52 protein-coding genes, 6 tRNA genes and 1 pseudogene (1 of these 59 only partly in view) are annotated in these 56,738 nt (G+C 61.1%); 23 read left to right on the top strand and 36 right to left on the bottom strand.

The features are described 5' to 3' along the window. Positions 1-26: 26 nt before the first annotated feature. From NN484_RS22020 to NN484_RS22035, 4 genes are all read right to left on the bottom strand, one after another. Positions 27-806, bottom strand: coding sequence for an ABC transporter permease (locus tag NN484_RS22020; RefSeq protein WP_007908200.1), 780 nt, complete (start codon positions 804-806; stop codon positions 27-29). Beyond that, positions 803-1,735 (bottom strand): ABC transporter ATP-binding protein, encoded by a 933-nt coding sequence (locus NN484_RS22025; protein ID WP_274657893.1) that lies wholly within the window; start codon positions 1,733-1,735, stop codon positions 803-805. Before NN484_RS22025 ends, NN484_RS22020 begins: the two co-directional genes overlap by 4 nt. Positions 1,736-1,868: 133 nt before the next feature. Next, positions 1,869-2,492, bottom strand: coding sequence for a glutathione S-transferase family protein (locus tag NN484_RS22030; RefSeq protein ID WP_215502071.1), 624 nt, complete (start codon positions 2,490-2,492; stop codon positions 1,869-1,871). A gap of 43 nt (positions 2,493-2,535) precedes the next feature. Next, positions 2,536-3,195 carry a transglutaminase-like domain-containing protein gene (locus NN484_RS22035; RefSeq protein WP_274657894.1) on the bottom strand — a complete coding sequence of 220 codons (660 nt, stop codon included), beginning with the start codon at positions 3,193-3,195 and terminating at the stop codon, positions 2,536-2,538. A gap of 248 nt (positions 3,196-3,443) precedes the next feature. On the opposite strand from NN484_RS22035, the gene NN484_RS22040 reads away from it, so the two are divergent. Further along, positions 3,444-5,891 carry an acyl-CoA dehydrogenase gene (locus NN484_RS22040; RefSeq protein WP_274657895.1) on the top strand — a complete coding sequence of 816 codons (2,448 nt, stop codon included), beginning with the start codon at positions 3,444-3,446 and terminating at the stop codon, positions 5,889-5,891. An 89-nt stretch (positions 5,892-5,980) separates the two neighbouring features. Next, on the top strand, positions 5,981-6,388 hold the full coding sequence (locus NN484_RS22045) for a PA2817 family protein (RefSeq protein ID WP_127648956.1): 408 nt from the start codon (positions 5,981-5,983) through the stop codon (positions 6,386-6,388). 117 nt (positions 6,389-6,505) lie between these two features. On the opposite strand, the gene NN484_RS22050 is transcribed toward NN484_RS22045, so the two are convergent. Further along, entirely contained in the window at positions 6,506-7,504 is a 999-nt protein-coding gene (locus NN484_RS22050) for a LysR family transcriptional regulator (protein ID WP_274657896.1), read from the bottom strand. Between the two features lie 90 nt (positions 7,505-7,594). Here NN484_RS22050 and NN484_RS22055 point away from each other — a divergent pair, with 90 nt between their 5' ends. The 4 genes from NN484_RS22055 to NN484_RS22070 all read left to right on the top strand — a co-directional run bounded on the left by NN484_RS22055 (position 7,595) and on the right by NN484_RS22070 (position 11,662). Beyond that, positions 7,595-8,221: an alanyl-tRNA editing protein gene (locus NN484_RS22055; RefSeq protein WP_215502075.1), complete on the top strand. Its 627-nt coding sequence runs from the start codon at positions 7,595-7,597 to the stop codon at positions 8,219-8,221. 90 nt (positions 8,222-8,311) lie between these two features. Beyond that, entirely contained in the window at positions 8,312-9,082 is a 771-nt protein-coding gene (locus NN484_RS22060) for a 2OG-Fe(II) oxygenase (protein ID WP_274657897.1), read from the top strand. A gap of 1 nt (position 9,083) precedes the next feature. Next, on the top strand, positions 9,084-9,722 hold the full coding sequence (locus NN484_RS22065) for a LysE family translocator (RefSeq protein WP_127648959.1): 639 nt from the start codon (positions 9,084-9,086) through the stop codon (positions 9,720-9,722). A 200-nt stretch (positions 9,723-9,922) separates the two neighbouring features. After that, the gene (locus NN484_RS22070; protein WP_274657898.1) at positions 9,923-11,662 is read left to right on the top strand and encodes a dipeptidase; all 1,740 of its coding nucleotides are present in this window, start codon (positions 9,923-9,925) and stop codon (positions 11,660-11,662) included. A 131-nt stretch (positions 11,663-11,793) separates the two neighbouring features. On the opposite strand, the gene NN484_RS22075 is transcribed toward NN484_RS22070, so the two are convergent. The 6 genes from NN484_RS22075 to NN484_RS22100 form a co-directional block, all read right to left on the bottom strand. Next, positions 11,794-11,869: transfer RNA gene (locus NN484_RS22075), tRNA-Gly, on the bottom strand. 2 nt (positions 11,870-11,871) lie between these two features. After that, positions 11,872-11,947: transfer RNA gene (locus NN484_RS22080), tRNA-Glu, on the bottom strand. Between the two features lie 156 nt (positions 11,948-12,103). Continuing rightward, a tRNA-Gly gene (locus NN484_RS22085) sits at positions 12,104-12,179 on the bottom strand. A 3-nt stretch (positions 12,180-12,182) separates the two neighbouring features. Beyond that, positions 12,183-12,258: transfer RNA gene (locus NN484_RS22090), tRNA-Glu, on the bottom strand. 104 nt (positions 12,259-12,362) lie between these two features. Next, positions 12,363-12,438 (bottom strand) — tRNA-Gly (locus NN484_RS22095). A gap of 2 nt (positions 12,439-12,440) precedes the next feature. Next, a tRNA-Glu gene (locus NN484_RS22100) sits at positions 12,441-12,516 on the bottom strand. A 384-nt stretch (positions 12,517-12,900) separates the two neighbouring features. Here NN484_RS22100 and NN484_RS22105 point away from each other — a divergent pair. Next, a complete protein-coding gene (locus NN484_RS22105; RefSeq protein WP_274657899.1) occupies positions 12,901-13,659 on the top strand; it encodes a hypothetical protein in 759 nt (252 codons plus the stop codon). Positions 13,660-14,313: 654 nt separating this feature from the next. Here NN484_RS22105 and NN484_RS27400 read toward each other — a convergent pair. The 4 genes and pseudogenes from NN484_RS27400 to NN484_RS22120 form a co-directional block, all read right to left on the bottom strand. Beyond that, positions 14,314-15,195: a methyl-accepting chemotaxis protein gene (locus NN484_RS27400; RefSeq protein ID WP_425518816.1), complete on the bottom strand. Its 882-nt coding sequence runs from the start codon at positions 15,193-15,195 to the stop codon at positions 14,314-14,316. Beyond that, positions 15,175-16,281, bottom strand: a pseudogene (locus NN484_RS27405) (HAMP domain-containing protein); the annotation flags it as partial. The pseudogene NN484_RS27405 and the gene NN484_RS27400, both read right to left, overlap by 21 nt. 108 nt (positions 16,282-16,389) lie before the next feature. Then, entirely contained in the window at positions 16,390-17,760 is a 1,371-nt protein-coding gene (locus NN484_RS22115; protein WP_274657901.1) for an aminotransferase-like domain-containing protein, read from the bottom strand. Between the two features lie 192 nt (positions 17,761-17,952). Next, a complete protein-coding gene (locus NN484_RS22120) occupies positions 17,953-18,714 on the bottom strand; it encodes an SDR family oxidoreductase (RefSeq protein WP_274657902.1) in 762 nt (253 codons plus the stop codon). 238 nt (positions 18,715-18,952) lie between these two features. Between NN484_RS22120 and NN484_RS22125 the strand changes: the two genes are divergently transcribed. Next, the gene (locus tag NN484_RS22125) at positions 18,953-19,957 is read left to right on the top strand and encodes an NADP-dependent oxidoreductase (RefSeq protein ID WP_274657903.1); all 1,005 of its coding nucleotides are present in this window, start codon (positions 18,953-18,955) and stop codon (positions 19,955-19,957) included. A gap of 114 nt (positions 19,958-20,071) precedes the next feature. On the opposite strand, the gene pyrF is transcribed toward NN484_RS22125, so the two are convergent. After that, the gene (gene pyrF, locus NN484_RS22130) at positions 20,072-20,770 is read right to left on the bottom strand and encodes an orotidine-5'-phosphate decarboxylase (RefSeq protein ID WP_164747918.1); all 699 of its coding nucleotides are present in this window, start codon (positions 20,768-20,770) and stop codon (positions 20,072-20,074) included. Between the two features lie 296 nt (positions 20,771-21,066). Here pyrF and NN484_RS22135 point away from each other — a divergent pair, with 296 nt between their 5' ends. Then, complete coding sequence (locus NN484_RS22135; protein WP_047600365.1) at positions 21,067-21,816, top strand: response regulator; 750 nt, start codon at positions 21,067-21,069, stop codon at positions 21,814-21,816. Next, on the top strand, positions 21,816-22,865 hold the full coding sequence (locus tag NN484_RS22140; RefSeq protein WP_215502081.1) for a sensor histidine kinase: 1,050 nt from the start codon (positions 21,816-21,818) through the stop codon (positions 22,863-22,865). Before NN484_RS22135 ends, NN484_RS22140 begins: the two co-directional genes overlap by 1 nt. A gap of 582 nt (positions 22,866-23,447) precedes the next feature. On the opposite strand, the gene NN484_RS22145 is transcribed toward NN484_RS22140, so the two are convergent. The 9 genes from NN484_RS22145 to NN484_RS22185 form a co-directional block, all read right to left on the bottom strand. Further along, positions 23,448-24,488 carry an AI-2E family transporter gene (locus NN484_RS22145; protein WP_274657904.1) on the bottom strand — a complete coding sequence of 347 codons (1,041 nt, stop codon included), beginning with the start codon at positions 24,486-24,488 and terminating at the stop codon, positions 23,448-23,450. A gap of 69 nt (positions 24,489-24,557) precedes the next feature. Next, a complete protein-coding gene (locus NN484_RS22150; RefSeq protein ID WP_127652294.1) occupies positions 24,558-25,364 on the bottom strand; it encodes a DUF4892 domain-containing protein in 807 nt (268 codons plus the stop codon). Positions 25,365-25,479: 115 nt separating this feature from the next. Continuing rightward, positions 25,480-26,334, bottom strand: coding sequence for an alpha/beta hydrolase (locus NN484_RS22155; RefSeq protein ID WP_274657905.1), 855 nt, complete (start codon positions 26,332-26,334; stop codon positions 25,480-25,482). Next, entirely contained in the window at positions 26,331-27,137 is an 807-nt protein-coding gene (locus NN484_RS22160; RefSeq protein ID WP_274657906.1) for an alpha/beta fold hydrolase, read from the bottom strand. Before NN484_RS22160 ends, NN484_RS22155 begins: the two co-directional genes overlap by 4 nt. A 197-nt stretch (positions 27,138-27,334) precedes the next feature. After that, on the bottom strand, positions 27,335-27,778 hold the full coding sequence (locus tag NN484_RS22165) for a hotdog fold thioesterase (RefSeq protein WP_085610695.1): 444 nt from the start codon (positions 27,776-27,778) through the stop codon (positions 27,335-27,337). 31 nt (positions 27,779-27,809) lie between these two features. Beyond that, positions 27,810-29,465, bottom strand: coding sequence for an AMP-binding protein (locus tag NN484_RS22170; protein ID WP_274657907.1), 1,656 nt, complete (start codon positions 29,463-29,465; stop codon positions 27,810-27,812). Positions 29,466-29,634: 169 nt separating this feature from the next. Beyond that, a complete protein-coding gene (gene sixA, locus NN484_RS22175) occupies positions 29,635-30,087 on the bottom strand; it encodes a phosphohistidine phosphatase SixA (protein WP_215502087.1) in 453 nt (150 codons plus the stop codon). Continuing rightward, positions 30,084-30,431: a DUF4389 domain-containing protein gene (locus NN484_RS22180; protein ID WP_007968953.1), complete on the bottom strand. Its 348-nt coding sequence runs from the start codon at positions 30,429-30,431 to the stop codon at positions 30,084-30,086. The genes sixA and NN484_RS22180 overlap by 4 nt, the downstream gene beginning before the upstream one ends. A gap of 18 nt (positions 30,432-30,449) precedes the next feature. Further along, positions 30,450-31,475 (bottom strand): NAD(P)H-dependent glycerol-3-phosphate dehydrogenase, encoded by a 1,026-nt coding sequence (locus NN484_RS22185; RefSeq protein ID WP_215502088.1) that lies wholly within the window; start codon positions 31,473-31,475, stop codon positions 30,450-30,452. Between the two features lie 196 nt (positions 31,476-31,671). On the opposite strand from NN484_RS22185, the gene NN484_RS22190 reads away from it, so the two are divergent. The 6 genes from NN484_RS22190 to NN484_RS22215 all read left to right on the top strand — a co-directional run bounded on the left by NN484_RS22190 (position 31,672) and on the right by NN484_RS22215 (position 39,183). Then, the gene (locus NN484_RS22190) at positions 31,672-33,795 is read left to right on the top strand and encodes a TonB-dependent receptor plug domain-containing protein (protein WP_274657908.1); all 2,124 of its coding nucleotides are present in this window, start codon (positions 31,672-31,674) and stop codon (positions 33,793-33,795) included. Position 33,796: 1 nt separating this feature from the next. Then, positions 33,797-34,729 (top strand): ABC transporter substrate-binding protein, encoded by a 933-nt coding sequence (locus NN484_RS22195; RefSeq protein ID WP_127652300.1) that lies wholly within the window; start codon positions 33,797-33,799, stop codon positions 34,727-34,729. Continuing rightward, positions 34,726-36,630, top strand: coding sequence for a response regulator (locus NN484_RS22200; protein ID WP_215502090.1), 1,905 nt, complete (start codon positions 34,726-34,728; stop codon positions 36,628-36,630). The genes NN484_RS22195 and NN484_RS22200 overlap by 4 nt, the downstream gene beginning before the upstream one ends. 247 nt (positions 36,631-36,877) lie before the next feature. Continuing rightward, complete coding sequence (gene fabA, locus NN484_RS22205; protein ID WP_003227150.1) at positions 36,878-37,393, top strand: 3-hydroxyacyl-[acyl-carrier-protein] dehydratase FabA; 516 nt, start codon at positions 36,878-36,880, stop codon at positions 37,391-37,393. 11 nt (positions 37,394-37,404) lie between these two features. After that, on the top strand, positions 37,405-38,625 hold the full coding sequence (gene fabB / locus NN484_RS22210; protein ID WP_003227152.1) for a beta-ketoacyl-ACP synthase I: 1,221 nt from the start codon (positions 37,405-37,407) through the stop codon (positions 38,623-38,625). A 369-nt stretch (positions 38,626-38,994) separates the two neighbouring features. Continuing rightward, positions 38,995-39,183, top strand: a complete 189-nt coding sequence (locus tag NN484_RS22215; protein WP_007957795.1) for a hypothetical protein — start codon at positions 38,995-38,997, stop codon at positions 39,181-39,183. A 154-nt stretch (positions 39,184-39,337) separates the two neighbouring features. Here NN484_RS22215 and NN484_RS22220 read toward each other — a convergent pair whose 3' ends face one another. The 8 genes from NN484_RS22220 to NN484_RS22255 form a co-directional block, all read right to left on the bottom strand. After that, entirely contained in the window at positions 39,338-39,880 is a 543-nt protein-coding gene (locus tag NN484_RS22220; protein WP_007968960.1) for a DUF2058 domain-containing protein, read from the bottom strand. A 26-nt stretch (positions 39,881-39,906) separates the two neighbouring features. Beyond that, positions 39,907-40,740 carry a nucleoside triphosphate pyrophosphohydrolase gene (mazG, locus tag NN484_RS22225; RefSeq protein ID WP_274657909.1) on the bottom strand — a complete coding sequence of 278 codons (834 nt, stop codon included), beginning with the start codon at positions 40,738-40,740 and terminating at the stop codon, positions 39,907-39,909. Between the two features lie 108 nt (positions 40,741-40,848). After that, the gene (gene relA, locus NN484_RS22230; RefSeq protein WP_127652303.1) at positions 40,849-43,092 is read right to left on the bottom strand and encodes a GTP diphosphokinase; all 2,244 of its coding nucleotides are present in this window, start codon (positions 43,090-43,092) and stop codon (positions 40,849-40,851) included. An 88-nt stretch (positions 43,093-43,180) separates the two neighbouring features. After that, a complete protein-coding gene (rlmD, locus tag NN484_RS22235; protein WP_274657910.1) occupies positions 43,181-44,569 on the bottom strand; it encodes a 23S rRNA (uracil(1939)-C(5))-methyltransferase RlmD in 1,389 nt (462 codons plus the stop codon). Next, positions 44,569-45,471, bottom strand: coding sequence for a cysteine synthase CysM (gene cysM, locus NN484_RS22240; RefSeq protein WP_026000780.1), 903 nt, complete (start codon positions 45,469-45,471; stop codon positions 44,569-44,571). Before cysM ends, rlmD begins: the two co-directional genes overlap by 1 nt. 107 nt (positions 45,472-45,578) lie before the next feature. After that, positions 45,579-46,604 carry a PDDEXK nuclease domain-containing protein gene (locus NN484_RS22245; protein ID WP_274657911.1) on the bottom strand — a complete coding sequence of 342 codons (1,026 nt, stop codon included), beginning with the start codon at positions 46,602-46,604 and terminating at the stop codon, positions 45,579-45,581. Positions 46,605-46,789: 185 nt separating this feature from the next. After that, complete coding sequence (locus NN484_RS22250) at positions 46,790-48,214, bottom strand: sensor histidine kinase (protein WP_215502092.1); 1,425 nt, start codon at positions 48,212-48,214, stop codon at positions 46,790-46,792. Next, on the bottom strand, positions 48,201-48,923 hold the full coding sequence (locus NN484_RS22255) for a response regulator transcription factor (RefSeq protein WP_215502093.1): 723 nt from the start codon (positions 48,921-48,923) through the stop codon (positions 48,201-48,203). Before NN484_RS22255 ends, NN484_RS22250 begins: the two co-directional genes overlap by 14 nt. Before the next feature lie 217 nt (positions 48,924-49,140). On the opposite strand from NN484_RS22255, the gene NN484_RS22260 reads away from it, so the two are divergent. Together NN484_RS22260 and NN484_RS22265 are read left to right on the top strand one after the other, a co-directional pair. Next, complete coding sequence (locus tag NN484_RS22260; RefSeq protein WP_127652308.1) at positions 49,141-51,894, top strand: response regulator; 2,754 nt, start codon at positions 49,141-49,143, stop codon at positions 51,892-51,894. Between the two features lie 85 nt (positions 51,895-51,979). Then, positions 51,980-52,969, top strand: a complete 990-nt coding sequence (locus NN484_RS22265; RefSeq protein ID WP_274657912.1) for a 2-hydroxyacid dehydrogenase — start codon at positions 51,980-51,982, stop codon at positions 52,967-52,969. A gap of 12 nt (positions 52,970-52,981) precedes the next feature. Here the strand turns inward: NN484_RS22265 and NN484_RS22270 are convergent, their stop codons facing one another. Then, positions 52,982-53,419: a hypothetical protein gene (locus NN484_RS22270; RefSeq protein ID WP_274657913.1), complete on the bottom strand. Its 438-nt coding sequence runs from the start codon at positions 53,417-53,419 to the stop codon at positions 52,982-52,984. Positions 53,420-53,552: 133 nt separating this feature from the next. On the opposite strand from NN484_RS22270, the gene NN484_RS22275 reads away from it, so the two are divergent. Next, positions 53,553-53,987, top strand: coding sequence for a hypothetical protein (locus NN484_RS22275; protein WP_025112952.1), 435 nt, complete (start codon positions 53,553-53,555; stop codon positions 53,985-53,987). Continuing rightward, on the top strand, positions 53,987-54,391 hold the full coding sequence (locus NN484_RS22280) for an META domain-containing protein (protein WP_098965082.1): 405 nt from the start codon (positions 53,987-53,989) through the stop codon (positions 54,389-54,391). The genes NN484_RS22275 and NN484_RS22280 overlap by 1 nt, the downstream gene beginning before the upstream one ends. A 102-nt stretch (positions 54,392-54,493) precedes the next feature. On the opposite strand, the gene NN484_RS22285 is transcribed toward NN484_RS22280, so the two are convergent. Next, complete coding sequence (locus NN484_RS22285; RefSeq protein ID WP_007968708.1) at positions 54,494-54,961, bottom strand: TlpA disulfide reductase family protein; 468 nt, start codon at positions 54,959-54,961, stop codon at positions 54,494-54,496. Between the two features lie 114 nt (positions 54,962-55,075). Between NN484_RS22285 and arsC the strand changes: the two genes are divergently transcribed. From arsC to NN484_RS22300, 3 genes are read left to right on the top strand one after another with little or no spacing between them, the layout of a single operon-like run. Further along, entirely contained in the window at positions 55,076-55,429 is a 354-nt protein-coding gene (gene arsC / locus NN484_RS22290) for an arsenate reductase (glutaredoxin) (RefSeq protein ID WP_215502095.1), read from the top strand. After that, positions 55,426-56,022 (top strand): NAD(P)H:quinone oxidoreductase, encoded by a 597-nt coding sequence (gene wrbA / locus NN484_RS22295; RefSeq protein ID WP_127652312.1) that lies wholly within the window; start codon positions 55,426-55,428, stop codon positions 56,020-56,022. Before arsC ends, wrbA begins: the two co-directional genes overlap by 4 nt. A 2-nt stretch (positions 56,023-56,024) precedes the next feature. After that, the gene (locus NN484_RS22300; RefSeq protein WP_123466921.1) at positions 56,025-56,450 is read left to right on the top strand and encodes a DUF2069 domain-containing protein; all 426 of its coding nucleotides are present in this window, start codon (positions 56,025-56,027) and stop codon (positions 56,448-56,450) included. A gap of 87 nt (positions 56,451-56,537) precedes the next feature. Here NN484_RS22300 and NN484_RS22305 read toward each other — a convergent pair whose 3' ends face one another. Next, a protein-coding gene (locus tag NN484_RS22305) for a DNA-3-methyladenine glycosylase I (RefSeq protein WP_102354186.1) crosses the window boundary here: on the bottom strand, positions 56,538-56,738 show its final stretch. 474 nt of this gene lie beyond the right edge of the window; only the last 201 of its 675 coding nucleotides appear in the window; its start codon lies off the right edge, out of view; the stop codon is at positions 56,538-56,540.

Here is a 56,738-nt window from a genome sequence, read left to right on the forward strand (position 1 = left end):
AGCTCCTACAGGGATATTGCGGTCGATCAGGTCCGCATCCCGCGCCCACTCACCAGCAACCGCGCACAACCGAGATACAACACCACGGTCGCCACCAGCATGAAGGTGATCGCAATGCCGATGCGGATATCCGACACCCCGAGAATGCCGTAGCGAAAGGCGTTGACCATGTGCAGTACCGGGTTGGCCAGCGACACGGTCTGCCAGAACGGCGGCAGCAAGGTGATCGAGTAGAACACCCCGCCCAGGTAGGTCAGCGGCGTCAGCACAAACGTCGGGATGATCGAGATGTCATCGAAGTTGCGCGCAAACACGGCGTTGATAAAGCCCAGCAGCGAGAAGATCGTCGCCGTCAGCACCACCACGAGGATGGTCACGCCGAGGTGATGCACCTGCAGATGCGTGAAGAACAGCGACAGAATCGTCACGATCACGCCAACCATCAGACCACGCAACACACCGCCGATGGTGAAGCCGATCAGAATCGTGTGCGGCGACACGGGCGACACCATCAGCTCTTCGATGGAGCGCTGGAACTTGCTGCCGAAGAAACTCGAGACCACGTTACCGTAGGAGTTGGTGATCACCGACATCATGATCAGCCCCGGCACGATGTACTCCATGTAAGTGAAGCCACCCATGTCGCCGATCTGCCGACCGATCAGGTTACCGAAGATCACAAAGTACAGAACCATGGTGATCGCCGGCGGCAGCAGCGTCTGCGGCCAGATCCGCGTGAAGCGTTTGACCTCGCGGTAAACGATGGTCTGCAGGGCGACGAGGTTGGGACGGAATTCGGAACTCATACCGCCACCTTCGACAGATTTTTCTCCACCAGGGACACGAACAGCTCCTCGAGGCGATTGGTTTTGTTACGCAGGCTCAGCACTTCGATGTTCTGCTGCGCTAACTGAGTGAACAGCGCGGTGATGCCCATGGATTTGTCGACCTGGACTTCCAGGGTATGGCTGTCGATCAACCGGGCGGGATAGCCGATCAGTTGCGGCGCGGCGCTCAAGTCGTTTTTCAGATCCAGCAGGAAGGTCTCGACGTGCAACTGGCCCAGCAACTGTTTCATGCTGGTGTTCTCGACGATGGTGCCGTGGTCGATGATGGCGATGTTGCGGCACAGTTGTTCAGCCTCTTCCAGATAATGCGTGGTGAGGATGATGGTGATGCCTTTCTGGTTCAGCTCGGTGAGGAACGTCCACATCGAGCGGCGCAGTTCGATGTCGACCCCGGCGGTCGGTTCATCGAGGATCAACAGGCGTGGCTCATGCACCAACGCACGGGCAATCATCAGGCGCCGCTTCATGCCGCCGGACAGCGAACGCGACGGTACATCGCGTTTGTCCCACAGCCCGAGCTGGGTCAGGTACTGCTCGGCGCGTTCCTTGGCGACCTTCGCCGGAATGCCGTAGTAACCGGCCTGGGTCACGACGATGTCGAAGGTCTTTTCGAACTGGTTGAAGTTGAATTCCTGAGGCACCACGCCGATCGAGCGCTTGAGCGCGGCGGGGTTCTTGTCCAGGTCATGGCCGAAAATATTCACCGTGCCGCTGGTCTTGTTCACCAGGGTCGAGAGAATACCGATGGTCGTGGATTTGCCGGCACCGTTAGGGCCGAGCAAGGCGAAAAAATCACCTTCGGCAACGTCCAGATCGATACCACTCAAGGCCTGGAACCCGTTGCCGTAGGTTTTGGTTAGCTGCCGGATGGACAGAGCGGAACTCATATCTGATTTACGCACCAAGAAGGGAAGAAAAGGAAAGGTTAGGCCGGGCGGCGAACAAAACAACCACGGCACGTGAGCGCAATGGTGCTTGCCGCCGCCACACAAGTACAGTCAAGTGTGTTGATAGTTATTATCAAGTCAACGCGGTCATAACCGCTTTCTGATAGGCCGGACGCTGTTTCAATCGTGCGTACCAGGCCTCCAGGTGCGGCTGCGAGGTGCGCTCGATAGGCATTTCGAACCAGGCATAAATGAAACTGCCGAGGGGAATATCGCCCATGCCGATTTCGTTTCCGGACAAATACGGCTGGCTGGCGAGCGCCTGATCGGCCATGGCCAGCAGCGCCGTGCACTCCTTGATCGCGGCGTTGATCGCAGGCCAGTCCTGCTTGTCCGCCGGCGTGCGCAGAACCCCCCAGAACACAGTGCGGAACGGCCCGGCAAAACTCGAGGTAGTCCAGTCCATCCATTTGTCGGCGATGGCTCGGCTCTGCGGGTCCGCCGAGTACCACGCACTGTTCGGCGCATGCTTGGCCAGCAGGTAACGCACGATGGCGTTGGATTCCCACAGCACAAAGCCGTCATCCTCGATCACCGGTACCCGGCCGTTCGGATTCATCGCCCGATACTCAGGCGTATCGACCACACCGAAGGCACCCCCGGCGTCAATCGCCTCGTAGGCCAGACCAAGCTCCTCGGCGGCCCACAGTGGCTTCCTGACATTCGATGAATTTTTCCGTCCCCAGATCTTCAGCATGACCGCCTCTTTTCAAATGAGTGGGCGAGCAGCATACGCCGGATCAGACACGGCTCAAATCCGTCTGCATATCACCCAGGGTCTTCGCTTGTTGTCCGCCGAACAGATGCGGGTAGCACTTTTCCAGGTGTTCGAAGAAGAACTGCTCCGGCACATCGCTGAACTGGCCGTGATCGACCAGGTACTCCATCAAATGCGCGCCGTCGCGGTTGTACGGGTGGAACACGCTGTCGTTGATCCCGTCGAACTCCAGCGGCGCGACGTTGAACAACTCGCAGAGTTGCTGGTTGAAGGCCGGCGTGGCTTTGACCCAGCGATCGTTGAGGAACAGCTCGGTGTAGCCGTGCATGGCGAACACGTCACTGCGCAGCAGCTCCAGCAGACGCGGAGTCGACAGGTGGTTCCTGACGTCAGCCAGACCGATGCGCGCGGGAATGCCGCAATGCCGCGCACACCCGGCGAGCAACGTGGCTTTGGGCACGCAATAGCTTTCCCCGGTCGCCAAGGCATGGCTGCCACACAGGGTTTGCGGGTCGAGGCTGAACGTATACGGGTTGTAGCGCACCGCTTCGCGCACGGCGTAATAGAGACTGATCGCCTGCGCGAGCGGGTCGCCACTGGCACCCCGATGTCGTTCGGCGAACTCCACCACCGCCGGGTGGTCACTATCGATGAAGCGGCCGGGGTTCAGATACTCGCGCATGACGTTTTTCTCCTGGGTGAGTCCCGAGTCTAGCGACAGCTCAAGCACAGAGATAACGACGTTTCGGCCAAACATGCACGCAAAGGCGCGGGATTAGCGAACGAATTCCTACAGGTGTTGCCCACCGAACCTACGAAAACCATCCGGGGTTTCCCACGATTTCAATCACCTTGCTCTGACCACCCGGTTTTACAGATGCCGTCTAAGCTCTGGAGGGTCGATTTGCCTTGGTTCACGGAGGACTGAATATGCTGTTGTTGTGGATACTGGTTTTGATCGTTGGCGTGGCGTATCTCGCCCACCGGCGCATCGCCCCGCTGCCCGCGTTGGGCATCGTTGCCGTCTACCTGCTGGCGATGGGTATTTTCAGTCATGCACCGGGCTGGTTGTTGCTGGTGTTCTGGGTCCTGCTGGCGGTGGTCGCCGCGCCGTTGCTGCTGCCTGACCTGCGCCGCAAGCACTTCACCGCGCCGCTGTTCAACTGGTTCCAGAAGACCCTGCCGCCGATGTCGCAGACCGAACGCGACGCGATCGATGCCGGCACCGTGTGGTGGGACGGTGAACTGTTCAGCGGTCGTCCGAACTGGGACAAACTGCTGTCGTATCCCAAGGTCCAGTTGACCGAGGAAGAACAGGCCTTCATCGACGGCCCGACCGAAGAACTCTGCGCAATGGTCACTGACTGGCAGATCGGCCAGTCGATGGACCTGCCGCCCGAAGCCTGGAGCCACATCAAGGAACACGGTTTCTTCGCCCTGATCATTCCCAAGGAATTCGGCGGCAAGGGCTTTTCCGCCTATGCCCACTCGCAAGTGGCGATGAAGCTCGCGACCCGCAGCGGCGACCTCGCCTCCACCGTGATGGTGCCCAACTCCCTCGGCCCGGCCGAACTGCTGCTGCATTACGGCACCGATGAACAACGCAATCACTACCTGCCACGGCTGGCCCGTGGCGACGACATTCCGTGCTTCGCCCTCACTGGTCCGCTGGCAGGCTCCGATGCAGGTGCCATGCCGGACACCGGGATCATCTGCAAGGGCCAGTGGGAGGGCCAGGAAGTCATCGGCCTGCGCCTGAACTGGGAAAAACGCTACATCACCCTCGGCCCGGTAGCGACCCTGCTCGGCCTGGCCTTCAAGGCTTATGACCCGGACCATCTGCTGGGCGACAAGAGCGATCTGGGAATCAGCCTGGCGCTGATTCCCACCGACACACCGGGCGTGGAAATCGGCCGTCGCCACCTGCCACTGGGTGCCGCGTTCATGAACGGCCCGAACTCGGGTAAAGACGTGTTCATCCCGCTGGACTACCTCATCGGCGGCCAGGAAATGCTCGGCAAGGGCTGGATGATGCTGATGAACTGCCTGTCGGTCGGGCGTTCGATTTCACTGCCGGCAGTGGGCACAGGTGCGGCCAAGTTCACCAGTCTGGTGACCGGTCAATACGCGCAGATTCGTGAGCAGTTCAACGTACCGCTGTCGGCCTTCGAAGGCATTCAGGAAGCCATGGCTCGCATCGGCGGCAATGCCTGGATGATGGACGCAGCGCGCATGCTCACCGCCAACGCGGTGGATCTGGGCGAGAAACCGTCGGTGCTGTCGGCGATCCTCAAGTATCACCTGACCGAACGCGGCCGCGAGTGCATCAGCCACGCCATGGACGTGCACGGCGGCAAGGCCATCATCATGGGCCCGAACAACTACCTCGGACGCAGCTGGAATGGCGCACCGATCTTCATCACCGTGGAAGGCGCGAACATCCTCTCGCGCAACCTGATGATCTTCGGTCAGGGCGCCATTCGCTGCCATCCGTTCGTCCTCAAGGAAATGGCCCTCGCCGGACGCGAGGACAAGGAACAGGCACTGAAAGAATTCGACGGCCTGCTGCTCAAGCACATCGGTTTCGCGGTGAGCAACGCGGCCAGCACGCTGGTGCTGAACCTGGGCTTCGGCCACTTCGAGCCTGCGCCCGGGGACAAGATCAGTCAGGGCTACTTCCGCGCACTCAACCGTCAGGCCGCAGCCTTCGCAATGCTGGCCGACTTCAGCATGATGCTGCTGGGCGGCGAACTGAAACGCCGCGAACGCCTGTCGGCGCGTCTCGGCGATGTATTGAGCAACCTGTACCTGGCCTCCGCCGCGCTCAAGCGTTATCACGATCTGGATTCGCCGGCGCATATGGAACCGCTGTTCCGCTGGGCCATGGAAGAAAGCCTCGGCCAGTCGGAGCGCGCGCTGGATGAGTTGCTGAGCAACTTCCCTAACAAGCTGTTCGGCTGCCTGTTGCGAGTGATCGTGTTCCCGTTCGGCCGTCGCCACAAAGGGCCGTCGGACAAGCTCGGCGCCGAAGTGGCCGCCGTGATCGGCCGCGCCAAAGGCGATCCGACCCTCGAAGAACTGCTCGCCGGCTGCTATCGCCCGCAGTCCGCTGACGACGCCGTCGGTGCCCTGCAACATGCCAGCGATCTGCTGAGCGCGGTACAGCCGCTGCACAAGAAACTGCACACTTCGCTCAAGAGCGGTCAGGTCAAACCGCTGGCGGGTGAGCACGCTATCGATGCGGCGCTGGAGGCCGGGGTGTTGCAACCGCAGGAAGCACAGAGCCTGCGCGATGCCGAAGCGGCACGGCGCAAGGTGATCGACGTCGATGATTTCGACAAGGAAGAGCTGAAACAGGCAGAGGGCAAAGTCCGCTGATCCTGACAACCGTGTAGCTGTTTATTTGTGAAAAACGGGCGCGAGGGCTTTATACTCCCGCGCCCGTTTTGCTCTTGAGGACTTATCTCGTGTCCAACGTCGTCGCCGATCATCTTGTTTTGCTCGACCACCTGCGCAGTATCCTGGTCGCCGTAGGTGAGGCCGAACAGGTTCCCGAAGAAAGCCATGCCTTGTTCCTGGAGCGCTTCGACGAACTGCTGAAGTCACTGCCGATCGATCCGATCGAAAGCCAGTATCTGGGCCAGGACATCCTGACCCAAGTGATTACCCGTTACCCGCAAATTGCCCACCTGATCCCGCGGGATCTGCTGTGGTTCTTCGCTGGCGACTGCCTGCACTACCTGTCCGATGAAGAAATCGACCTGTACCAGGCGCTGGAAGAACGTCGCTACGAAGCCGAACAGAACGACGAACCGTTCGACTGGAATCAGGAAAAACAGCTGCTGGCGATGTCTGCACAAGACAGCAAGCACTAAGCTTCCAAAGATCAAAAGATCGCAGCCTGCGGCAGCTCCTACAGGGGATTGTGTGCATCCGTTTCCACGGTCGTACACAGTCAATGCAGGAGCTGCCGCAGGCTGCGATCTTTTGCTTTAAAGAAGCCCTTCACTCTCCGGCAGCTCATACGCCATCGCCAGATTGTTCGACGCGCCCGCCTTGCCTGGCTTGCTCAATGTCGGCTCCTTCTCCAGACACTCCACCAGATAATCGATGAACACCCGCAGCTTCGGCGGCAGATAGCGCGTCGGCGAATGCAGTAACCACAGGCCGCCGTGGTAAGACGCCAGGAATGTCCACTCCGGTAACACCTGCACAATCAACTTCTGCTCCAGCGCATAACGCGCGGTGAAATACGGCAGGCTGCCGATACCGATGTGCTGCAACACGGCCCCCAGGCGCACGCCGGTATGGTTGGCGGCATAGCGGCCACGCACGCCGACCGTCACCGCCTTGCTGCCCTTCTTGAATTTCCAGCGTGCATCGCTCGGGGTTTCGCCCAGATAGATGCAGCTGTGATTGAGCAGGTCATGCGGGTGCGTCGGGGTGCCGTGTTCGGCGAGGTATTGCGGGGTGGCGCAGAGCAAATGGTCGATAGTCAGCAACTGACGCCCGACCAGACCTGCCGGCGGACGATCAGTAATACGAATCGCCAGATCGACATGATCGTCGATCAGATCAACCTGGCGGTCCTCCAAGAGCAACTCGACATCGACCTTGGGATAACGCCGCAGAAACTCGGGCATGTGCGGATGAATCACGAAGCGCCCGACCGCTTTCGGCACGCTGACGCGCACCAGCCCTTCCGCCTCATGGGTGAACTGGCCACTGATCTCCATCACCGACTTGGCGGCGCTGACCATCTCCTGACAACGCTTGAACACTTCTTCGCCACCGTCACTCAAGCGCAGTTTGCGTGTGGTGCGCTGCAGCAAACGCGTGGCCAAGGCTTTTTCCAGGCGGGAAATGCTGCGACTGATCGCCGACGGCGACGACCCCAGTTGGCGGGCCGCCTCGGAGAAACTGCCGGTCTCCACGACCTTGACGAAGATCGCCATTTCACCGAGCAGTGGCAGCGGAAGATTGATGCTCACAGCGCACAAGTCCTTTGATGTTTGAACGGATTATCACGTTATTGCACGATTCATATAATAAAAATAGAAACTTTAATAAGGGCATGGAATATGACGCTTCGCCTCTTTTTCCATAGTGATGACCTCAAGGCTAATGTGGAAGTCCTCGACTGCACGCCCCACGAGAACGAATTTGCCGTGGTGCTGCGCGCCACGCTGTTTCATCCGCAGGGTGGTGGTCAGCCTTGCGACACCGGCATGATCGGCGAAAGCCAGGTGCTGCGCGTGGTCCAGGAACCGGACCGGATCGTGCATTACGTCGACCGCCCGGTGCCCCCCGGGATGACCTGCATCCACGTTGATGAGCAACGTCGCCGCTATAACACGCGCATGCATTCGGCCGGGCACCTGATCGGGCACTTCGTGCAGGCCATGGGCTGGACGCCGATCAAGGCGCACCACTGGCCAGACGAAGGCCGGGTACAGTTCAAACCGGGTGATACGGCACAAGAAGTCGACGCGCCAACCGTTCAATACGGTATCAATCAGTGGATTGAACACGATTTGCCACGCCTGACCTCGCTGCGTGAAGGCGCGCGGGAAATCGGCTTTGGCGAACTGCCAGCCTATGGCTGCGGCGGTACCCATGTACGTAGCCTGAAGGATTTGGGCACAGTCACGATCGCCTCCCTTTCGCAGAAGAAAGGCACGTTATCCGTCCACTACAGCGTGGATTAAGCATTTCGGGCGCTGCCCCGTGCAGCGTTCGACGCCGGGGGAACCGCACTCGCAGGTTCCGTTGACTATCGATAGATGGACCTAAAAACAATGATGCTAGACGTCGAGCGTCTCGATGAGACGTGCATAAAAAAACTGGCCAACGAAGAAGTCCTCGCCATTCGCGTCAAAGGCTTTTTGCCCGAGCCGCTGGCGATCCAGATTGGCGACAAGATTCTTGCTCCGGGCTTCGAGGGCTACATCAACGCGCCGAGCATCGGCCGGATCGGCATGGCGTTTTACGAGGCGGAAAACCAGCCGTTGCTGATCGAGGACTACTTCGAACGCGCCACCAGCAACATCGCCGAACTGCGCGAGCGTTGTGCGCCCTACTCCTCACCAGTCGATACCCTGCGCTGCATGCTCGATGAGTCATGGCCGGCCGGTGCGCACCTGGAAAACCTCTACGGCCGCAAGATGTATGTCGGCCTGTCGCGGGTGGTCAAACCCGGCGTGTGCTTCCTCGCCCATCACGACATTTTCGCCAAGGACGCGCCGGACAGCTTTCAGGCCCGCAGCCTGGAGGCGCAGTTCGCCTGCAACGTGTACCTGAACATGCCGACCGAGGGCGGTGCGTTGCAGATGTGGGACGACGACATCACCCCGGATCAGTTCGACGAGATGCGCGGCGACAGCTACGGCATCGACCCGGCGCTACTCGGCCCGCCATCCCTTGAGGTGCGGCCGGAGCCGGGCGATTTCATCATGTTCAATTCGCGCTGCATGCACTCGGTCACCCCGGGTGTGGCGGATCCGCGGCTGAGCCTTTCCTTCTTTGTCGGCTATCGCGGCAATGCTTCACCCCTGACCTTCTGGAGCTGAGATGCTATCGAACTACCTGGGCGAGTTTCTGGCACTGGCCACCATCCACTTTCTGGCCGTGGTTGCTCCCGGCCCGGACTTCGCCGTGACCATCCGCCAGAGCGTGCGCTTCGGCCGGCTGGTGGGCATTTGTACGGCACTGGGCATCGGCGCAGGCATTTCCGTGCACGTTCTTTACACCTTGCTCGGCGTTGGTGCTCTCATGCACACCACCCCGTGGTTGCTGACGGTAGCCAAGGTCGTCGGCGGCGCCTACATCTTTTACCTCGGCATTTGCCTGATTCGCAGCAAGCCGAAAACCACACTCGAGGGCGAAAAGAACACGGAGGAACCGCTGGTCGAGCAGTCGCTGTTCAAGGCGTTCAGCACCGGTTTTCTGACCAATGCCACGAACCCCAAGGCCACGCTGTTTTTCCTGGCGATCTTCACCACGATCATCAGCGCCAGCACGCCGCTTGAAATCCAGGCGCTGTATGGGGTGTGGATGTGTTTCGTCAACGCGCTGTGGTTCGTGATCGTCGCGCTGTTCTTTTCCAGCAGCCGGGTGCGCAACCTGTTCATGCGCATGGGCCATTGGTTCGAACGCAGCATGGGCGTGATCCTGATTCTGTTCGCCGGCAGGCTGGTGCTGTCGATGTAAATGCTGCGCTCAAACAAAAGGCCCGATCAGTTGAACACCGGTCGGGCCTTTTTCGTTTGTGCGCCGCTTTTGCATTTCTGTGCGACGGATCCCACTTCCGGGACTCCCCTTCAACACCTTGGCGGTGTTAGTTTGGAAAAGATTTGTTTCAACTTTCAAACACTTCCCACTCAACTGCCTGCAAAGGAATGCCCACTGCAATGAATTTTTCTCTCAAGCGCCTCGCCGCTACCAGCCTGATCCTGGCCAGCTTTTCTGCGTTCACCTTGCCTGCGCAGGCCAACATCACCTCGCAACAGAGCGCAGCCATTCTCAAGAGTTTCGATGAGGCGAGCGTCACCGACTTCCGCCAGTTTCTGGGTGCTGTAGGCAAGAGCGATCTGGGTAAAACCGACAACCTCGGCCCGGCGATCAATGCCTTTCTCGACAACAAGACCCCGACCGCCGAACAACAGAACGAGATCTACCGCCTGTTGGGCATTTACACCCGTGTGAAGTACGGCAAGGTCGCCCTCGAAACCCTGCGCGAACTGGTGGAAATTCCGACCTACCGCAAAGAAGGCGTGGCCCAGCACGACAATCCCGAGTTCATCAAGATCGCCGAAAAGATCAAGACTCTGGCCGAATCGTTCAACCTCAAATTCCGCAACGTCGACAACCGCGTCTATGAAATCACCCTCGACGGCAGTGGCGACGAAGTCGTGGGCATTCACGCGCATGCCGACGTGGTGCCGGTCACCCCGGAAAACTGGGTACTGAAAGACGGCACCAAACTCGACCCGTTCAAGGTGACGCTGATCGGCGATCGCATGTACGGCCGTGGCACCGAAGACGACAAGAACGGCATCGTCGTCGCGCTGTATGCGATGAAGGTGATCAAGGAAGAAAAGCTGCCACTGGCGCGCAATTTCAAACTGCTGGTGGACACCACCGAAGAAACCACCGGTGACGCGATCCCGTACTACTTCGAACACAACCCGACGCCGAACTACAACATGGCGCTGGACGGCGGCTACCCGGTGGTCATTGCCGAGAAAGGCTACGGCACGATCATGGCGAAATTCGCCAAACGCAAAGCCGAGGGCAAAGGGGCGGAAATCACCTCGATGACCGGCGGCATGGCGGCAAACCAGATTCCTTCGGCTTCAGTCGTCACCCTGGTTACCGACAAGCCTGCCGAGCTGGCGACCCGTCTGCAAAAGGCTGGCAATGAATACGTCAAACAGCAGGGTGGCGACTTCCAGGTGACGGCCAAAGTGGATGGCAAGCATGTCAAACTGACGGTGACCGGCGTTTCCGCGCACTCTTCCGAACCCGAGTCCGGCGTCAACCCGGTCGCGCGGATGCTGAGTTTCATTAACGGCCTGGACGGCAAGATCGCCCTCAAACACAACCAGTTTACCGACGCTGCCCGTTACGCCGCCGATAACTGGGGCCTGGATTACCTGGGCAATAAACTCGGGGTCGGCTTCTCCGATGCGTTCATGGGCCCGCTGACCACGTCCCTGACCTATGTGGGCGAAGATGACCAAGCGTTCAAACTGGCCGTCAACCTGCGGGTGCCGAAGGGCAAGTCGCCAGACGTCCTGAAAAAGCAAATCTCCGACAAACTGAGCGCCTGGAGCAGCAAGAACCACGTTGCGGTGACTTTCGATTATTCGATCGCCGAACCGATGTACCGCAACCCGGAAGGCGAATGGGTGAAAGCGCTGCTGGCGGTGGCCAGTGAAAACCTGGGCATGAAGCACGAGTTCGGTACTTCGGCCGGTGCGACATCGGTACATGAACTGCCGAATGGCGTGCAATTCGGCCTCGCCCGACCTGAAGTCAAATACACCGGTCACACCGACGGTGAGTTCAAGACGGTTGACCAGTTCCTGCTGGACCTGCAGATCGTCACCGAAATGATGGGGCGTGTCGGCCAACTGCCGAAGCTCTGATGAGCGCGGGCTCGCTGATACAGCGGGCCTGACGCGAAAACAAAAAAGGACCCGAAGGTCCTTTTTTGTTGCGCGACAAATGCTGCACAAACAAAAACGCCGATCATCACTGATCGGCGTTTTTGTGAAATTGGAGCGGGAAACGAGACTCGAACTCGCGACCCCGACCTTGGCAAGGTCGTGCTCTACCAACTGAGCTATTCCCGCAATGGCGTCCCCTAGGGGACTCGAACCCCTGTTACCGCCGTGAAAGGGCGGTGTCCTAGGCCACTAGACGAAGGGGACACGCTACCCGGAACACATGGTGTGTGTTTCGGTGCCCAGCGCCCTGTCCGAAGACCGGGTTCTGGTTTCACTCAGCCCCGCCCGAAAGCAGCGCTGTTTAAAACTGAATCTGGAAACAAAACGCCGCTCATCACTGAGCGGCGTTTTGTTTGAATTTGGAGCGGGAAACGAGACTCGAACTCGCGACCCCGACCTTGGCAAGGTCGTGCTCTACCAACTGAGCTATTCCCGCAAATGGCGTCCCCTAGGGGACTCGAACCCCTGTTACCGCCGTGAAAGGGCGGTGTCCTAGGCCACTAGACGAAGGGGACACGCTACCCGGAACACATGGTGTGTGTTTCGGTGCCCAGATCCATGCCCGAAGACTTGGCTCTGGTTTCACTCAGCACCGCCCGAAAGCAGTACTGTTTAAAATTGGAGCGGGAAACGAGACTCGAACTCGCGACCCCGACCTTGGCAAGGTCGTGCTCTACCAACTGAGCTATTCCCGCATTGGCGTCCCCTAGGGGACTCGAACCCCTGTTACCGCCGTGAAAGGGCGGTGTCCTAGGCCACTAGACGAAGGGGACACGCTACAACATTCACTCCCTGCCGCGTTTCGCTGTGTGCTTTACGCTGCAAGTGGCGCGCATTCTATGGATGGATTGAGGGGTCGTCAACCCCCAGATATAAATTTATTTAAATCAATGACTTCGACCTGCTTTCAGGCCCCACACAGGCTTTTCCGTCGCCTGAGGTTTGACGCCTATATTCCGCCACTCGCCAAGACGCTATAGTCCGCAACACAGTGATGGCAATCTGCACCCCAAGCGCCAGCATTCATATAAGCAGCGCCCGGCCGATATAGATTGCATCTGCCGAACCAACTCGTCGAGTGGCGCTAGGCGCAAAAATGCCAAGCCACTACACTCGCATGCGAACCCTATAAAGAGGTCTTACCGGTGACACCACTCATGATCACCCTGCTAGTCATAGCCGGGATCGCAATTCTGATCGCCATTGGCTACATGAACCATGTGGTGGAAAACAACAAACTGGAGAAGGCCCGCACCAAAATCGAACTCAACGACCGCCTGCGCCGCTGCGGCGAACTGACCGAAACCTTCCCCGGCCAGTTCATGACCCCGGCGCTCAAGCTGCTGCTGACACGCCTGGAACTGAACGTGTGCCAGCGCCTGCTGAACCTGGAAAAAACCAGCGCCACCACCAAGGCACGCATCACCGAACTGAGCGCACTGGTAGCCCAGGGCGAATCGATCCCGGTCAACAACCCACCGGCACCGATCCTGACCGAAGTCAAAGCCAAGGACGTACGCTTCCTGCTCGAAGCCCTGCACGGCCAGATCACCCGCGCCGCCCATGACGGCTTCCTGGCACCGAACGAAGCCAAACACTGGATCAAGGAAGTCCGGCATATTCTGGTATTGCTGCACATCGAATTCTTCAACAACCTCGGCCAACAATCCCTGCAACAAAACCAACCCGGCCAGGCCCGCCTCGCCTTCGAACGCGGCGTGCAATACCTGCGCAAACAGCAGGACCCGCAGATGTACTCGGAACAACTGCAATACCTGGAAAAACTCCTGGCCCGCGCCAACGCCCAGGTCATGGACAAGATTGCCCCGGTCGAAGGCGAAGTGAACCAATTGACCGAAGGCCTCAAAGAAGTCGAAGCCGATGCGGACTGGAAAAAGAAAGTGATCTACGACTGATGGTCAAAAGTTAAAGAGAAGCCACCGAGAGGTGGCTTTTTTGTTGGTGGCTGGCTGGCGTCCAGTGAGTACACTCAATTAGATATTGGTCGGCTGTCAGGCAGCCTTCGCGAGCAAGCTCGCTCCCACAATTGGATTGGGTGCGGTCAGTCAGAGATTGGTCGGCTGTCAGGCCGCCATCGCGAGCAGGCTCGCTCCTACAATTGGATCGGGTGCGGTCAGTTAGAGATTGGTCGGCTGTCAGACCGCCTTCGCGAGCAGGCTCGCTCCTACAGTGACCGCGTACCCCCAAATAGGCCGAGTGTCAGCTCGCCTCGCTTTTGATCTGCAGGCCCCGTCGGCAGGCTGAGTGGAGGGATTCATCCGGGGATGGGAGCGCAGCGACCGTTCGACGAAGTCGAACACATCGAGAGGAGGTGCAGCGAAGCAAACCGTAGGCGATACCCCCGGATGGATCCCGGAGCGAAGGGACCCGAGCCACGGCGAGGGCCGAACGTTGGGGCAAGCCTTTTGGGTTATTTTTTCGCTGGGCCGGCATTCCGGCGTCTGGAAAAAGTGACTCGCCGTAAGGGCGAAACCGCCAGCCGCCACACCCAAAGAAACGGTTATTCACACAACCCAACCAAGAACATGGTCGGCCCAAAGGCCGCCAAGTCAAAGCCGAAAATGCCCAACCATCCCCTTCAGCTCACTCCCCAACCGCGCAAGCTCAATACTCGAAGTAGCATTCCCGCGCATCGCAATCGAAGACTGATCCGCACTCGCACGAATACTCGTCACACTGCGATTAATCTCCTCAGCCACCGAACTCTGCTCCTCGGCCGCCGCCGCAATCTGCTGATTCATCTGCTGAATCAACGACACCGCCGCCGCAATACTCCCCAACGCACTCTCCGTCTGCAGCGCATCACTGACGGCAAGCTTCACCAATTCACCGCTGCTCTGAATCTGCTGCACCGACGAATGCGCCGCCGAGCGCAACGCACTGACCAGCCGCTCGATCTCCTCGGTCGATTGCTGGGTACGCCGAGCCAACGCGCGAACCTCATCGGCCACCACCGCAAAACCCCTGCCCTGCTCCCCGGCCCGCGCCGCCTCGATCGCCGCATTGAGCGCCAGCAGATTGGTCTGCTCGGCCACGCTTTTGATCACATCGAGCACCGTGCCGATATTCTGGATTTGTGCACTGAGGCTTTCGATGCTCGAACTGGCCGACGTCGCTGAATCCGCCAGTTGCTCGATCCGCGCCATGCTCTGGCGCACCACCTGCTGCCCGCTCTCGACCTTGTCATCCGCCGTTTGCGCAGCCAGCGCGGCTTCTTCGGCGTTACGCGCCACGTCATGCACGGTGGCGGTCATCTGGTTCATGGCCGTGGCCACCTGTTCGGTTTCTTCCTTCTGGCTGCTGACTTCCAGATTGGTCTGCTCGGTCACCGCCGACAGCGATTGTGCAGAACTGGCCAACTGCTCGATACCCGCCTGCAAGCCGCTGACGATCGTGCTCAGCCCGGTACCCATCTGCTGCATCGCCAGCATCAGTTGGCCGATTTCGTCGCGGCGAGTCACCTCGACCCGCGCACTCAAATCCCCGGCGGCAATCTGCTGCGCGACCCGCATCACACTGCGCAACGGCGCGACGATCAACCGGGTAATGACCCACGCGGCAATCAGCCCGACCAGCAACGCCAGCGCTGAAGAACCAATGATCAACACCGAGTTCTTATTCAGTTCCGCCTGCATCGCACCGTCCTCGGCGACATACGCCTGATCGACGCGCTCCATGACCTGCGCCGCACGCTGGTGCAATTGTTCGTAGACGGTTTTTTCCTGGGCCAGCAGGCCGGTGTATTCGGCCAACTTGTCGTTGAAACCGGTGATATGCCCGGACACTTCATTGAGCACTGTCAGGTAGCCCTCATCCTTGACCGTGGTCTTCAACTGCTCAGCCTGAGCCTGGGCCTGAGCGGCCTGCTCGATGTTGCCCTTGCCGGCACTGTCGGCATCGCCCTTGCGGCTCTGGTCGAGACGAATCCGCGCTTCGTTCATCGCTTGCAGCATCAGCTGCGACACCTGGCTGACCTGACTGGCCTGTTCGATGAACTGCGCGCCGTCCTTGCCTTCGGTGTCCTTCAAGGTATACGCGCCATCATCGGCCAACCCGGCTTGCAGCACGTCCAGGTTGTTGGCCACGCTGGACACCGACCAACTGGCCATTTCCAGCGCCAGATCCTTGGCCTGAGTCAACGAAACGAACTCGTCGAACGCCTTGCGATAGGCGCCCAATGACTGCTCGACATCGCTCATCACCGCCACGTTCGCTGGCGACTGCGCCTTGAGTTGCCCGGCCTGGGCCAGCAAACCGTCCACGCCCTCACGCAAGGCATCGACGGTTTTCGGGTTGCTGTGCAGCGCATAATCCTGTTCCAGAAGCCGCACCTTGAGCAACGCGCTGTTGAGCGCCGACATCTGTTTCAGCCCGTCGAAACGCTGACTGATGGCCTGCAGGGACCAGACACCGATGGCGGCGACCAGCGCGGTCAACAGCAGCACCAGTACAAACCCGATACCCAGTTTTTTCGCCATACCGAGGTTGGCAAAACGTCCTTGCACGGCCGAAATCATTGCGCGTAGTCCCCTGCCAAAGTCTGTTGACGAAGATTCGCAACGGCCATGGAGCAGCACAAGTCTCTGGCGTCGGAATAATGGCAAAAAGCTACGCCCGCGTCGTTTTCAGAACGTTTGAGGTCGATTAGCGCGGGTACTGCGAAAAAACTGCCGGGCCCGCAGATCACAAGCATAGGCCACATTGATCCGTTGCCACTCGTCGGCTTCACCATTCGGGCTGAAAGCCCCCGGGGCACAAAGGCGCACGCCACTGCTCTGGGCCTGACGGTGCAATCGGGCCGGATCGCTCAGCAGTGAACGGGCCCAGATGAACAGTCCGCCACAGGGTTTGCCGAACACTTCCCAGTCGGCATCTTCCAGCGCCTGCAGCGCGGCTGCCCGATCGGTATTCAGGCGCTGACGCTGGCGCTGGACCATTTTGCGATACGCGCCACTCGCCAGAAGGCTGGCCAGCACCGCCTCATTGAAACCCGACACGCCCATGCTGCTGATCATCTTGACCCGGGCCAGACGCGCAATCAGCGGCTGCTCGGCGCAGATGAAACCGACGCGCAACGAACTGCTCAGCGTCTTGGAAAAACTGCCGACGTAGATCACCCGTTCATCAAGTGCCGCCAAACGAATACCGTTGCCATTGTGCAGGTCGGCGTAGACATCGTCTTCGATCAACTGCACTGCGTGAGCGTTGCACAACTGCAGGATCTGTTGCGCCACACCCGGAGCCAGACAGGAGCCGGTGGGATTGTGATGATGACTGTTGATGAACATCGCGACCGGCCGAAACTGCTGCAACAGCGCCTCCAGCGCCTGCGGATCCGGGCCGCTCGGTGTGCGGCGCACCTCCAGCAGCTGCACGCCGTGCAGGCGCAACAATTCGAACAGCGGCGCGTAGCCCGGATTTTCAACCACCACGCAGTCGCCTGCCTTGAGCAGGGTGCGCACCAACAGATCCAGCGCGTGGCTGGCACCGGCGGTGGTCAACACCTGCTCATCACGGGCCTGGATATCGATCAGCCTGAGGCGTTTGACAATCTGCTCGCGCAACGCCGGCAGCCCCAGCGGGCTGCTGTAATTGAACAGACTCGCCATGTCGGTACGGGCGACCTGCCGGATCGCGTAGCTCAGGTCATCGGACTCACGCCAGCTTTGCGGCAAGCCCCCCTCGCCGAGTTGCAGCCCGCCCTCTGCCAGCCCGCCGTCGATTGCCGCCAATCCCCTGCAGCACCCGGTGTCTGGCCGCGCCGCAGCCACCATGAAACCCGAACCCTGACGCGCGGACAGAAGCCCCTGGGCTACAAGCCGCTCACAGGCCTCGACCACACACGACTGACTGAGCAGATTGGAGCGCGCAATTTGCCTGACGGAGGGCAGCCGCGTGCTCGGCGCCACGCCACTTCGCAAGATCCAGTCGGTCATTCCATCAACAATCTGCTGTACGACCGGCACCATTGCCTGTCGGTCAATTCTCAATTCCATGAGCACGCAAACTCCTGTCCGTTTTGCTGGCGGCAGTAAATCACAGCCACGCCGTACAGGCTGTGCGACAACGCCGTCAAAAGCGACCGTTCTAACCCTTTGATACACATTGTTTAACGGATTCACGGAACTGACGGCCCGCCATCAAAAAACCCGCACGAAGGCGGGTTTCTCAGGTCGTCCAGTACAGCTTCAGAAAGCGGTGACGCCGCCATCCACGGCCAGGGAATGACCGGTGGTAAACGCCGCGCCATCACTGCACAGATAGAGCACGGCGCTGGCAATTTCCTCGACCTTGCCGATACGCCCGACCGGGTGCATCGCGTTGGCGAATTCGCCTTTTTTCGGATCGGCCTCGTAGGCGCGGCGGAACATGTCGGTGTCGATCACTGCCGGGCACACGGCGTTGACGCGGATTTTCTTCTTCGCATATTCAATCGCCGCCGATTTGGTCAGGCCGATCACCGCGTGCTTGGACGCCGCATAAATGCTCATCTTCGGTGCCGCCCCAAGCCCCGCCACCGAGGCGGTGTTGACGATCGCCCCGCCGCCCTGAGCCAGCAGCAATGGCAATTGGTACTTCATGCACAGCCAGACGCCTTTGACGTTGACGCCCATGATCGCGTCGAACTCATCCATCGAGCCGTCGGCCAACTTGCCTTGCTCGATTTCGATCCCGGCATTGTTGAAGGCGTAGTCGAGACGACCGTAGGTATTGATCACATCGTCCATCAGATTTTTCACTTCGCTTTCAACGGTAACGTTGCAGCGCACGAAGGTCGCTTCGCCACCGGCGGTACGAATCAGCGCCACCGTGCCCTCGCCCCCCGCCGCGTCCAGATCGGCCACCACCACTTTCAGGCCTTCGGCGGCGAACGCCTGGGCGGTCGCCCGGCCAATGCCGTTGGCCGCACCCGTGACTACGGCAACCTGACCGGAAAACGTCATGCTCATTGTTATGTCCTCGAAGGAGAGATGCAGGAGGGTTTTGCAGATTCGCAGCATAGCCACCGGCGCCCGCGCCGCGTCAGCACTATCAGAAGGCTGTTTATGGCTTCATCCGTGGCAGTGATAAAACCCGGCGGGGGACTATCACTGCACTGGATCATTACGCATTCGCCGCATCAGCCAACCTTGCAGCATTGGCCTGGAGGGTCTATCAACAAGGCTTCATTCAGTTCGAGTGCCTGCCATGACCTCCCAGACCAATCGCCAGTTCCTGCTCGCCAAACGCCCGGTGGGCGCCGCCACCCGTGAGACCTTCACTTACCAGGAAGTACCGGTCGGCGAACCTGCGACGGGACAGATCCTGGTCAAGAACGAATACCTGTCCCTCGACCCGGCCATGCGCGGCTGGATGAACGAGGGCAAGTCCTACATCCCGCCGGTCGAAATCGGTGAAGTCATGCGCGCCTTGGGCGTCGGCAAAGTCATCGCCTCAAACCATCCGGGCTTTGCTGTCGGCGACTACGTCAACGGTGCGCTGGGTGTGCAGGATTATTTCCTCGGTGAGCCCAGAGGTTTCTACAAGGTCGATCCGAAACTGGCGCCGCTGCCGGTGTATCTGTCCGCGCTGGGCATGACCGGCATGACCGCCTACTTTGCGCTGCTCGATGTGGGCGCACCAAAAGCCGGCGATACCGTGGTTCTTTCAGGTGCTGCCGGTGCGGTGGGCAGCATTGCCGGGCAGATCGCGAAAATCAAAGGTTGCCGGGTTGTCGGCATCGCCGGCGGTGCCGACAAATGCAAATACCTGATCGATGAACTGGGCTTCGACGGCGCCATCGACTACAAGCACGAAGACGTGCTGACCGGGCTCAAGCGCGAATGCCCGAAAGGGGTCGACGTGTACTTCGATAACGTGGGCGGCGAGATCCTCGACGCGGTGCTCAGCCGCCTGGCGCCGAAAGCCCGGGTGGTGATCTGCGGCGCCATCAGCCAGTACAACAACAAGGAAGCAGTCAAAGGCCCGGCCAACTACCTGTCACTGCTGGTCAACCGTGCGCGCATGGAAGGTTTTGTAGTGATGGACTACGCCGCCCAGTACGCCAGTGCCGCTCAGGAAATGGCAGGCTGGATGGCCAAGGGGCAGCTCAAGAGCAAGGAAGACATCGTCGAAGGTCTGCAGACCTTTCCGGAGACGCTGATGAAATTGTTCAGCGGGGAGAACTTCGGCAAGTTGGTGCTGAAAGTTTAGTTTCACCACAAACCAATTGTAGGAGTGAGCCTGCTCGCGATAGCGGTGTATCAGTCACAGTAAATGTCACTGATACACCGCGATCGCGAGCAGGCTCACTCCTACAGGGGTTACTTAGGCGATTTCGGCCACGACCGACGCCAGCGCCTTGGCCGGGTCCGCCGCCTGGCTGATCGGACGGCCGATCACCAGGTAATCGGAACCGGCATCCAGCGCCTGACGCGGGGTCAGGATACGACGCTGATCGTCCTGCGCACTGCCCGCCGGACGAATCCCCGGGGTCACCAGTTGCAGCGACGGATGCGCCGACTTCAGTGCGGTGGCTTCCAGTGCCGAGCACACCAGACCGTCCATCCCGGCCTTCTCGGCCAGCGCGGCCAGCCGCAGCACCTGCTCCTGCGGCTCGATGTCCAGACCGATACCGGCCAGATCCTCGCGCTCCATGCTGGTCAGCACGGTCACACCGATCAGCAACGGCTGCGGACCGCTGCGCTTGGAAAGCTCTTCACGGCAGGCCGCCATCATGCGCAGGCCACCGGAGCAATGCACGTTGACCATCCATACACCCATCTCGGCAGCGGCTTTCACGGCCATCGCGGTGGTGTTGGGAATGTCATGGAATTTCAGGTCGAGGAACACCTCGAAGCCTTTGTCACGCAGGGTGCCGACGATTTCCGAGGCGCAACTGGTGAACAGCTCCTTGCCCACTTTGACCCGGCACAGTTTCGGGTCCAACTGGTCGGCCAGCTTCAGTGCGGCGTCACGGGTGGGGAAATCCAGGGCGACGATGATAGGAGTCTGGCAGGCGGACATGGATAGGCTCTCAGGCAAGTCGAAATCGGCGCGCATTGTAGCGGAAGCGGCGGCGGCGCGGCACCCGATGATCGGTAAAATCGTCGCCACAACCGTGATCATCATAGCGCTCGCAGCTATTGTGTCGAACCCGATACACAACCGACACGCCGCCAACAAGCGCCCACGCTAGCCTCGCCAGCCGCAACACGTCCTTACATCAGCACTTCCCGCCTCACGGCGAGACGCCTATGCTGAAACCACCACCTCGCAGCCCATCTTTGTGGTTGGCGGCCTACTGGCAGATGAACAGCCCCATGCACAACACCCAAACGACCGTGACTGATGAGCATAAAGACGACAAGCGCTGGAGCATCCGCGCGCTGATCGTCGACGATGACGTGCCGATCCGCGAGCTGATGATCGACTACCTGGCCCGCTTCAACATCCACGCCAGCGGCGTCACCGACGGGGCGGCCATGCGTCAGGCGATGCAGGCCGAGCATTTCGACGTGGTGGTCCTCGACCTGATGCTGCCCGGCGAAGACGGCCTGTCGCTGTGCCGCTGGCTGCGCGCCGAATCGGACATCCCGATCCTCATGCTCACCGCCCGCTGTGAACCCACCGACCGCATCATCGGCCTGGAACTGGGCGCCGACGACTACATGGCCAAACCGTTCGAGCCGCGAGAACTGGTGGCGCGGATCCAGACCATTCTGCGGCGGGTGCGCGATGACCGTACCGAGCAACGCGCCAATATTCGCTTCGACAATTGGCGCCTGAACAGCGTCCTGCGCCAACTGATCGCCGACGATGGCCTCGTGGTGCCGTTGTCCAATGCCGAATTCCGCCTGCTCTGGGTCTTCATCGAACGCCCGCGCCGGGTCCTCAGCCGCGAACAACTGCTGGACGCCGCCCGCGGCCGTTCGATCGAAGCCTTCGACCGCAGCATCGACCTGCTGGTGTCGCGTCTGCGGCAAAAACTCGGCGACGACCCGAAAGCCCCGCAATTGATCAAAACCGTGCGCGGCGAAGGTTACCTGTTCGACGCGCGAGACATCGGCTGATGCGAGTGCGCTTCGACACGCTGTTCGGCCGCCTGTTTGGCATGCTGTTCGTGGCGATCGTCCTGGCGCACTTGCTGGCCTTTGCCTGGTTCCACCATTACGGCCCGCCTCCGCCGCCACCCCCGCCAGAATTTGCCGAGGGCGTCGACGGCCAACGGCCACCGCCGGACCCACGTTTCGCCCACCGCCCGCCACGCCCGTGGTTCGGCGGGCCGCTGGTGCCGCTGACCTTCCAGTTCATCTCGCTGATGATCGCCGCCTGGTACGGCGCCAAACTGCTCAGTCGGCCGATCCAGCGCCTGAGCGACGCCGCCGAACGCCTGAGCGAAAACCTCGACAGCCCACCGCTGGACGAATCCGGCCCGCGTGAGGCGCGGCAAGCGGCATACACCTTCAACCTGATGCAACAACGCATTCGCGAACAGGTGCAGCAACGGGCACGCATGCTCGGCGCCGTCTCCCACGACCTGCGCACCCCGCTGTCGCGGCTGAAACTGCGGCTGGAAAAGATCGACGACGACAAACTGCAAGGCCAGATGCGCCAAGACCTGAACGACATGATCAGCATGCTCGACGCCACCCTCACCTACCTGCACGAACAGCGCACCAGCGAAGCCCTGCAGTTGATGGACGTGCAGGCGCTGGTCGAATCGCTGTGCGAAAACGCCCAGGACCAAGGCGCAGACGTGCAGGTCAGCGGCCATTGTGCACCGCTGCAGGTGCAACCGATGGCGCTGCGTTCCTGCATCAACAACCTCATGGACAACGCCCTGCGCTATGCCGGGCAGGCGCGCATCGAACTGCAGGATCAACGCGAGCAACTGCTGATCCGCGTGATCGACCACGGCCCCGGCATTGCCGAAGACAAACGCGAGGCGGTGTTCGAACCGTTCTATCGCCTGGAAGGCTCACGCAACCGCAACTCCGGCGGCGTCGGCCTGGGCATGACCATTGCCCGCGAAGCCGCTCAGCGACTGGGCGGCCAATTGAACCTGGACGAAACACCCGGCGGCGGCCTGACCGCAATCATCCGCCTGCCCCGCACCTGAGAACATACAACTCCCTTTGGGAGCGGGCTTGCTCCCACAGTTGGATTGGGTATTTTCAACTGGAGATTGGTCGGCTGTCAGGCCGCCTTCGCGAGCAGGCTCGCTCCTACAGTTTGATTTGTGTGTAACCGGTTAGAGGTTGGTCGGCTGTCAGGCCGCCATCGCGAGCAGGCTCGCTCCTACAGTGACCGCGTACCCCCAAATAGGCCGAGTGTCAGCTCGCCTCGCTTTTGATCTGCAGGCCCCGTCGGCAGGCTGAGTGGAGGGATTCATCCGGGGGTGGGAGCGCCGCGACCGTTCGACGAAGTCGAACACATCGAGAGGAGGTGCAGCGAAGCAAACCGTAGGCGATGCCCCCGGATGGATCCCGGAGCGAAGGAACCCGAGCCACGGCGAGGGCCGAACGTTGGGGCAAGCCTTTTGGGTTATTTTTTCGCTGGGCCGGCATTCCGGCGTCTGGAAAAAGTGACTCGCCGTAAGGGCGAAACCGCCAGCCGCAACACCCGAAGCAACGGATATTCACCCCAACCCCAAGAACATGGTCGGCCCAAAGGCCGCCAAGTCAAAGCATCCCCGCCCAACCTAAACCCGAGCCTGACTCTTGCTCCAATCCGTCAACAAACTATAAGCCACCGCCAACAGCGTAGGCCCAATAAACAACCCGATAAACCCAAACGCAATCAACCCGCCAAACACCCCAAGCAACACAATCACCAACGGCAGATTCCCGCCCCGGCTGATCAGATAAGGCTTCAACACGTTATCCACGCCACTGATGATGAACGTCCCCCAGATCCCGAGAAACACCGCCATCCCATACTCACCCTTCCACGCCAGCCAGGCCGTGGCCGGAATCCACACCAACGGTGGCCCCATCGGAATCAGGCTCAACAGGAAGGTCACGATCCCCAGCACCAAAGCCCCCGGCACCCCGGCAATCAAAAACCCGATCAACGCCAGAATCGCCTGCGCCGCTGCGGTCCCGATCACCCCGTTGACCACCCGCTGCACGGTGCCGGCCACCAGCTCGATGTAATACCCGGCACGCTCGCCGATCAGCCGCTGCAGCAGACCGTGCACGAACGCCGCCAGGCGCGGCCCGTCGCGATAGAAAAAGAACACGAAGACAATGCTCAGGGTCAGCTCGAGAATGCCGCCGCCGATCTGCGCACTGCGCGCCAGCAACCAGTTCCCGACCTGCCCCAGATACGGCTTGATCGACACCATCAGCGCCGCGCCCTGCTGATCGATGCTGTTCCAGATGCCGACCAGCCGCTCACCCACCAACGGCACGCTGCCGAGCCAGACCGGCGCTTCCGGCAGACCGTCGACCTGCACATCCTTGATGAACGCCGTGGCATCGCGCACATGATCGGCCAGGTTGAACCCCAACCACACCAGCGGTGCCGCCACCAGCAACATCCAGCCCAGGGTCAAAATGCCTGCGGCCAGTGATTCGCGCCCATTGAGCCAACGGGTCAGCAGACGCATCAGCGGCCAGCTGGCAAACGCCAGCACCGCGCCCCAGAACAGCGCCGACCAGAACGGCGCCATCACCCACAGGCTGGCACCAAACAGCACCAGCAGGAGGATTTGCACCAACAGCCGATCGTTATTGAGCATGTAAGGTCTCGAAAAAGTCAGTCCGTCAAAGAGTAGGCGAACGCGCCACGCGTGCTCGCCCGATACAGCTTATCGCAACAGATCGATGCGCAGGCCCGCGCTGTCGGCACTCCCCGCCTCCATCCGCGCCGCACGCACGCCTTGCCCGATCAGTGCCTGGCGCCAGGCCTCAGCCTTCGGCCCGGAAATCGTCACCCGCAAGGTGGTATCGAGGTTCAAGCCACGGGAAATCAACCGCAGCCAGGTGTCATCCGGGTCGCCATTCAGTTTCGGCAGGTTCAGCTCGCCAGTGCTCTTGAGCTGACGCAACAGCGTGGCCGAGGTCGGCAGCAGCTCACCCAGTGGCGCGGTCGCCTCGAACTGCTCGACATGCAGATAGGCTTTGCGATTGCCTCGGGTGATGCTGTAGAGCGCCACCAGGGTGTTGTCCTTGGGGGCGGCCAGGCGCAACAGCAGATAGGCCTGTTGCTCGTCGGCACCGTACAGCTTGGAATTGCCGAACACCTCGTTGGCCCACAGGCTGCTTTCGCCGCAGTCGCGAGCCTGACACCAGAACAGCAACTCGGCGCCCTGTTTTTGCAGGGCTTCACGGGCAGCCGTGAAGGCTTCGGTGGCGGCGTGCTCCGGTGGCAACTCGTAAGTTACCGAGGTGGTCTGGCCGCGCGCGGTGACCTGGCCGTCGAAGCGTAACTGGCCGCTGATCTTGCGGATCGAACCCAGCGGGTAGATTCGTTCAAGCTCGACGGGAGGCCGATAGTCGACGATCTGCGCATCGGCCAGACGCGGCACGATCTGCAGATCCTGGCTGCCCGGCACATCGGCAGCGAATAGAACGGGACTGAAACAGCACAGCGCCAACAGACTGAGTGACCGCATAGTCAGGCTCATCGGATCGGCATGGCTTGGCGGGTCGGGGTCGCAGCGGTATAGAAATCCATCGTGTTTGTCTCCCATTTCAACCCGCCCAGCCTCGACAGTTGCCCGGTGCAAGTCAAGGAATGGCGAAGAAGCGATTGAAACAGTCTGCGACAAGGTCGGCACCGGACTCATCGTTCAGGTGCAAATGGTGCCCGCCCGCCAGCTGTTCCTGGCTAAAGGGTAGACGCTCCAGCAACTCCGGATGTTTGGCCAGCATGCCGTCGGCAGCGACCACCAGTTGCGCCGGGCAGCTGATGCGCTGGACGAAGGCCATGGCCTGTTCCTGCGTCAGGCGCAGCGGCGATGGCAGGGTCAGGCGATTGTCGGTGCGCCAGGTATAACCGCCGGGCACCGGCATCAGCCCGCGTTGCGCCAGCAGTTCGGCGGCTTCGCGACTGACCGCCACCAGGCCTTTCATCCGCGCTTCGATGGCGCGGTCGAGGGTGTTGTAGACCGGTTTGCGCTTTTCGCGCAGGTCCAGTTGCGCCTGCAGGGCCATGCCCATGCGCTCGGCGGCGTTTTCGCCTTTGTCCGTAGGCGGAATCACCCCGTCGATCAACGCCAGATGGCTGATGCGCTCCGGCAACGAACCGGCCAGCACCAGCGAAACGATGGCGCCCATCGAATGCCCGAGCAGGCCGAAGCGCTTCCAGCCCAGTTGTTCGGCGACCTGCAACACGTCGTGGGCGTAGTCCCACAACGCATAGCCGGCACCATTCGGGCGATGCCCGGAGTGACCGTGCCCGGCCATGTCCAGGGCAATGATGCGCAAGCCTTTGAGCTTGGGCGCCAGCCGCGCAAAGCTGTTGGCGTTGTCGAGCCAGCCATGCAGGGCAATCACCGGCAGACCGTCTTCGGGACCGAACAAATGCGCCGCCAGTTCGATATGCGGCAGGCTCAGACGCACTTCTTCGAAGGTCGGGTTCATGCGCAGTCCTTGTCCTGACGACCTTCCCAGCGGTTGAACAGATTCTTCAACAGGCGCGCGGTGTCCTGCGGACGCTCCAGGGGAAACATGTGCCCGCCCGGAATACTCAGCAATTCACCCTGCGGCAAGCGCGAAACGAAACTGCCGTGATGACGCATCACCACGCGGCTCTTGTGCCCGCGCACCACCGCCAGCGGCACTTTCAGTTGCCGGGTGCGGCCCGGGCTGGTGTGCGGCACGCCGCGATAGATGCTGATTTCGGTGGCCGGATCGAAGCGCAGTCGCAACTTGTCGCCGACCTGGTGCAAACCGTGATGCAGGTAGGCGTCGAAGCACTCCGGATCGAAACCGCGAAACAGGCTCTTGCCGGCAAAGTAGCGGCGCGCACTGTCGAGGTCGGCAAACTCTTCGCGGCGGCCGAGCGTGCGGCCGGCGGGGGTCAGCTTGTCGATGAACCCGAAGCGCTTGGCCGCGCGGATCACCCATCGGTCAGTACGGGTCAGTACCGGCGAATCGAGCATCACCACACCGCGATACAGCTCAGGGCAACGCAGCGCTGCGTGCAGGTGCAATACGCCGCCAAAAGAGTGGCCGACGCCCCACACCGGTTGATCCTGTTGCTGCAAATGGTGGATCAGTTCGTCGACGAGGTTGTACCAGTTGTCGTCCGCCGGGAAACGCGGGTCATGGGCATGCACTTCCAGATGCGCGACCCGGTACTCGGGCGCCAGCGCCGCGAACAACTTGCCATAGGTGCCCGAGGGAAACCCGTTGGCGTGGGTGAAAAAGATCGGTTGCGACATGCCGGTAAATCCATGAGCGGAAAACATGCCGCTGATTGTCCGCAAGAGCGGCGGTATCAGCAATGACCATAACTGCCAGAAAGGGTGGTGGAGATGTCGCGAAAAGCAAAAGATCGCAGCCTGTGGCAGCTCCTACATTGAGATATGTACCCTGTAGGCGTCTGCCGCAGGCTGCGATCTTATGATCTTATGGATCCTCAACGTGCCGGCGGCTGCTCGCCCAGTGGCACCACCGCCATGGTCAGGCGCGAGACGCAGCTGGCCTTGCCTTCATCGCTGGTCAGGCGGATATCCCAGACATGCGTGGTGCGGCCGATATGAATCGGTTTGGCCACCGCCGTCACCCGTCCGCTGCGCAAGCCGCGCAAGTGGTTGGCGTTGATCTCCAGCCCCACGCAATAGAACTTGCTGGCATCGATGCACAGGTAGCTGGCCATCGAGCCGACAGTTTCCGCCAGCACCACCGAGGCGCCGCCATGCAGCAGGCCGTAAGGCTGGTGGGTGCGGTGGTCGATGACCATGCTCGCCGTCAGCGACTCTTCGTCGAAGGCTTCAAAGCGGATATCCAGCACTTCGCCGATGGTGTTTTTCTGGATTGCGTTCAACTGCTCGATGTTCGGAGTGGTGCGCCACAAGGTCATCGCAGGCTTCCTTTGTTGTTTTGATCGTCACTCAATCCTGCCACAGCACCGCCTCGCTGCGCGCGCTCCATTCTTCAAAGCGCGCGCCGTAGGTGTCTTCGATGACGTTGCGCTTGATCTTCAATGTCGGCGTGAGAAAGCCGTTTTCCACCGCCCAACTGTCCTTGACCACCACCAGCCGTCGCAGGCGTTCGTGCTTGTCGAGTACGGCGTTGACCTCTTCCAGCAGCTTCTCCAGGCTCGAATGCAGACTCGCCCGCGCCTCCTCCTGATTGACGTTCGAGAGCACACACAAGCCCAGCGGCGCACTCAGACCATCGCCCACCACACAGACCTGCTCGATCCGCGAATGCACCGCCAGGCGGTTTTCAATCGGCGCCGGGGCCACGTATTTGCCTTTGCTGGTCTTGAAGATTTCCTTGAGCCGCCCGGTCAGGCGCAAGCGCCCCTCGGCGTCCTGTTCGCCCTTGTCGCCGGTACGCAGGAAGCCGTCTTCGGTCAGGGTTTCGGCGGTTTTCTGCGGCTCCTTGAAATAGCCGAGCATGTTCGCCTGACTGCGCACCTGCACCTCGCCGGACTCGTCGATACGCACTTCGACCTCCGGGCACGGCTTGCCGATCCAGCCCTGTTTGTATTGGCCCGGCAGGCAGATGTGCGAGTAGCCGCAACTCTCGGTCATGCCATAGACCTCCAGCACATCGAGGCCGAGCTTCTGATACCAACTGAGCAGGGTCTGTGGCACTGGCGCGGCACCAGACAGGGCGACGCGCAGCGCATCGAGCCCCAACCCGGCCAACACTTTGTGCCCTACCCGCTTGCCAATCCACGGCAGGCCCAACAGGAAATCCAGGCGTTTGGCCGGGATCTTGCCGTACACGCCCATCTGGAATTTGGTCCAGATTCGCGGCACGCCGAACATCGCGGTGGGCCGCGCCCGTTGCAGATCGGTGATGAAGGTGTCGAGGCTTTCGGCAAAGAACACGGTTTGCCCGGTATAGATTGAGGCCAGTTCAACGAACATTCGTTCGGCGACATGGCACAGCGGCAGGTACGACAGCAGCCGGTCGTTCTCGTTGAGGCCGAACAACTGCGTGCCATGCGTCGTGGCAAACCCCAGATTGGCAAAGCTGTGCATCACGCCCTTGGGCAACCCGGTGGTGCCGGAGGTGTAGATGATGGTTGCCAGTTGCTCGCCCGCCGGGCGCGGGTCGTCCTGGATCGGCGAGCGCTTCTGCAGGTCGTCCCAACTGAAATCGAACGTGCCGGGCGGATGCAACGGCAGGCTGATGGTTGGCAAGTCCGTTGGCACACCGGCCGACATCCCGGGCCAGTCATCGAGCTTGCCGATGAACGCCAGCACGCTATCCGAATGCGTGAGGACCTGATTCACTGAGTCTGCCGTGAGGTTGGGATACAGCGGCACCGACACGTGCCCGGCCATCCAGATCGCCAGATCGGCGATGATCCAGTGCGCGCAGTTTTTCGAGATCAGCGCGATGTGGCTGCCTTGCGGCAATTCCCGGGCGCGCAGCCAATGCGCGGCGCAACGGGCCTGGTGGCCGACATCGGCCCAGGTCAGGGTCTCGACCTGCCCGCCGCCGATGGGCTGCACGAGAAAACGCTGGCGCGGGTGCCGGGCCTCACGTTCGTAAAACACGTCCAGCGGTAAACGGAAGGCGGCAGACATGCGACTCGCTCCTGTTTTTTGGGTCTGGAGCAAGCGTAGTCAACCAAGCAAGTGCTTGGTTGGATTTTTTACCAAAAGAAACAAGATCAAAAGATCGCAGCCTTCGGCAGCTCCTACAGGGGGAACGCATTCCCATGTAGGAGCTGCCGAAGGCTGCGATCTTTTGTTTTTAAGGGTGCTTGAGGCTGTTGAGTTTCATAGAGCCGATCAGCAGCTCAGGGCTTTCCAGCTCGGCCAGGCCCGCCGTGCTGACCTTCTCCGGCGGATACCCGGCGCCATGTTGCAGATAGCTCAGCAGATTGCCCACCAGCGGGTTGTGGCTGACCAGCAACACATTGCTCACCGACACCAGTTGATCGGTGACCTTGTCCGGATCGGTCTCCGGGGTCAGCCATTCGACGGTGCGAATCTCCGGCTCGAACCCCAATGCCTCGCGGACAATCTGCGCGGTCTGTTGCGCACGCAGATAAGGGCTGGCGTAGATCGCCGTCAACGGTTTGCCCATCAACCGGGCGGCGCTGCTCAAGGCTTCCTTGCGGCCGTGTTCGGTCAGCTCCCGCTCGGAGTCGGGGCGCGAGCCATAGGGCTCGGCCTCACCGTGACGCAATACCCAGAGTTTCATAGCTTGGGTTCCTCATCTCGGGCCGGATGCGGTGCCGGCGGCACGGCGTGCGGCGCTTCCCCTTCCGGGGCACGCGGGGTTGGCCAGTCGGCGAACGGCCACGGTTTCTGGTCGCTGTGAAAACTGCCGAAACGGCCGATCTGCGCCAGGAACTGGCTCAGGCTGTCGCCGAAATTCATCAGGCTGGCGCTCGGGGCGCCATAAATCAAACGATAGATCAGTTGCACCAGCACCACCGCGCCAAGGATAAACTGCGCCACTTGCCAGACCAGCACGTAGACGATCATCCACAGCACCCGCAGGAGAATGGATTCGTACTTGGCTTCGGTTTTCGGATCGTTCATGGCTCGCTTCCTGTTGAATCAGTTGAAACCGCTGGTGGAAATAAAGTCGACGTCGGTTTTCGGCTCGGCACGCATCAGTAGACCGATCACCTGCTCCAGCGTGCGTCCTTCGAACAGAATCGCGTGCAGCCCGGCGACCAGCGGCATGTACACGCCGGCCTCCTGGGACTTGGCCTTGAGCACTTTCAGGGTGTTCACCCCTTCGGCGACTTCGCCCAGACGCGACACCGCCTCATCAAGGCTCAAGCCCTGACCGAGGGCAAACCCGACCTGATAGTTGCGGCTCTTCGGTGACGAGCACGTGACGATCAAATCACCGACCCCGGCCAGACCGAGGAAGGTCATGGGATTGGCGCCCTGATTCACCGCAAAGCGGGTCATCTCGGCCAAGGCGCGAGTGATCAGCATGCTCTTGGTGTTTTCGCCCATGTTCAGCGCCACCGCCATGCCGGCGATGATCGCGTAGACGTTTTTCAGTGCGCCGCCCAGTTCGACACCGAAACGATCGGCGCTGGCATAAACGCGGAAGGTGCGACCATGCAGCGCAGCCTGCACCTGTTTGCACAGGTCTTCGTCCTCGCTGGCGACCACGGTGGCGGTCAGCGCGTGCTCGGCGATCTCCCGCGCCAGGTTCGGCCCGGACAGCACGCCGATGCGCGCCTGCGGGGCGATCTCTTCGAGGATCTGGCTCATCAGTTTGAACGTGTGGGCTTCGATGCCCTTGGTCAGGCTGACCAGCATCTTGCCGCTCAGACGTTCGGCGTGGGCGGCCAGCACCGCGCGCAGGGCGCTCGATGGCAGCGCGACGAAGCACAGCTCGCAGGCGTCGAGGGTCGCTTGCAGGTCAGTGACGGCGGTCACCCCCGGCAGAATCTTGATGCCTTTGAGGTAACGCGGGTTCTCGCGATTGACCCGGATGGCCTCGGCCTGCTCGGGGTCACGCATCCACTGCCGGACTTGATGGCCGTTCTCGGCCAATAGATTGGCCACGGCGGTACCAAAACTTCCGCCTCCCAGGACCGCAATCGGGCGCTGTTCAGTCATATGCAATCCGTTAATCCATACCAGTGGCGATGCCGGCATTATACGGGGCGACCGGGTCGCGGCCAGCCCCTGCGTCAATTACCGGCACTTGTAGGAAGAAGACCGATAAAACCGAGGAAAATGCCCGCATCGTGACTGGAAAAGTCGCTGTCCTCGGTTAACATGCGCGCCAAATCTTTGTGATCAAGGCTGTGTCGTGTCTTTTGCTTCTCCCCCCTTGCGTTCGTCCCTGTTGCTGGCGCTGCTATTCAGCCCGGTGTTGCAGGCGGACGACCTGTTTGTCGACAGCGAAACGCTGCCGCAGGTGCTGACGGCCACGCGCCTGAAACAGACACCGGCGGAAGTGCCGGGGAGCATGACCGTACTCGACAGTGAACTGATCAACGCCAGCGGCGCCCGGGACATCAGCGAACTGCTGCGCCTGGTGCCGGGGATGATGGTCGGCAACATCAACGGCAATCAGGCGGCGGTCAATTATCACGGGACCAATGCCAGCCAGGCGCGGCGCATGCAGGTGCTGATCGATGGCCGTTCGGTGTACCGCGCGGGTCTCGCCACGGTGGACTGGAGCGACATTCCGGTGGCCATGGAAGACATCGAGCGGATCGAGGTTTTCCGTGGGCCGAACACTGTCAGCTACGGCGCCAACGCGCTGATGGCGGTGGTCAACATCATCACCCGCAACCCGGCAGACAGCCACGGCACGCGGCTGAAGTACACCCGTGGCCAGCGCGGCATCAACGACTTCTATGCCAGCCAGGGCACCGGCTGGAATGGCGGCGATCTGCGCCTGTCGCTGTCCGGCCAGGAAGATGATGGCTTCGACAGCGACCGCACCGGCGCCGATTATCGCGACAGCCGCCGCTTGAACCGCTTCAGCCTCGCCGTCAGCCAGACCCTGAGCGACAACCAGAGCCTCGACTGGCAGGTCAACGCGAAGGACGGCACCAATCAGCGGCCCTACACCTACCACCCGGTGTTCTCGGGGATTACCGCTGCCGGGAACAATTCCGACGTGGTCGCCAAGGATTACGCCGGCTCGGTGCGCTGGAATCTCGACATCAATCCGCAACACAGCCTTTATGTACAAGGCTCGGCCCAGCACTGGGACCGTCAACAGGTGTGGCGCGCCTGCGATGCCGAAGTGTCGTTCAGCCCACAGCTGACGCAGCTGTGGCAGCTCAACCCGAACTACACCGAACGCCTGGCGCGCAACATCACCCGCTTCACCGGCCCCGGCCCGGAGGCTGGCACGCCACAGGAAATGGCCTTGGCCAATCAGGTGCTGGATCAGTGGCGCAACGGTGCCAGCCAGACCCTGTGCGGCGACATCGACCAGAGCGCCCGGGAGTCGCGCTACGACCTCGAACTGCAGGACACTCTCAGCCTGTCCGACAGTCTGCGGCTGGTCAGCGGCATGAACTATCGTTACGACCGGGCCGATTCCGAGACCTACTTCAACGGCACGCTGGACGACACCACCTGGCGTGCGTTCGGCCAACTGGAGTGGCGCGCCAGTGAACACTGGCTGCTGCAGGGCGGCGCAATGTTCGAAAACACCCAATTGATCGGCAGTTCGCTGACGCCGCGCTTTGCGGTCAACTACCTGATCAACCCGCGCCACGGCCTGCGCGCGGTGTACTCGGAGGCGATCCGCTCGCCGGACATGTTCGAGAACAACGTCAACTGGAGCTATCAGGTGAGCAACCTGCGGCCCTCGGCCTACGGTCAGTCCTCGGCCCGCTACTTCGTCAAGACCCGTGGCCCGGGCGATCTCGATCAGGAGCACATGCGCTCACGCGAGCTGGGCTACAACGGCTATTTCGCCGAGCTGGGCCTGGCGGTCGATGTAAAACTGTTCTACGACGAAATCACCGGGATGATCAGCGAGCCGCTGCGCAACAACCAATACATCGCCAGCAACGCCAACAGCTCGCGCTTTCGCGGCACCGAAACCCAGCTCGACTGGCGCGTGAGCATGCGCGATCGCCTGCGCTTCACCTACGCCTTCGTCGACGCCGAGGCGAGCAATCCGCTGGATCAGCAATTCACCTCGCGCAACAGCGGCTCCGCCGGTTGGCTGCGCGATTGGGGTCACGGCTGGAACAGCGCCCTCTTCTATTACGGCGACAACGCCCTCAACGGTTACCGTTTCGAACGGGTCGACACGCGCATCGCCAAACGCATCGCTCTGGGCAAGGCCCAACTGCAATTGGCCGGCGTGCTGCAACAGCGGCTCGACAACGAGCCGACCACCTTCGTCGACAACAACTACGACGAACGCCGGGTGATGTACTTCAGCGCCGAGCTGGAGTTCTAAGGTGCGCTACGGCACGACAAACAAGACGCCAACCCTTGGCCACTGGCTGGCCGGTGCCTGTCTGTTTTTGACCGCGTGGCTGCACGGCGTGGCGGTGCAGGCCGCCGATATTCTGTTGACCGGCGCCGAAGAAAGTCCCGGGGTGCAGGCCTTCGTCCAGGCCCTGAGCGAACTGCGCCCCACCGACAACGTGCGCTTCCAGCCTCTGGCCAGCCTGCCGGCACCGGGCAAGTTGCCGAGCAATCTGCGGATGATTCTGCTCGACCTGCCCAGTCTCGACTGGCGCCTTAAGGAACCTCAGGGGCCGGCAACGCTGGTGCTGCGCATCAGCCGCCTGCAAGCCCGGCAGCGCTTGGGCGCCGCGCAACCGGCGCACCTGAGTCTGCTGTGGAGCGATCCACCGCTGGGGCGGCAGCTGAAATTGATTCAGCGGATTCTGCCGCAGGCGCGGCGAGTCGGCGTGCTGTTCGATCAACACAGCGAGTTCCTGCTCAAGGAGCTGCAACTGGCCGCCGCGCCGTTGCACCTGCAAATCGTCAGCCAGCGCTGGGACAACACCCAGGACAGCCGCCCGTTGCAGGCAGTGCTGAAAAACAGTGACGTGCTGCTGGGCCTCGACGACCCCGACCTGTACAACCCGAAAACCGCGAAGAACCTGCTGCTCAGCAGCTACTCCCGGCAGATCGCACTGGTCGGGCCGAACGCGGCGTTTGTCCGTGCCGGTAGCCTGGCCAGCACGTACAGCGATCAGCCCGATTGGCTGGCCATCCTCGACGAATTGCTCGACCGCCAGCCAGCCACTTGGCCGCGAACGCTCTATCCCGAACGTTTTAAAGTTTCAAGTAATGCGCAGGTCGCTCGTTCCCTGGGTATCGAGCCAATCGATGAAACGTCTGTTGCCCGCCAGTTGGCTGAAGGAGAAAGCCATCCATGAATCTGCGTCGTCGCTGGGACATCAATACCCGCACGCAATTGATCAGCCTGGGCCCTGCACTGCTGCTCACGCTGTTGCTGATCAGTTTCTTTACCTTCGTGCGGATCCAGGATTTGCGCCAGGAGCTCAATCACACCGGGCAACTGATCGCCAATCAACTGGCCCCGGCCACCGAGTACGGGGTGATTTCCGGCAACAACGACGTGCTGGAAAGCCTGCTCAAAGCCACCCTGGCTACACCGAACGTGCGCTTTATCGAGGTACAGGACAGTGCCAACCGGATCCTGGCCTACGTTGAACAAGCCGCCGATGCGCACAACCGACCGCATCAGGTCGAGGTGTTCCAGGCCCCGGTGCGCCTGCAGCGGATCGCCCTCAACAGCGATTTTTTCCACGACGCCAAAGCCAGCAACAACGTAACCAGCGAGGATTATCTGGGCCGGGTGATCGTCGGTCTGTCCAACGATGCCTTCAGTCAGCGCCAGCAGGAAATTCTGTTCAAGGCCGGGATTCTGGCGTTGTTCGCCCTGCTCTTCACTTTTGTTCTGGCGCGGCGTCTGGCCGGCAGTCTGTCGGCGCCGATCCGCGATATCGGCAACGCGGTCAAGGCAATTCAGCAAGGCGACTACAAGACCCCGCTGCCGATCGTCGATGACACGGAATTGGGTGCCCTGTCGCAACACATCAACAACCTCGCCCAGGCTCTGGAGCAAGCCAGCCGCGAACAGCATCAGGCGATGGCGCAACTGATCCAGACCCGCGAGGAAGCAGAGAAGGCCAACAACGCCAAATCCGATTTCCTCGCGATGATGAGCCACGAACTGCGCACGCCCATGAACGGCGTGCTCGGCATGTTGCAGTTGCTGGAAACCACGGACATGACCGAGGAGCAGATCGAGTACGCAGCGCTCGCCTCGGAGTCCACCGAGCATTTGCTGAAAGTCATCAACGATATTCTCGACTTCTCGCGGATCGAGCGCTCGGAGCTGGAACTGGAGCACATCCCGTTCAACCTCGCCGACCTGATCGGCGCTTGCGCCCAGTCGTTCCAGCACAGTGCGGTGCAACGTGGACTGGCCCTGAACCTGCGGATTCCCGAGGACATGCGCGGCTTGCAGGTGCAAGGCGACCCGACGCGGATCCGGCAGATTCTGGTCAACCTGGTGGGCAACGCCTTGAAGTTCACCGAGCGCGGCCGAGTCAGCATCGAGGCGCAATGGCAGTCGCTGGATCACGAACTGCTGTGGTTCACCTGTTCGGTACGCGACAGCGGCATCGGGATTTCGTCGGAAAGTCTGGAGTTGATGTTCAACGCTTTCCAGCAAGCTGACAGTTCGATTTCCCGGCGCTATGGCGGCACCGGCCTCGGCTTGCCGATCGCCCGCACCCTGGCCGAACGCATGGGCGGGACGTTGCGTGCGCAAAGTGAAGAAGGTCTGGGATCGGTGTTCACCCTGGAAATCCCGCTGGCTTTATATAAGCAGACGTTGCCGCAACTGGCAGCACCGCGCGCAGCCAGCGGCAACGGGCATGGCGAGGGGCGCAAGGTGCTGCTGGTGGAGGACAACCCGGTCAACCAGACCGTCATCGAAGCGATGTTGCGCAGCCTGGGCTTTACGGTCAGCGTCGCCACCGATGGCGCGCAGGCCATACGCAGCGCCGAAGGTAATGATTTCGAAGTGATTCTGATGGACTGCCGTCTGCCGATCATTGACGGTTACGAGGCGACCCGGCAGATCCGGCTGCTGCCCGGACGCGCTGATGTGCCGATCATCGCGCTGACCGCTAACGCGCTACAGGGCGACCGCGAAACTTGCCTGTCGGCAGGCATGAACGATTATCTGGCGAAGCCGTTCAAACGCAATGACCTACAACAGATTCTGCAGCGCTGGGTGCAGTAGTGACGGTTTTTCGACCATCTGCGACTGGCGTGAAAAGCGAAAGTGCGGCAGTCTTAGGCACCCGAACAAGCCTCAAAAGAGGCTTGAATAAAAATTTCAGTGCACAAGTGTACATTCATGTCCTTGGTGCTGTGACTTTCACCACAACGCAATAGTCTATGAGTAGGCTGCCGGTACGAGGCATGAACGCGTCGATCGGCCGGGAAGATTTGCCCCACCTGCCGCATGGGATTATTGAGGAGCTCGCATGACCAAACAAAACGCCTTTACTCGGGAAGACCTGCTGCGCTGCAGTCGCGGTGAGCTGTTCGGCCCAGGTAACGCGCAACTGCCCGCCCCGAACATGCTGATGGTGGATCGCATCACCCTGATCAGCGAAGAAGGCGGCAAGTACGGCAAAGGTGAATTGGTCGCCGAGCTGGATATCAACCCTGACCTGTGGTTCTTCGCGTGCCACTTCGAAGGCGATCCGGTGATGCCGGGCTGCCTGGGTCTGGACGCCATGTGGCAACTGGTCGGCTTCTTCCTGGGCTGGCAAGGCTTGCCGGGCCGCGGCCGTGCGCTGGGTTCGGGCGAAGTGAAATTCTTCGGCCAGGTCCTGCCGACCGCCAAGAAAGTCACCTACAACATTCATATCAAACGCGTCCTCAAGGGCAAGCTGAACCTGGCCATTGCCGATGGTTCGGTGACTGTCGACGGTCGCGAAATCTACACCGCCGAAGGCCTTCGCGTCGGCGTGTTCACCTCCACTGACAACTTCTAAGGGTTATTCGCATGCGCCGCGTCGTTATCACTGGTCTGGGCATTGTTTCGTGCCTGGGCAATGACAAAGAGACCGTCTCCGCTAACCTGCGTGCAAGCCGCCCTGGCATCCGGTTCAACCCGGAATATGCTGAAATGGGTCTGCGTAGCCAGGTTTCCGGCTCCATCGACCTCAACCTTGAAGAACTGATCGATCGCAAGATCTATCGTTTCGTCGGCCACGCAGCGGCTTACGCCTACCTGGCCATGAAAGACGCCATCGCTGACTCCGGCCTGACCGAAGAGCAAGTGTCCAACCCGCGTACCGGCCTGATCGCCGGCTCGGGTGGCGCGTCGACCCTGAACCAGATGGAAGCGCTGGACATCCTGCGCGAGAAAGGCGTGAAGCGCGTTGGCCCATACCGCGTCACGCGGACCATGAGCAGCACCGTTTCCGCGTGCCTGGCCACTCCGTTCAAGATCAAGGGCCTGAACTACTCCATCGCTTCTGCCTGCGCCACCAGTGCTCACTGCATCGGTACCGCCATGGAACAGATCCAGATGGGCAAGCAGGACATCGTCTTCGCCGGTGGCGGTGAAGAAGAGCACTGGAGCCAGTCGTTCCTGTTCGACGCCATGGGCGCCCTGTCCAGCAAGCGCAACGACACCCCGGAACAAGCCTCCCGCGCCTACGACGCCGACCGTGACGGTTTCGTCATCGCTGGCGGTGGCGGCATGGTCGTGGTTGAAGAGCTGGAACACGCTCTGGCCCGTGGAGCCAAGATCTACGCCGAAATCGTTGGCTACGGCGCAACGTCCGACGGCTACGACATGGTTGCCCCGAGTGGCGAAGGCGCGATCCGCTGCATGCAGATGGCAATGTCCACCGTCGACACCCCGATCGACTACCTGAACACCCACGGCACCTCGACTCCGGTCGGCGACGTCGCGGAAATGAAAGGTGTGCGTGAAGTGTTCGGTGACAAGGCGCCAGCGATCAGCTCGACCAAGAGCCTGTCCGGTCACTCCCTGGGCGCCGCCGGCGTTCACGAAGCGATCTACTGCATGCTGATGATGGAAGGCAACTTCATTGCCGGTTCCGCCAACATCGACGAGCTGGACCCTGAAGTGGCCGATCTGCCGGTGCTGACCAAGACCCGCGAGAACGCCACCATCAACACCGTGATGAGCAACAGCTTCGGCTTCGGCGGCACCAACGCCACGCTGGTACTGAAGCGCTGGGAAGGCAAGTAATTCTCCCCGCTTGAGCCGCACATGAAAACGCCCCGACTGGTTCGGGGCGTTTTTTTGGCCTGCAGAAAGCACAAATCCCTGTAGGAGCTGCCGAAGGCTGCGATCTTTTGACCTTGAACAACAGGGTCAAAAGATCGCAGCCTTCGGCAGCTCCTACACAGGATATCCGAGGCGTTCGAAAATGAAACTTCTGTCATGAAACCTTGCCCCCTGCGACCGAATGTCGCGGATTTAGCGGGCTGCAGCACTGTTGCAAAATACGCAACAACACCTTGCACAAATAATCCATTTACTTAGCAAGCTAACAAATCATATAAAAGAGTCCTGCACACGCCTTGCTGCAGATAACTTGAGATTTGGAGCTAGCAGATGACTGTAAAAGTAACTGAACGCGACGATTCACACATGTCCCATGAAGGCGTAGCCGCCGGTGTACGGATCTGGGATGTGCATCAACAAGACTTGCTGGTCGGCATGTTCCACAACGAGATCGACGCCCACAACTACAAGGCCGAACTGGAGCTGCAAGAGCGACAGCGGGATCTGAAATCCGCCTGATCACCAGCACGCGAACATTCATATGTGGCGAGGGCGCTTGCTCCCGCCGGACTGCGCAGCAGGCCTGCTTTAAAGATAAAGAGCAGGCCCGCTTCGCGCCCCGGCGGGAGCAAGCTCCCTCGCCACAGTTTGTCGTTGTTACCGCTTTATCGATTTACCACATCAGGTCGTCAGGGATCTGATAGGCCGCATACGGATCGTCCTCGGCATTGACCTCTTCGGTCTGCACGTTGAGCTGGACGATACGCTGTGGGTCGCGCTCCTGGATCTTCAGGGCCGCTTCACGGGGGATCACTTCGTAGCCGCCGGCATGGTGCACGATGGCCAGCGAGCCGCTGCTGAGCTTGTTGCGCATCAGCGTGTTGACCGAGATGCGCTTGACCTTCTTGTCGTCGACGAAGTTGTAGTAGTCCTCGGTGGTCAGCTTCGGCAGACGCGAGACTTCGATCAACTGCTTGACCTGCGCGGCACGGGCCTTGGCCTCGGCTTTCTCTTGCTGCTGACGGTTCAGCTCCTGGTCGCGCTTGACCTTCTCGGCCATGGCTTCCTGGGCGGCGCGCTGCTGCGAATCATCCAGCTCGGCCTGCCCCTTGTGGGCCAGACGCTGTTGCTTCTGCTTGTCTTTGCTGACCTGCTTGGCCTGCTTTTGGTTGACCAGGCCTGCTTTGAGCAACTGGTCGCGAAGGGAAAGGCTCATTAATGCTTACTCACTTGGGCAACGGCTCAGCCGCAGCTGGGCACATTCTTTTCCTGGCGTTTGGCTTCACCCCACAGGGCGTCCAACTCTTCGAGGGTGCAATCTTCCATGGGACGACGGGTGTCGCGCAATGCCTGTTCGATAAATCGGAAACGTCTTTCGAACTTGGCGTTGGCGCCCCGTAGCGCGGTTTCCGGATCGACCTTCAGGTGCCGGGCCAGGTTGACCACGGAAAACAGCAGATCGCCGATCTCGTCGGCCACCGCTTGCGGATCGTTTTCGGACATGGCTTCGAGCACTTCATCGAGCTCTTCACGCACCTTGTCCAGCACCGGCAGCGCATCCGGCCAGTCGAAACCGACCTGCGCTGCGCGCTTCTGCAGCTTGGCCGAACGCGACAGCGCCGGCAACGCGGCAGGCACATCATCGAGCAGTGACAGTTGCTGCGGCGCGGCGGATTTCTCGGCGCGTTCCTCGGCCTTGATCTCCTCCCAGCGCTGCTTGACCTGTTCTTCATTCAGGCGCGGCACATCCAGCGGCGCATACAGATCACCGGTAGGGAATACGTGCGGATGGCGGCGGATCAGCTTGCGGGTGATGCTGTCGATCACCCCGGCAAATTCGAAGCGCCCTTCTTCCCGGGCCAGTTGACTGTAATAGACGACCTGAAACAACAGATCACCCAACTCGCCCTGCAAGTGATCGAAGTCGCCGCGCTCGATGGCATCGGCCACTTCGTAGGCTTCTTCGAGGGTGTGCGGGACGATGGTCGCGTAGGTTTGCTTGATGTCCCACGGGCAACCGTACTGCGGGTCGCGCAGGCGGTTCATCAGGTGGAGCAGGTCTTCAAGGCTGTACATACAAAATCTCACTCAACCGTGTAGGAGCTGCCGCAGGCTGCGATCTTTTGATCTTAAAAACTAAAGTCAAAAGATCGCAGCCTGCGGCAGCTCCTACAGGGGACCGCGTTATGGGGTACGGTTACGCCGCGTCTCGATGATGTTCGGCAACTGCGAAATCCGCCCCAGCAAGCGCCCCAGCGCATCCAGTCCCGGGATCTCGATGGTCAGGGACATCAGCGCGGTGTTGTCCTCTTTGTTCGAACGGGTGTTGACCGCCAGCACGTTGATGCGCTCGTTGAGCAGCACCTGCGAGACGTCGCGCAGCAGACCGGAACGGTCGTAGGCGCGGATGACGATGTCCACCGGATAGGTGAGCACCGGCACCGGGCCCCAGCTGACCTGGATGATCCGCTCCGGCTCGCGGCCGGCCAGTTGCAGCACCGAGGCGCAGTCCTGACGGTGGATGCTCACGCCGCGGCCCTGGGTGATGTAACCGACAATCGCGTCGCCCGGCAGCGGCTGGCAGCAGCCAGCCATCTGCGTCATCAGGTTGCCGACGCCCTGGATCTGGATATCGCCGCGCTTGCCCGGCTTGTAGCCGGTGGCCTTGCGCGGGATCAACTCCAGCTGTTCGTTGCCGCGTTCCGGTTCGACCAGTTGCTGCGCCAGGTTGACCAGTTGCGCCAGACGCAAATCGCCGGCACCGAGGGCGGCGAACATGTCTTCGGCGGTTTTCATGTTGGCCTTATCGGCCAGCTTTTCGAAATCCACCGCCGGCAGACCGAGGCGATTGAGTTCGCGTTCGATCAGGGTTTTACCGGCCGCCACGTTCTGGTCACGGGCCTGCAGCTTGAACCAGTGAACGATCTTCGCCCGCGCCCGCGACGTCGTGACGTAACCCAGGTTCGGGTTCAGCCAGTCGCGGCTCGGCGTACCGTGCTTGCTGGTGATGATCTCGACCTGTTCACCCGTCTGCAAGCTGTAGTTGAGCGGCACGATCCGGCCGTTGATCTTCGCGCCACGGCAGTTGTGACCGATTTCGGTGTGCACGCGGTAGGCGAAGTCCAGCGGCGTTGCGCCTTTGGGCAAGTCGATGGCGTGGCCGTCGGGGGTGAAGATGTAGACCCGGTCCGGTTCGATATCGACCCGCAGCTGTTCGGCCAGGCCGCCGATATCGCCCAGCTCTTCGTGCCACTCGAGCACCTGCCGCAGCCAGGAGATTTTCTCTTCGTAGTGGTTGGAGCCGGACTTGACGTCGGTGCCCTTGTAGCGCCAGTGCGCGCACACGCCGAGCTCGGCTTCCTCGTGCATGGCGTGGGTGCGGATCTGCACCTCCAGCACCTTGCCCTCCGGACCGATCACGGCGGTGTGCAGCGAGCGGTAGCCGTTCTCTTTCGGGTTGGCAATGTAGTCGTCGAATTCTTTCGGAATGTGCCGCCACAGGGTGTGGACGATGCCGAGCGCGGTGTAGCAATCGCGCATTTCCGGCACCAGCACGCGCACGGCGCGCACGTCGTAGATCTGACTGAATTCCAGACCCTTGCGCTGCATTTTGCGCCAGATCGAATAGATGTGTTTGGCCCGGCCGCTGATGTCGGCGTCGACGCCGGTGGCCTGCAATTCGTCCTTGAGCTGGGTCATCACGTCGCTGATGAATCGCTCACGGTCCAGCCGCCGCTCGTGGAGCAGTTTGGCGATCTGTTTGTATTGATCCGGTTCCAGGTAACGGAAGGACAAATCCTCCAGTTCCCACTTGATATGACCGATGCCGAGGCGGTGCGCGAGCGGCGCATAAATGTCGAAGACTTCCCGGGCGACGCGGTTGCGCTTCTCGTCGTCGGCGGTTTTCACCGCGCGGATCGCACAGGTGCGCTCGGCAAGCTTGATCAGTGCGACGCGTACGTCATCGACCATCGCCACCAGCATCTTGCGCAGGTTTTCCACCTGGCCCTGCGTCCCCATCACCATCGACTGACGCGGGCTGAGACTGGCACTGATCGCCGCCATGCGCTGCACGCCGTCGATCAGCTTGGCCACCACCGGGCCGAAACGCTGACTGACCGCCGCGAGCTCGATCTGGCCTTCGCGGACGCCACGGTACAACACCGCCGCGACCAGTGAGTCCTGATCGAGCTTGAGGTCGGCGAGGATCTCGGCGATCTCAAGACCGGTACTGAAACTGCCGCTGCCCTCGGCCCACAGATTCTTCGCGGCGTTGGACTGCTGTTCGGCCTCGCGAGCGAACTCGCAGGCTTCTTTCAAGGCTTCGCGATCCAGTGCCATGTCGACACTGACCGCATGATCGAGCCAAGCCTCGAGATTGATACTGCCGTCAGTGTTGATCGGCTGGTGTGCTCTCACCTGTACCATCTTGCTTTACCTTCCCTACGACGCAGATTCAATGCGTCAAATCGCTGGCCTTCATTGCCCGTTTGCACTCGCGGGGCTAAAGCGAGCGCTATGCGGACAGACCAGACGGATCAGACGAGCCATCCTGGCTCGCTTCAAATAACGCCATGGCTTCGACATGCGCCGTCTGAGGAAACATATCGAGAATCCCGGCACGTTTTAACCGGTAGCCCTGCTTGATCAATTCGACCGTATCGCGCGCCAGAGTTGCAGGGTTGCACGACACATAAACCAACCGCTCGGCACCCAGGGTCGCGAGCTTGCGCACCACCTCGAAAGCACCGTCACGCGGTGGGTCCAAGAGTACCGCAGAAAAGCCGTTTCCGATCCACTGAGCATCGGTCAAAGGCTGGGATAAATCGGCTTGAAAAAACTTTGTGTTATGCAAATTGTTGCTAGCGGCGTTCGCGGCGGCGCGGTCGACCATGGTCTGCACGCCCTCCACCGCCACCACTTCGCGCACGCTTTCGGCCAGCGGCAAGGCGAAGTTACCCAAGCCGCAGAACAGATCCAGCACGCGCTCGTCGGCGCGCGGTTTCAGCCATTCCAACGCCTGCGCCACCATCGCCTCGTTGACCCCGGCGTTGACCTGGATGAAATCCCCCGGCCGCCAGGCCAGGTCCAGATCCCACTGCTCCAGGCGATAGCCCAGCGACTGCGTGGCATCGACCGGTTGCGGTTCGCCTTCGCCATGCAGCCACAACTGCGCTTCATGGAACTGGCAGAACTCCTTGAGAATCGTCAGATCCGCTTCGGACAACGGCGCCATGTGCCGCAACAGCACGGCCAGCGATGAACCGCTGAACAACTCGACATGGCCCAGCGCCTGCGGCTTGCTCAAACGGCGGAGCATCTCCGGCAAACGGGTCATGATCGGTTGCAAAGGCTGTACCAGCACCGGGCATTCGCTGATCGCGACGATGTCCTGGCTGCCGGCAGCACGGAACCCGACTTCGAGTTTTTTCGCCTTCATGTCCCAGCGCACGGCGATCCGCGCGCGACGGCGATAGCCGAACTCCGGACCGCTCAATGGCGCGGCCCATTCGTCTGGCGCGACGCCTGCGACCTTCAATAACTGCTCGGCGAGCATGCGCTGTTTCAGGGCAAGCTGTTCGTTGTGGGGCAAGTGTTGCACGCTGCAACCGCCGCAGCGGCCGGCGTGCTGACAGGCTGCCGGACGGCGCAATTCGCTGGCCTTGAATACGCGCTCGGTGCGCGCCTCGACCACTTTGCCGTGGGTGCCGAGCACCCGCGCCTCGACCTCTTCACCCGCCAGGGCGCCGAGGACGAACCAGGTACGGCCTTCGAAAAACGCGATGCCACGACCGTCATTGGCCAGACGCTCGATGTTCAAGCGCTGCTTTTTGCCGGTCGGGATTTGCGCGGCCTTGCTGCCGCCGGTGGGCTGGAAGCGCAGGCCTCTCTCGTGCTTGGCCATCAGTTGGGCGCGTCGAAAATGCCGGTCGACAGGTAACGGTCGCCACGGTCACAGATGATCGCAACGATCACCGCGTTTTCAACTTCTTTGGACAGGCGCAGCATCGCTGCCACCGCACCGCCCGAGGACACGCCACAGAAGATGCCTTCTTCGCGAGCCAGACGCCGGGTGACGTCCTCGGCTTCGCTTTGCGCCATGTCGACGATGCGGTCGACGCGGTCGGCCTGATAGATCTTCGGCAGGTATTCCTGCGGCCAGCGACGGATGCCGGGAATGGCCGAGCCTTCCATCGGTTGCAGGCCGACGATCTGCACGCTGTCGCTCTGCTCTTTCAAGTAGCGCGACACGCCCATGATGGTGCCGGTGGTGCCCATCGAACTGACGAAATGGGTGATGGTGCCCTGGGTCTGACGCCAGATTTCCGGGCCGGTGGTGGTGTAGTGCGCTTCAGGATTGTCGCCGTTGGCGAACTGATCGAGCACCTTGCCACGGCCTTCGGCTTCCATCCGCTGAGCGAGATCGCGAGCGCCTTCCATGCCCTCTTCCTGGCTGACCAGAATCAGCTCGGCACCATAGGCGGTCATCGCCGCCTTGCGTTCGGCGCTGGAGTTGTCCGGCATGATCAGGATCATCTTGTAACCCTTGATCGCGGCGGCCATGGCCAGCGCAATGCCGGTGTTGCCCGAGGTCGCTTCGATCAGCGTATCGCCGGCGTGGATCTGCCCACGCAGTTCGGCACGGGTGATCATCGACAGCGCCGGACGGTCCTTGACCGAACCCGCCGGGTTGTTCCCTTCGAGCTTGAGCAATAGGGTGTTGCTGGTGGCACCGGGCAGGCGCTGCAAACGCACCAGCGGAGTGTTGCCGACGCAATCGGCGATGGTTGGGTACTGCAGGGTCATGGCGTATTCGCAATCCAGACGTGCGGGGGCGCCTATCATACCGGCAAACCTGCGCAGGCCATATCACGCAAAGTGCGGTGCTTATGGTTTCTGGGAATAAGCAGCCATTAGTCGCTATTTTCTGTGTGTGCCGTATCCAGTGCATAAAACTCATGCAACTTGGCCTGCAGCAATTGCTTATCCGGCAGACAGGTTTGATATTCCGCTATCAATGCGGGCGAAAGACTGCGATTGAGTGCGTACTCGACGACCTCATCTTCCTTGCTTGCACACAGCAGGACACCGATGGCCGGGCTTTCGTGAGGCTTGCGGACATTGCGATCCAGCGCCTCCAAATAGAAATCCAGCTTGCCTAGGTATTCCGGCTCAAAACGGCCGACCTTGAGTTCAATGGCTACCAGGCAGTTAAGCCCTCGGTGGAAAAACAGAAGATCAAGAGAGAAATCCCGACCGCCGACCTGCAATGGATATTCGGAACCGACAAAGCAGAAGTCGCGACCAAGTTCGATCAGGAATTCCTTGAGGCGAGATAGCAGACCTTGGTGCAGATCGGTTTCAGAATGAGCGCCGGGCAGATCGAGAAATTCGACCATGTAGGAATCACGGAATATCTCGAGAGCTTCGGGGTGTGTTTGCTGCAATGCCGCGGAGGCTCTTGCCGGGTCGGTGACGCTTCGCTCAAACAAAGCTGCTTTGAGCTGCCGCTCCAGCTCACGTCTCGACCATTGCTCTCGAACGGCCATTCGTACGTAGAACTCGCGCTCCTCTGGTCGTTTGCATTGGCTGAAAATGGTCAAATTGTGCGACCAGGACAATTGTCGCACCAGTGGTGCGACTTTTTCTTCGGCGTGATAAAGCTCATAAAACTGGCGCATACGAAACAAGTTCGAACGAGTAAAACCTCGCAATCCCGGTTGTGTCAGAGCCAAATGTTCGGCCAATTGGCCCACCACGGAATCCCCCCACTCCGCCTGCTCAATCTTTCGACTGATGTGCGCCCCCACCTGCCAATAAAGCTCAATCAGTTGAGTATTGACCGCCTGCATGGCCTGATGTCTGGAACGGTGAATCAGCGCGAGCACTTCGTTGAAGCGTTCGCCATCGGGGCTGCTGATAAGGCTGGATACAGTCATGCACAATTCCTTGAAGATCAGGGGGAAGCACGAGCCTAACCCCTTCAGGAAGCTTGAAATGACCGCCGATGCAGCTTGGGAAATGTCGTACAAAAAAAGGCGAGTGCTCCGGCAAGCCATCAGGATTGGCCACCCGAATGGACTACATCGCGAGCAGGCTCAATCCTACAGGAGATCTGTGTTGTTCACACAATCTGCGGCGAACACGATTCCAATGCAGGAGTGAGCCTGCTCGCGATGGCGTCAGCCGGAGCGACACCGTCATCGGCAATCAGTCGCAAATTCAAGCGCAACCCCGCCCCGCCATTCTCCGCCCACAACATCCCGCCCTGACGCTGCACCGCATTGCGCGCAATGCTTAAACCCAGGCCAAACCCGCCATCGCCCGGGCGCGAGCCGTCGAGTCGGGTGAATGGCGAGAAGATCCGTTGCAGATCACCCTCGGCCACGCCGCCGCCCTGATCTTCCAGCCACAAATGCCAGTCATCGCCATCACGTCGTCCATCGAGGCGAACAATGCCGCCCTCGGGCGAATGACGAATGGCATTGCGCAAAATGTTTTCCAGCGCCTGCGCCAAGGTGTTGAGGTTGCCGCGCACCCAGCACGACGACGGCACGGCGCACTGCAATTGCAGGCTCGGCCAGCCGCTTTCATAGCAGGCATTGTCGGTGAGCATTTCCCACAGCGCCTGAATCTGGATCGCTTCGTCCGCCAGGGGCGCGCGCTCGGTGTCGAGCCAGGCCAGTTGCAGAGTGTCTTCGACCAGCCGTTGCATGCCGTCGACTTCACGGCCGATGCGCTCGCGCAGTTGCACCAGATCCTGTTCACTTTCACTGGCCACCCGCAGCCGGCTCAGCGGCGTGCGCAGTTCATGGGACAGGTCGCGCAGCAACTGCTGTTGCAGGGCGACGGTGGATTGCAGGCGCTCGGACATCGAGTCGAAGGCCCGCGCCAGCTCACCGAGTTCATCCGGGCGCTGGGTGATGCCACTCGACAGGCGCACATTCAATTGATCGGCGCGCCAGGCGTTGGCCTGCTCACGCAAGTTGTTCAGCGGCACCACCAGCAAGCGATACAGGCCGACGCACAGCAACAAGGTGAACAGCCCCGGAATCACGCCGTTGGTGATCACCCGCCAGAACACCCGGTATTTCCCCGGCAGGAAGCGCTCCGGCAGCTCGATCACCAGACTGCCGGAGGACGGGTCATTGGGAAACGGCACGCGCAGCCACGGTCGGCTTTTCTTGTGAATCGGCCAGTCGAGGCCGCGCAGAAAGGTCAGGTGCTGAATTTCCTGTTCATTCAGCGGATCACTGCTCAACGACTGCAAATTGCGGTCGATCACCCCGACCCACCCTGCCTCGCGCAGCTCCATGCTCTGTAGCCAGTGATCGACCCCGTCGCGTGCGCTGCGCTGCCACGCTCGCTCGGCTTCGGCGGCATAACGGCTCAGGGTGCCGCGCGCCTCATCGGAGAGGAACTGATTGCGCTCCTCCATGTAGCGCCCCCACGACCAGCTCAGCCAGATCATCAGCAGACAGAACGCCACCAGCAGGCACGCCAGCTTCCAGAACAGCGAATGCCGCCCCGGCAGATCAGAGACTTTCATCGGCCGCACTCAGCACATAGCCCTTGCCCCACACTGTGCGCACTTCCCGCTCGGTGTAACCGATGGCCTTGAGTTTGCGGCGGATCTGGCTGATGTGCATGTCGAGGCTGCGGTCGTGGGCCGCGTAGCCCCGTTGCAGCACGTGCTGATAAAGGAAGGCCTTGCTCAGCACTTCCTCGTCATTGCGATTGAGGGTTTCCAGCAAGCGGTATTCGCTGCGGGTCAGGCCGGCAGCCTGCTGGTTATAGAAGACGTCGCACTGTTCATCGTCGAAACGCAGCGCGCCGCTGATCGCGGGCGGCGCAATCGCTGCCGGGCTCCGATCCAGTGCCACCCGCCGCAGGATCGCCTCGATCCGCACATGCAGTTCGGCCATGCTGAACGGCTTGGGCAGGTAATCGTCGGCCCCCAGGCGGAAGCCGCTGATGCGGTCCGCCTCGGCGCCCAGGGCCGACATCAGCAGCACCGGCGTCGAATGGCTCTGGCGTAATTGGGTCAGCACCTTCAGGCCATCGAGCCCCGGCAACAGAATGTCCATCAGCACCACGTCGAACGGCTGGTGGCGGGCGATGTTCAGACCGTCCTGCCCGTTCTGGCACCAGGTCACCGCAAAGCCGCTGCGGCCCAGATGCTCGTGAACGTAGGCGCCCAGGACCGGGTCGTCCTCGATGGCAAGAATGCGTGGCGGGTCGGCGGAGACAAGCGTCATGAGTATCTGCAAATAATTCTCAGTTGAGCGATTATTCAAGATTGCCCGCCATCGGGCAACCCAAGGTTGACCCGCCGGACAAACGCGCCCGCCGCCGCCGACCGATGCCGAGATGATTTTTCCGGAGATTGCCTGCCTGCAAATCGCTACACTGCGCCAATGTCGCGTGCCGGACGCACGTGCGAGTCAACAGTTCAGCGGGATGCAGGAGATGGGTGTGCTCAAGAAACTGGGAATCAAAGGTCGCGTATTGTTGCTGACCCTGTTGCCGACCAGCCTGATGGCGTTGGTGCTCGGTGGCTATTTCACCTGGATGCAACAGTCCGACCTGCAGACCCAGTTGATGCAGCGCGGCGAGATGATCGCCGAACAACTGGCCCCGCTGGTGGCGCCCGCCATGGGCCATGGCAACACCGATCTGCTGGAGCGCATCGCCACCCAGTCCCTCGAACAGCCCGACGTGCGCGCCGTCACCTTCCTCGCCCCCGACCACACACCCCTGGCGCACGCCGGCCCGACCATGCTCAATCAGGCGCCCAGCGGCGACAGTGCGCAATTGCAACGGCGCAGTGGCAATGACGCCACCCGTTACCTGATGCCGGTGTTCGGCAAGCATCGCAATCTCGCCGGTGACCTGATCCCGGAAGAATCCGACCGTTTGCTCGGCTGGGTCGAACTGGAGCTGTCGCACAACGGCATGCTGCTGCGCGGTTACCGCAGTCTGTTTGCCAGCCTGCTGTTGATTGCCGCTGGCCTTGCCGGCGCCGCCCTGCTCGCGTTGCGCATGGGCCGCACGATCAACCGCCCGCTGAGCCAGATCAAACACGCCGTCGCCCAGCTCAAGGACGGTCATCTGGAAACCCGTCTGCCACCCCTCGGCAGTCAGGAGCTGGACGAGTTGGCCTCCGGTATCAACCGCATGGCCGGCACCCTGCAGAACGCCCGCGAAGAACTGCAACACAGCGTCGATCAGGCCACCGAAGACGTGCGCCAGAACCTGGAAACCATCGAAATCCAGAACATCGAGCTGGACCTGGCGCGCAAAGAAGCGCTGGAGGCGAGTCGGATCAAATCCGAGTTCCTCGCCAACATGAGCCACGAGATCCGCACACCGCTCAACGGCATTCTCGGTTTCACGCACCTGTTGCAGAAAAGCGAACTGACCCCGCGCCAGCTCGACTATCTGGGCACCATCGAAAAGTCCGCCGACAGCCTGCTGGGGATCATCAACGAGATCCTCGATTTCTCGAAGATCGAGGCCGGCAAACTGGTGCTCGACCATATTCCATTCAACCTGCGCGACCTGTTGCAGGACACCCTGACGATTCTGGCGCCGGCGGCCCATGCCAAGCAATTGGAGCTGGTGAGTCTGGTGTACCGCGACACGCCGCTGTCGCTGGTGGGCGATCCGCTGCGCCTGAAGCAGATCCTCACCAACCTGGTCAGCAATGCGATCAAGTTCACCCGCGAAGGCACCATCGTCGCCCGCGCGATGCTCGAAGAAGAACACGAAGACAGCGTGCAACTGCGCATCAGCATTCAGGACACCGGCATCGGCTTGTCGAGTCAGGATGTGCGCGCGTTGTTCCAGGCCTTCAGTCAGGCCGACAACTCGCTGTCGCGCCAGCCCGGCGGCACCGGTCTGGGCCTGGTGATTTCCAAGCGTCTGATCGAACAGATGGGCGGCGAGATCGGCGTCGACAGCACCCCGGGCGAAGGTTCGGAATTCTGGATCAGCCTGAGCCTGCCGAAAGCCCGCGACGACACCGAAGACCTGCCGGGCCCGCCGCTGCTCGGGCGTCGGGTGGCGGTGCTGGAAAATCACGAACTGGCGCGTCAGGCACTGCAGCATCAACTGGAAGACTGTGGCCTCGACGTCACACCGTTCAACACCCTGGAAAGCCTGACCAATGGCGTCACCGGCGCGCACCAGACCGATCAGGCAATCGACCTCGCCGTGCTCGGCATCACCAGCAACGACATGCTCCCGGAACGCCTGAACCAGCACATCTGGGACCTGGAACACCTCGGCTGCAAAGTGCTGGTGTTGTGCCCGACCACTGAACAGACGTTGTTCCATCTCTCGGTGCCCAACCCGCACAGTCAGTTGCAGGCGAAACCGGCCTGCACGCGCAAACTGCGTCGGGCCCTGGCGGATCTGGCCAACCCGCGCCAGCCACGCAACGAACCGGGCGAACCGCTATCGAGCCGCGCACCGAAAGTGCTGTGTGTCGACGACAACCCGGCCAACCTGTTGCTGGTGCAGACGCTGCTCGAAGACATGGGCGCCAAGGTTCTGGCCGTGGAAAGCGGCTATGCGGCGGTCAAAGCGGTGCAGAGCGAATCTTTCGATCTGGTGCTGATGGACGTGCAGATGCCCGGCATGGACGGGCGCCAGACCACGGAAACCATCCGCCAGTGGGAAAGCGAACGGCATTGCACGCCGCTGCCGATCGTCGCCCTCACCGCCCACGCCATGGCCAACGAGAAACGCGCCTTGCTGCAAAGCGGTATGGACGACTACCTGACCAAGCCGATCAGCGAGCGGCAACTGGCGCAAGTGGTGCTGAAGTGGACCGGTCTGGCGCTGCGCAATCAAGGTCCGGAGCGGGTCAATGACAGCGCGACCGGCAACAATGAACTGCCGGTACTCGACCACGAAGAAGGCCTGCGCCTGGCCGCCGGCAAGGCCGATCTGGCGGCAGACATGCTGGCAATGCTGCTCGCTTCGCTGGAGGCCGACCGCGAAGCGATTCGCGCCGCTTGTGAAAGCCGTGACCAGAATGCGCTGATCGAGCGCGTGCATCGCCTGCACGGTGCGACCCGGTATTGCGGCGTACCGCAATTGCGCGCGGCCTGTCAGCGCAGTGAAACCCTGCTCAAACAGGGTGACCCGAAAGCGGTAGCGGCGCTGGAAGAACTGGAGCGGGCCATCAATCGCCTCGCGGCACAGGCCAGGATCAGCGCCTGATCCACGGCAATGTCGCCCTCGCTGTCCCACGCTACAGTGAGGACGGGTCAACACTGACTCGTCACCCTGCGCCAAGGAGGAATGCATGCGCACGATCGTTTTCAGCAGCCAGACCTACGACCGCGACAGTTTCCTCGCCGCCGACTGCCCGGCCGCTATCGAGCTGCACTTTCAGCCGGCCCGGCTCAGCCTCGATACGGCCGCTTTGGCCGAGCAGCACGAGGTGGTCTGCGCCTTCATCAACGATGACCTCAGTGCGCCGGTGCTGGAGCGCCTCGCCGCCGGCGGTACACAGCTGATCGCCCTGCGCTCGGCGGGCTACAACCATGTCGATCTGGTCGCGGCAAAACGCCTCGGGCTGGCCGTGGTGCGGGTCCCGGCCTACTCGCCGCATGCCGTGGCCGAACATGCCGTGGCGCTGATTCTGGCGCTCAACCGGCGCCTGCACCGTGCCTACAACCGCACCCGCGAAGGTGATTTCAGCCTGCACGGCCTGACCGGTTTCGATCTGGTGGGCAAGACCGTCGGCATCGTCGGCACCGGACAGATCGGCGCCACGTTCGCGAAAATCATGCACGGTTTCGGTTGTGAGTTGCTGGCCTGCGACCCGTATCCAAACCCTGAGGTCGTGGCGTTGGGCGCGCGCTATCTGAGCCTGCCGGAGCTGCTCGCGCAGTCGCGGATCATCAGCCTGCACTGCCCGCTCAACGCGCAGAGCAAACACTTGATCAACCGTGAATCACTGGCGCTTCTGCAACCGGGGGCGATGCTGATCAACACCGGTCGCGGCGGTCTGGTGGACACGCCAGCGCTGATCGACGCCTTGAAGGACGGTCAACTGGGCTATCTGGGACTGGATGTCTATGAAGAAGAGGCGCAGCTGTTTTTCGAGGATCGCTCCGACCTGCCGTTGCAGGACGATGTGCTGGCGCGGTTGCTGACGTTCCCGAACGTGATCATCACCGCGCATCAGGCATTTCTGACCCATGAAGCCTTGGGCGCGATTGCCGCGACCACCCTGCACAACATCGCGACCTGGGCCGCAGGCGCGCCGCAGAACCAGGTCGAAGGTTGAAGAATTGCCGGTTTACTTCGGCGACAACGAAGACGCCAGGATCAGCAACGCCAGCCAGCCAAAACCGAAAAAGCGCTGCTTCATCGAGTGACCATTACGCAGCAGGAACCAGACGAAGACCATCGGCAACAGAAACACCATGATCTTCAACCAGCCTTCCACCGGACGCGAGCCGTCGGCGTTGGGCTGAAGTTGAGGGGCTGGCGCGGCTTGCCGACGGCGGCGACCGACCGCGGCCGGTGACACTCTCGGCGCCGGTTCGGCAGCCGGTGGCGGGACAAAAGCCTCGGGCACGGATTTGTTACGCGGCAGGCTGCCGAACGAAATCGTTGTAGCTGCTGGCGCCGGGCTGTGCTCGTGCTGCTGCGCCATCGGAGCACCACAATGAATGCACGCCTTGACTTCCGAGCTGATGCTCCGCTTGCATTCATAACATTCAATCAGCGCCATGTTCCGTTCCCTCAGAGTGAAGGGCGGCAGTTTGCCATGAGCGCCGGCCGATTTGAACCGGATCGAAGGTCGCACGCGTACGCCATCCTGCAATCAAGCCCGTGCTAGCATGTCGCGCATATTTGGAGGACCCATGGTCGAACACGATTTCCGCTACACCCTGATGAACCCGCAACACACCCTCACCGAATGCCGCGCCCTCGTACCGGGCCGCTATCAGGTCACCGGCAATGGTGGCTCGATTCGCAACGGTGACGTCCTGTTGGTCACCCTCAAAGGCAGCAAGGACTTGTCCATGCGCCTGACCGTCGACACCGTGCGCCACCTGATCAATCCGCCAGGCCAATGGACCGCGATGACCACCGGCCCGGTATTCGGCGAACTGGCGATCCACACCTGGCAGGTCAACTGCGACAGCTGCGCCAAAGAGCTGAACTTCGAGTTCGCGGTCGATGCCAAGCTGGGCAAGACCGCCGAGAAACCGGCCGCCACGGCGCGCATCGCCGAGCTGGGCTGGAAAGCCGTCGGCGACAAGCACCTGTGCCCGAAATGCCAGGAGCCTGCGTGATGAAACGCCTTGCCCTGCCACTGTTGGTCGGTGCCGCTCTGGTGGGCTGCGCCGCAGAGCCTGTGCAATTGCAGCAGAACCGCAGCTACATTCTGGAATGGATCGGCGAGCGGCCATTGATGGATTACAGCCACCTGACCGTGACCCTCGGCGACGATGGTCGCGCTTACGGCAATGGCGGCTGCAACCACTGGTTCGCGCCGTACACCCTCGAGGGCGACAAGCTGAGCTTCGGCCCGATCGGCAAGACCCGCAAGCTCTGCGCACCGGCGCTGATGGAGCAGGAACAACGCTTCCTGCAGGCGCTGCAAGGTGTCGAACGCTGGGACATCTCGCCGATCGAGCAGATGCGTTTCTGGCCGGCTGAAGGCAAGCCGCTGCGCTGGTGGCTGGAAGAGGGCTGATCGTTCAGCCGCAAAAAAGATCGCCGCCTCCGGCAGCTCCTGAAAGGTTATGTGTACACCTGTAGAAGCTGCCGAAGGCTGCGATCTTTTTTCATCCTCGACTCACTTTGTAGCCTGCAACGCCTCCAGCTTCGCCATCACCCCCGCCGCCGTCTGCTCGCCCATCAACTGTTCGCGCACCTTGCCCTTGTTGTCGATGATGTAGGTCACCGGCAAGGCCTCACTGCGCGGCAGGTCGAACAGGTCGGCCGGATCCTGCGCCAGCACGGTGAATTTGATGCCCAGTTTCTCGCTGGCAGATTTCAGATCCTCGCCTTGCACGTTGTCGAAGTTGACCCCGAACACACCGATGTTCTTGCCTTTCAACTCGTCCGCCAGATGATTGAGTTCTGGAATTTCCGTGCGGCACGGGCCGCACCATTCGGCCCAGTAATTGAGCACTACCCACTGTTTGTCCAGGCGCTCGGACGCGACTTTCTGACCGTTCTGGTCAATGCCGTAGTCGTTCCCGCAGCCCCCCAGCATCAACGCCCCGATTATCGTCAATGCCGCTGCCAATCGCCGTGTCATGTCATGTTCCCTGGTCATAAATTGAATGCGCCTGCGACCCATCGCCTCTGAAGGTTCTGGATTGCGCGCTGCACAGTTAGAATAGCCGCCACTTTACGCCAGAAGCGACCCGCCATGACCGATCTGACGCTTTATCACAATCCGCGCTGCTCGAAATCCCGCGGTGCGCTGGAACTTCTTGAAGCCCGCGGCCTGTCCCCGACCGTGGTGCGCTACCTGGAAACCCCGCTGGACGCCGCGCAGATCAAGGCCTTGCTCGGCAAGCTGAACATCAGCGCGCGGCAATTGCTGCGCACCGGAGAAGATGAATACAAAATGCTTCAGTTGGCCGACCCGAGCCTCAACGAAGCACAGCTGATCGCCGCCATCGCCGAGCACCCGAAACTGATGGAACGGCCGATTCTCGAAGTCGGCGACAAGGCCGTGATCGGTCGTCCGCCGGAGCAGATTCTGGAGTTGCTGCCGTGAGCGCGCCGTACATTCTGGTGCTGTATTACAGCCGCAGCGGCTCGACCAACGAGATGGCCCGGCAGATTGCCCGCGGTGTCGAACAGGCCGGCCTCGAAGCGCGTCTGCGTACCGTGCCGGCGATCTCCACCGAGTGTGAAGCCGTGGCCCCGGACATTCCCGATGAAGGCGCGCTCTACGCCACCCTCGATGACCTGAAGAACTGCGCCGGCCTGGCCCTCGGCAGCCCGACCCGTTTCGGCAACATGGCCGCGCCGCTCAAGTATTTCCTCGACGGCACCAGCAACCTGTGGCTGACCGGCGCTCTGGTCGGCAAACCGGCCGGCGTGTTCACTTCCACCGCCAGCCTGCACGGCGGCCAGGAAACCACCCTGCTGTCGATGATGCTGCCGCTGCTGCACCACGGCATGCTGATCACCGGCCTGCCGTACAGCGAGTCGGCGCTGCTGGAAACCCAGGGCGGCGGTACGCCTTATGGCGCCAGCCACCACGCCGGGGCTGACGGCAAAAGCGGCCTGGACGCCCACGAAGTGGCGCTGTGTCGCGCACTCGGCCTGCGTCTGGCCAAGACCGCGCAAAAACTGGAGGGCTGAGGGTGGCGAAGAAGCCGAAAGTCCTGCCCTCCGTCGAGTGGCTCGAACCCCGCGTCAAGGCGATGCGGATCATCAGCCTGCTGTGCTTCTTCGGCCTCGCCGGGCTGCTCGCCGCTTACTACCTGGTGTTCGCCGACCTGCACGGCGCCCGACCGTGGGTGATTCTGCTGGTCGAGCTGATCCCGTGGATCGTCCTCGCGCCAGCGATGATCATGGGCAGCGCCCGCGGGCACTCGTGGATGTGCTTTGTGGTGAACCTGTATTTCATCAAGGGCGCACTGGCAGCCTATGACCCGAGCCGGCAGCTGTTTGGCGTATTGGAGATGGTCGCGAGCCTGGCGCTGTTCTGCTCGGCGCTGCTGTATGTGCGGTGGCGGTATCAGTTGAATCGCAAGCTGGCGGGTGAAGGCGAAGTCTCCGTCGCCTGATAGAAAAAGATCGCAGCCTTCGGTGTGCCTACAGTTGGAATGCGTTCCCTGTAGGAACTGCCGAAAAGGCTGCGATCTTTTAGCTATTCAATGATTGACGGTGTAAGCCAGCATCATCGAAATCTGGCTCATCGGCCGCCCGCCGCTCTGTTCATGCCACTGGTTGAACGCATTCTGCACAATCGCCAGATCACGCAAACTGGTCGGTGCCTTATCGACGATCTTCTGTGCATTCAGCGCCGCGACCACGTCATAGCTCGGCACGAACGTGTCCTTGCCGACCATGCG

The organism is Pseudomonas serboccidentalis, from assembly GCF_028830055.1.
Lineage (GTDB): Bacteria > Pseudomonadota > Gammaproteobacteria > Pseudomonadales > Pseudomonadaceae > Aquipseudomonas > Aquipseudomonas serboccidentalis.

Bases quoted from the DNA above. Each gene is read 5' to 3' on its own strand.
- NN484_RS22215 (WP_007957795.1), top strand. From the start codon at position 38,995: ATGACTGTAAAAGTAACTGAACGCGACGATTCACACATGTCCCATGAA.
- NN484_RS22185 (WP_215502088.1), bottom strand. From the start codon at position 31,475: ATGACTGAACAGCGCCCGATTGCGGTCCTGGGAGGCGGAAGTTTTGGT.
- fabA (WP_003227150.1), top strand. From the start codon at position 36,878: ATGACCAAACAAAACGCCTTTACTCGGGAAGACCTGCTGCGCTGCAGT.
- NN484_RS22065 (WP_127648959.1), top strand. From the start codon at position 9,084: ATGCTATCGAACTACCTGGGCGAGTTTCTGGCACTGGCCACCATCCAC.
- NN484_RS22060 (WP_274657897.1), top strand. From the start codon at position 8,312: ATGATGCTAGACGTCGAGCGTCTCGATGAGACGTGCATAAAAAAACTG.
- NN484_RS22155 (WP_274657905.1), bottom strand. From the start codon at position 26,334: ATGAACCCGACCTTCGAAGAAGTGCGTCTGAGCCTGCCGCATATCGAA.
- NN484_RS22265 (WP_274657912.1), top strand. From the start codon at position 51,980: ATGCGCACGATCGTTTTCAGCAGCCAGACCTACGACCGCGACAGTTTC.
- NN484_RS22270 (WP_274657913.1), bottom strand. From the start codon at position 53,419: ATGGCGCTGATTGAATGTTATGAATGCAAGCGGAGCATCAGCTCGGAA.
- NN484_RS22040 (WP_274657895.1), top strand. From the start codon at position 3,444: ATGCTGTTGTTGTGGATACTGGTTTTGATCGTTGGCGTGGCGTATCTC.
- NN484_RS22220 (WP_007968960.1), bottom strand. From the start codon at position 39,880: ATGAGCCTTTCCCTTCGCGACCAGTTGCTCAAAGCAGGCCTGGTCAAC.
- NN484_RS22160 (WP_274657906.1), bottom strand. From the start codon at position 27,137: ATGTCGCAACCGATCTTTTTCACCCACGCCAACGGGTTTCCCTCGGGC.
- NN484_RS22280 (WP_098965082.1), top strand. From the start codon at position 53,987: ATGAAACGCCTTGCCCTGCCACTGTTGGTCGGTGCCGCTCTGGTGGGC.
- NN484_RS22125 (WP_274657903.1), top strand. From the start codon at position 18,953: ATGACCTCCCAGACCAATCGCCAGTTCCTGCTCGCCAAACGCCCGGTG.
- NN484_RS22250 (WP_215502092.1), bottom strand. From the start codon at position 48,214: ATGAAAGTCTCTGATCTGCCGGGGCGGCATTCGCTGTTCTGGAAGCTG.
- sixA (WP_215502087.1), bottom strand. From the start codon at position 30,087: ATGAAACTCTGGGTATTGCGTCACGGTGAGGCCGAGCCCTATGGCTCG.
- relA (WP_127652303.1), bottom strand. From the start codon at position 43,092: ATGGTACAGGTGAGAGCACACCAGCCGATCAACACTGACGGCAGTATC.
- NN484_RS22115 (WP_274657901.1), bottom strand. From the start codon at position 17,760: ATGGAATTGAGAATTGACCGACAGGCAATGGTGCCGGTCGTACAGCAG.
- NN484_RS22035 (WP_274657894.1), bottom strand. From the start codon at position 3,195: ATGCGCGAGTATCTGAACCCCGGCCGCTTCATCGATAGTGACCACCCG.
- NN484_RS22135 (WP_047600365.1), top strand. From the start codon at position 21,067: ATGCACAACACCCAAACGACCGTGACTGATGAGCATAAAGACGACAAG.
- NN484_RS22055 (WP_215502075.1), top strand. From the start codon at position 7,595: ATGACGCTTCGCCTCTTTTTCCATAGTGATGACCTCAAGGCTAATGTG.
- NN484_RS22025 (WP_274657893.1), bottom strand. From the start codon at position 1,735: ATGAGTTCCGCTCTGTCCATCCGGCAGCTAACCAAAACCTACGGCAAC.
- NN484_RS22180 (WP_007968953.1), bottom strand. From the start codon at position 30,431: ATGAACGATCCGAAAACCGAAGCCAAGTACGAATCCATTCTCCTGCGG.
- NN484_RS22170 (WP_274657907.1), bottom strand. From the start codon at position 29,465: ATGTCTGCCGCCTTCCGTTTACCGCTGGACGTGTTTTACGAACGTGAG.
- arsC (WP_215502095.1), top strand. From the start codon at position 55,076: ATGACCGATCTGACGCTTTATCACAATCCGCGCTGCTCGAAATCCCGC.
- NN484_RS22120 (WP_274657902.1), bottom strand. From the start codon at position 18,714: ATGAGCATGACGTTTTCCGGTCAGGTTGCCGTAGTCACGGGTGCGGCC.
- fabB (WP_003227152.1), top strand. From the start codon at position 37,405: ATGCGCCGCGTCGTTATCACTGGTCTGGGCATTGTTTCGTGCCTGGGC.
- NN484_RS22255 (WP_215502093.1), bottom strand. From the start codon at position 48,923: ATGACGCTTGTCTCCGCCGACCCGCCACGCATTCTTGCCATCGAGGAC.
- rlmD (WP_274657910.1), bottom strand. From the start codon at position 44,569: ATGGCCAAGCACGAGAGAGGCCTGCGCTTCCAGCCCACCGGCGGCAGC.
- NN484_RS22105 (WP_274657899.1), top strand. From the start codon at position 12,901: ATGATCACCCTGCTAGTCATAGCCGGGATCGCAATTCTGATCGCCATT.
- NN484_RS27400 (WP_425518816.1), bottom strand. From the start codon at position 15,195: ATGCTGGCGATGCAGCAGATGGGTACCGGGCTGAGCACGATCGTCAGC.
- NN484_RS22245 (WP_274657911.1), bottom strand. From the start codon at position 46,604: ATGACTGTATCCAGCCTTATCAGCAGCCCCGATGGCGAACGCTTCAAC.
- pyrF (WP_164747918.1), bottom strand. From the start codon at position 20,770: ATGTCCGCCTGCCAGACTCCTATCATCGTCGCCCTGGATTTCCCCACC.
- mazG (WP_274657909.1), bottom strand. From the start codon at position 40,740: ATGTACAGCCTTGAAGACCTGCTCCACCTGATGAACCGCCTGCGCGAC.
- NN484_RS22150 (WP_127652294.1), bottom strand. From the start codon at position 25,364: ATGCGGTCACTCAGTCTGTTGGCGCTGTGCTGTTTCAGTCCCGTTCTA.
- NN484_RS22275 (WP_025112952.1), top strand. From the start codon at position 53,553: ATGGTCGAACACGATTTCCGCTACACCCTGATGAACCCGCAACACACC.
- NN484_RS22145 (WP_274657904.1), bottom strand. From the start codon at position 24,488: ATGCTCAATAACGATCGGCTGTTGGTGCAAATCCTCCTGCTGGTGCTG.
- NN484_RS22140 (WP_215502081.1), top strand. From the start codon at position 21,816: ATGCGAGTGCGCTTCGACACGCTGTTCGGCCGCCTGTTTGGCATGCTG.
- NN484_RS22200 (WP_215502090.1), top strand. From the start codon at position 34,726: ATGAATCTGCGTCGTCGCTGGGACATCAATACCCGCACGCAATTGATC.
- NN484_RS22020 (WP_007908200.1), bottom strand. From the start codon at position 806: ATGAGTTCCGAATTCCGTCCCAACCTCGTCGCCCTGCAGACCATCGTT.
- cysM (WP_026000780.1), bottom strand. From the start codon at position 45,471: ATGACCCTGCAGTACCCAACCATCGCCGATTGCGTCGGCAACACTCCG.
- NN484_RS22285 (WP_007968708.1), bottom strand. From the start codon at position 54,961: ATGACACGGCGATTGGCAGCGGCATTGACGATAATCGGGGCGTTGATG.
- NN484_RS22030 (WP_215502071.1), bottom strand. From the start codon at position 2,492: ATGCTGAAGATCTGGGGACGGAAAAATTCATCGAATGTCAGGAAGCCA.
- NN484_RS22165 (WP_085610695.1), bottom strand. From the start codon at position 27,778: ATGACCTTGTGGCGCACCACTCCGAACATCGAGCAGTTGAACGCAATC.
- NN484_RS22070 (WP_274657898.1), top strand. From the start codon at position 9,923: ATGAATTTTTCTCTCAAGCGCCTCGCCGCTACCAGCCTGATCCTGGCC.